The sequence below is a fragment of the [Clostridium] hylemonae DSM 15053 genome, from assembly GCF_008281175.1.
Classification (GTDB): domain Bacteria; phylum Bacillota; class Clostridia; order Lachnospirales; family Lachnospiraceae; genus Extibacter; species Extibacter hylemonae.
In genome coordinates, this window is record NZ_CP036524.1 from 2,584,499 (window position 1) to 2,642,169 (window position 57,671).

General features: G+C 48.3%; 54 protein-coding genes and 3 pseudogenes (2 of these 57 running past the window's edge). 10 read left to right on the plus strand and 47 right to left on the minus strand.

What is annotated here, in order from left to right; genetic code table 11:
• The 18 genes and pseudogenes from LAJLEIBI_RS11960 to LAJLEIBI_RS12040 all read right to left on the minus strand — a co-directional run.
• On the minus strand, nt 1-589 hold the 5' portion of the coding sequence (locus tag LAJLEIBI_RS11960) for a hypothetical protein (RefSeq protein ID WP_006442334.1). The gene continues 209 nt to the left of window position 1, outside the view; only the first 589 of its 798 coding nucleotides appear in the window; the start codon lies at nt 587-589; its stop codon lies off the left edge, out of view.
• The gene (locus tag LAJLEIBI_RS11965) at nt 586-2,016 is read right to left on the minus strand and encodes a sensor histidine kinase (RefSeq protein ID WP_006442335.1); all 1,431 of its coding nucleotides are present in this window, start codon (nt 2,014-2,016) and stop codon (nt 586-588) included. The genes LAJLEIBI_RS11960 and LAJLEIBI_RS11965 overlap by 4 nt, the downstream gene beginning before the upstream one ends.
• A 3-nt stretch (nt 2,017-2,019) precedes the next feature.
• Complete coding sequence (locus tag LAJLEIBI_RS11970; RefSeq protein WP_006442336.1) at nt 2,020-2,673, minus strand: response regulator transcription factor; 654 nt, start codon at nt 2,671-2,673, stop codon at nt 2,020-2,022.
• A 108-nt stretch (nt 2,674-2,781) separates the two neighbouring features.
• A complete protein-coding gene (locus LAJLEIBI_RS11975) occupies nt 2,782-3,480 on the minus strand; it encodes an ABC transporter permease (protein ID WP_006442337.1) in 699 nt (232 codons plus the stop codon).
• 3 nt (nt 3,481-3,483) lie between these two features.
• Entirely contained in the window at nt 3,484-4,329 is an 846-nt protein-coding gene (locus LAJLEIBI_RS11980; RefSeq protein WP_006442338.1) for an ABC transporter ATP-binding protein, read from the minus strand.
• Entirely contained in the window at nt 4,307-4,807 is a 501-nt protein-coding gene (locus LAJLEIBI_RS11985; protein WP_006442339.1) for a hypothetical protein, read from the minus strand. The genes LAJLEIBI_RS11980 and LAJLEIBI_RS11985 overlap by 23 nt, the downstream gene beginning before the upstream one ends.
• 2 nt (nt 4,808-4,809) lie before the next feature.
• Nucleotides 4,810-5,247, minus strand: a complete 438-nt coding sequence (locus tag LAJLEIBI_RS11990; RefSeq protein ID WP_006442340.1) for a LytTR family DNA-binding domain-containing protein — start codon at nt 5,245-5,247, stop codon at nt 4,810-4,812.
• A gap of 203 nt (nt 5,248-5,450) precedes the next feature.
• Nucleotides 5,451-7,940 carry an ABC transporter permease gene (locus LAJLEIBI_RS11995; RefSeq protein WP_006442342.1) on the minus strand — a complete coding sequence of 830 codons (2,490 nt, stop codon included), beginning with the start codon at nt 7,938-7,940 and terminating at the stop codon, nt 5,451-5,453.
• Nucleotides 7,933-8,622: an ABC transporter ATP-binding protein gene (locus LAJLEIBI_RS12000; protein WP_006442343.1), complete on the minus strand. Its 690-nt coding sequence runs from the start codon at nt 8,620-8,622 to the stop codon at nt 7,933-7,935. Before LAJLEIBI_RS12000 ends, LAJLEIBI_RS11995 begins: the two co-directional genes overlap by 8 nt.
• A 106-nt stretch (nt 8,623-8,728) precedes the next feature.
• Nucleotides 8,729-9,655 (minus strand): sensor histidine kinase, encoded by a 927-nt coding sequence (locus LAJLEIBI_RS12005; protein WP_149301921.1) that lies wholly within the window; start codon nt 9,653-9,655, stop codon nt 8,729-8,731.
• Nucleotides 9,643-10,311: a response regulator transcription factor gene (locus LAJLEIBI_RS12010; protein WP_006442345.1), complete on the minus strand. Its 669-nt coding sequence runs from the start codon at nt 10,309-10,311 to the stop codon at nt 9,643-9,645. The genes LAJLEIBI_RS12005 and LAJLEIBI_RS12010 overlap by 13 nt, the downstream gene beginning before the upstream one ends.
• 129 nt (nt 10,312-10,440) lie before the next feature.
• Nucleotides 10,441-11,199 carry a MerR family transcriptional regulator gene (locus tag LAJLEIBI_RS12015; RefSeq protein WP_040434804.1) on the minus strand — a complete coding sequence of 253 codons (759 nt, stop codon included), beginning with the start codon at nt 11,197-11,199 and terminating at the stop codon, nt 10,441-10,443.
• A gap of 145 nt (nt 11,200-11,344) precedes the next feature.
• A complete protein-coding gene (locus tag LAJLEIBI_RS12020) occupies nt 11,345-12,931 on the minus strand; it encodes an ABC1 kinase family protein (RefSeq protein ID WP_006442347.1) in 1,587 nt (528 codons plus the stop codon).
• Nucleotides 12,924-13,301, minus strand: a complete 378-nt coding sequence (locus LAJLEIBI_RS12025) for a phasin family protein (RefSeq protein ID WP_006442348.1) — start codon at nt 13,299-13,301, stop codon at nt 12,924-12,926. Before LAJLEIBI_RS12025 ends, LAJLEIBI_RS12020 begins: the two co-directional genes overlap by 8 nt.
• On the minus strand, nt 13,294-13,641 hold the full coding sequence (locus LAJLEIBI_RS12030; RefSeq protein ID WP_006442349.1) for an MmcQ/YjbR family DNA-binding protein: 348 nt from the start codon (nt 13,639-13,641) through the stop codon (nt 13,294-13,296). Before LAJLEIBI_RS12030 ends, LAJLEIBI_RS12025 begins: the two co-directional genes overlap by 8 nt.
• A 16-nt stretch (nt 13,642-13,657) precedes the next feature.
• The gene (locus LAJLEIBI_RS19505; protein WP_040435405.1) at nt 13,658-14,053 is read right to left on the minus strand and encodes a diacylglycerol kinase family protein; all 396 of its coding nucleotides are present in this window, start codon (nt 14,051-14,053) and stop codon (nt 13,658-13,660) included.
• A gap of 36 nt (nt 14,054-14,089) precedes the next feature.
• Nucleotides 14,090-14,695, minus strand: a pseudogene (locus LAJLEIBI_RS19510) (phosphatase PAP2 family protein); the annotation flags it as partial.
• A gap of 90 nt (nt 14,696-14,785) precedes the next feature.
• Nucleotides 14,786-15,652 carry a ketose-bisphosphate aldolase gene (locus LAJLEIBI_RS12040; RefSeq protein ID WP_006442351.1) on the minus strand — a complete coding sequence of 289 codons (867 nt, stop codon included), beginning with the start codon at nt 15,650-15,652 and terminating at the stop codon, nt 14,786-14,788.
• 312 nt (nt 15,653-15,964) lie between these two features.
• Between LAJLEIBI_RS12040 and LAJLEIBI_RS12045 the strand changes: the two genes are divergently transcribed.
• The 3 genes from LAJLEIBI_RS12045 to LAJLEIBI_RS12055 all read left to right on the plus strand — a co-directional run bounded on the left by LAJLEIBI_RS12045 (nt 15,965) and on the right by LAJLEIBI_RS12055 (nt 19,862).
• Nucleotides 15,965-16,816: a glycyl-radical enzyme activating protein gene (locus tag LAJLEIBI_RS12045; RefSeq protein WP_040434806.1), complete on the plus strand. Its 852-nt coding sequence runs from the start codon at nt 15,965-15,967 to the stop codon at nt 16,814-16,816.
• 12 nt (nt 16,817-16,828) lie between these two features.
• Nucleotides 16,829-18,892: a pyruvate formate lyase family protein gene (locus tag LAJLEIBI_RS12050; protein ID WP_006442353.1), complete on the plus strand. Its 2,064-nt coding sequence runs from the start codon at nt 16,829-16,831 to the stop codon at nt 18,890-18,892.
• 82 nt (nt 18,893-18,974) lie between these two features.
• A complete protein-coding gene (locus LAJLEIBI_RS12055) occupies nt 18,975-19,862 on the plus strand; it encodes a MurR/RpiR family transcriptional regulator (RefSeq protein WP_083790592.1) in 888 nt (295 codons plus the stop codon).
• Nucleotides 19,863-19,952: 90 nt separating this feature from the next.
• Here the strand turns inward: LAJLEIBI_RS12055 and LAJLEIBI_RS12060 are convergent, their stop codons facing one another.
• The 4 genes from LAJLEIBI_RS12060 to LAJLEIBI_RS12075 all read right to left on the minus strand — a co-directional run bounded on the left by LAJLEIBI_RS12060 (nt 19,953) and on the right by LAJLEIBI_RS12075 (nt 24,108).
• Nucleotides 19,953-20,891: an aldo/keto reductase gene (locus tag LAJLEIBI_RS12060; protein WP_006442355.1), complete on the minus strand. Its 939-nt coding sequence runs from the start codon at nt 20,889-20,891 to the stop codon at nt 19,953-19,955.
• A 33-nt stretch (nt 20,892-20,924) separates the two neighbouring features.
• Nucleotides 20,925-21,755, minus strand: coding sequence for a carbohydrate ABC transporter permease (locus LAJLEIBI_RS12065; RefSeq protein WP_006442356.1), 831 nt, complete (start codon nt 21,753-21,755; stop codon nt 20,925-20,927).
• A gap of 15 nt (nt 21,756-21,770) precedes the next feature.
• Nucleotides 21,771-22,670 carry a carbohydrate ABC transporter permease gene (locus tag LAJLEIBI_RS12070; protein WP_050765536.1) on the minus strand — a complete coding sequence of 300 codons (900 nt, stop codon included), beginning with the start codon at nt 22,668-22,670 and terminating at the stop codon, nt 21,771-21,773.
• Between the two features lie 136 nt (nt 22,671-22,806).
• On the minus strand, nt 22,807-24,108 hold the full coding sequence (locus LAJLEIBI_RS12075) for an ABC transporter substrate-binding protein (protein WP_006442358.1): 1,302 nt from the start codon (nt 24,106-24,108) through the stop codon (nt 22,807-22,809).
• Between the two features lie 368 nt (nt 24,109-24,476).
• Here LAJLEIBI_RS12075 and LAJLEIBI_RS12080 point away from each other — a divergent pair, with 368 nt between their 5' ends.
• Entirely contained in the window at nt 24,477-25,724 is a 1,248-nt protein-coding gene (locus tag LAJLEIBI_RS12080) for an ADP-dependent glucokinase/phosphofructokinase (protein WP_040434811.1), read from the plus strand.
• A gap of 41 nt (nt 25,725-25,765) precedes the next feature.
• On the opposite strand, the gene LAJLEIBI_RS12085 is transcribed toward LAJLEIBI_RS12080, so the two are convergent.
• The 10 genes and pseudogenes from LAJLEIBI_RS12085 to kduD all read right to left on the minus strand — a co-directional run bounded on the left by LAJLEIBI_RS12085 (nt 25,766) and on the right by kduD (nt 34,165).
• Nucleotides 25,766-26,596 carry a sugar phosphate isomerase/epimerase family protein gene (locus LAJLEIBI_RS12085; RefSeq protein WP_006442360.1) on the minus strand — a complete coding sequence of 277 codons (831 nt, stop codon included), beginning with the start codon at nt 26,594-26,596 and terminating at the stop codon, nt 25,766-25,768.
• On the minus strand, nt 26,593-27,567 hold the full coding sequence (locus LAJLEIBI_RS12090; RefSeq protein WP_040434812.1) for a phosphoglycerate dehydrogenase: 975 nt from the start codon (nt 27,565-27,567) through the stop codon (nt 26,593-26,595). Before LAJLEIBI_RS12090 ends, LAJLEIBI_RS12085 begins: the two co-directional genes overlap by 4 nt.
• Nucleotides 27,568-27,586: 19 nt before the next feature.
• Nucleotides 27,587-27,892 (minus strand): annotated as a pseudogene (locus LAJLEIBI_RS12095) (dihydrodipicolinate synthase family protein); the annotation flags it as partial.
• A gap of 23 nt (nt 27,893-27,915) precedes the next feature.
• Nucleotides 27,916-28,941 (minus strand): hypothetical protein, encoded by a 1,026-nt coding sequence (locus tag LAJLEIBI_RS12100; RefSeq protein WP_006442363.1) that lies wholly within the window; start codon nt 28,939-28,941, stop codon nt 27,916-27,918.
• 10 nt (nt 28,942-28,951) lie between these two features.
• On the minus strand, nt 28,952-29,857 hold the full coding sequence (locus tag LAJLEIBI_RS12105) for a sugar phosphate isomerase/epimerase family protein (RefSeq protein WP_006442364.1): 906 nt from the start codon (nt 29,855-29,857) through the stop codon (nt 28,952-28,954).
• Nucleotides 29,854-30,279 carry an HIT family protein gene (locus LAJLEIBI_RS12110; RefSeq protein ID WP_006442365.1) on the minus strand — a complete coding sequence of 142 codons (426 nt, stop codon included), beginning with the start codon at nt 30,277-30,279 and terminating at the stop codon, nt 29,854-29,856. The genes LAJLEIBI_RS12105 and LAJLEIBI_RS12110 overlap by 4 nt, the downstream gene beginning before the upstream one ends.
• Nucleotides 30,276-31,802 (minus strand): tripartite tricarboxylate transporter permease, encoded by a 1,527-nt coding sequence (locus LAJLEIBI_RS12115; protein WP_006442366.1) that lies wholly within the window; start codon nt 31,800-31,802, stop codon nt 30,276-30,278. Before LAJLEIBI_RS12115 ends, LAJLEIBI_RS12110 begins: the two co-directional genes overlap by 4 nt.
• 17 nt (nt 31,803-31,819) lie before the next feature.
• Nucleotides 31,820-32,275 (minus strand): tripartite tricarboxylate transporter TctB family protein, encoded by a 456-nt coding sequence (locus tag LAJLEIBI_RS12120; protein ID WP_006442368.1) that lies wholly within the window; start codon nt 32,273-32,275, stop codon nt 31,820-31,822.
• An 85-nt stretch (nt 32,276-32,360) separates the two neighbouring features.
• Nucleotides 32,361-33,371, minus strand: coding sequence for a tripartite tricarboxylate transporter substrate binding protein (locus LAJLEIBI_RS12125; RefSeq protein WP_006442370.1), 1,011 nt, complete (start codon nt 33,369-33,371; stop codon nt 32,361-32,363).
• 29 nt (nt 33,372-33,400) lie between these two features.
• The gene (gene kduD, locus LAJLEIBI_RS12130; RefSeq protein WP_006442372.1) at nt 33,401-34,165 is read right to left on the minus strand and encodes a 2-dehydro-3-deoxy-D-gluconate 5-dehydrogenase KduD; all 765 of its coding nucleotides are present in this window, start codon (nt 34,163-34,165) and stop codon (nt 33,401-33,403) included.
• Between the two features lie 226 nt (nt 34,166-34,391).
• Between kduD and LAJLEIBI_RS12135 the strand changes: the two genes are divergently transcribed.
• Complete coding sequence (locus LAJLEIBI_RS12135) at nt 34,392-35,396, plus strand: LacI family DNA-binding transcriptional regulator (protein ID WP_006442373.1); 1,005 nt, start codon at nt 34,392-34,394, stop codon at nt 35,394-35,396.
• Nucleotides 35,390-36,316, plus strand: coding sequence for a PfkB family carbohydrate kinase (locus LAJLEIBI_RS12140; RefSeq protein ID WP_006442374.1), 927 nt, complete (start codon nt 35,390-35,392; stop codon nt 36,314-36,316). Before LAJLEIBI_RS12135 ends, LAJLEIBI_RS12140 begins: the two co-directional genes overlap by 7 nt.
• Nucleotides 36,317-36,325: 9 nt before the next feature.
• On the opposite strand, the gene LAJLEIBI_RS12145 is transcribed toward LAJLEIBI_RS12140, so the two are convergent.
• On the minus strand, nt 36,326-36,880 hold the full coding sequence (locus LAJLEIBI_RS12145) for a prolyl-tRNA synthetase associated domain-containing protein (protein WP_006442375.1): 555 nt from the start codon (nt 36,878-36,880) through the stop codon (nt 36,326-36,328).
• Nucleotides 36,881-37,073: 193 nt separating this feature from the next.
• Between LAJLEIBI_RS12145 and LAJLEIBI_RS12150 the strand changes: the two genes are divergently transcribed.
• Entirely contained in the window at nt 37,074-37,409 is a 336-nt protein-coding gene (locus tag LAJLEIBI_RS12150) for a hypothetical protein (RefSeq protein WP_040434813.1), read from the plus strand.
• Here the strand turns inward: LAJLEIBI_RS12150 and LAJLEIBI_RS12155 are convergent.
• Nucleotides 37,390-38,241, minus strand: coding sequence for a MerR family transcriptional regulator (locus LAJLEIBI_RS12155; RefSeq protein ID WP_147570445.1), 852 nt, complete (start codon nt 38,239-38,241; stop codon nt 37,390-37,392). The genes LAJLEIBI_RS12150 and LAJLEIBI_RS12155 overlap by 20 nt on opposite strands.
• Nucleotides 38,242-38,465: 224 nt before the next feature.
• Between LAJLEIBI_RS12155 and LAJLEIBI_RS12160 the strand changes: the two genes are divergently transcribed.
• On the plus strand, nt 38,466-39,347 hold the full coding sequence (locus LAJLEIBI_RS12160) for a MerR family transcriptional regulator (RefSeq protein ID WP_006442379.1): 882 nt from the start codon (nt 38,466-38,468) through the stop codon (nt 39,345-39,347).
• A gap of 11 nt (nt 39,348-39,358) precedes the next feature.
• Here the strand turns inward: LAJLEIBI_RS12160 and LAJLEIBI_RS12165 are convergent, their stop codons facing one another.
• The 5 genes and pseudogenes from LAJLEIBI_RS12165 to LAJLEIBI_RS12185 form a co-directional block, all read right to left on the minus strand.
• Nucleotides 39,359-40,123 (minus strand): toll/interleukin-1 receptor domain-containing protein, encoded by a 765-nt coding sequence (locus LAJLEIBI_RS12165; RefSeq protein WP_006442380.1) that lies wholly within the window; start codon nt 40,121-40,123, stop codon nt 39,359-39,361.
• Nucleotides 40,104-41,936 (minus strand): N-6 DNA methylase, encoded by a 1,833-nt coding sequence (locus LAJLEIBI_RS12170; protein WP_040434814.1) that lies wholly within the window; start codon nt 41,934-41,936, stop codon nt 40,104-40,106. Before LAJLEIBI_RS12170 ends, LAJLEIBI_RS12165 begins: the two co-directional genes overlap by 20 nt.
• A gap of 118 nt (nt 41,937-42,054) precedes the next feature.
• Entirely contained in the window at nt 42,055-42,672 is a 618-nt protein-coding gene (locus LAJLEIBI_RS18360) for a sensor histidine kinase (protein ID WP_227055111.1), read from the minus strand.
• A gap of 111 nt (nt 42,673-42,783) precedes the next feature.
• Nucleotides 42,784-43,272: pseudogene (locus LAJLEIBI_RS18365) on the minus strand (PocR ligand-binding domain-containing protein); the annotation flags it as partial.
• On the minus strand, nt 43,269-44,015 hold the full coding sequence (locus LAJLEIBI_RS12185) for a response regulator transcription factor (RefSeq protein ID WP_006442384.1): 747 nt from the start codon (nt 44,013-44,015) through the stop codon (nt 43,269-43,271). The gene LAJLEIBI_RS12185 and the pseudogene LAJLEIBI_RS18365, both read right to left, overlap by 4 nt.
• Before the next feature lie 233 nt (nt 44,016-44,248).
• Between LAJLEIBI_RS12185 and LAJLEIBI_RS12190 the strand changes: the two genes are divergently transcribed.
• Both LAJLEIBI_RS12190 and LAJLEIBI_RS12195 read left to right on the plus strand, forming a co-directional pair.
• Entirely contained in the window at nt 44,249-44,938 is a 690-nt protein-coding gene (locus tag LAJLEIBI_RS12190; RefSeq protein WP_006442385.1) for a cysteine hydrolase family protein, read from the plus strand.
• Between the two features lie 12 nt (nt 44,939-44,950).
• Nucleotides 44,951-46,318 carry an APC family permease gene (locus LAJLEIBI_RS12195; protein WP_006442386.1) on the plus strand — a complete coding sequence of 456 codons (1,368 nt, stop codon included), beginning with the start codon at nt 44,951-44,953 and terminating at the stop codon, nt 46,316-46,318.
• Nucleotides 46,319-46,398: 80 nt separating this feature from the next.
• Here LAJLEIBI_RS12195 and LAJLEIBI_RS12200 read toward each other — a convergent pair whose 3' ends face one another.
• The 8 genes from LAJLEIBI_RS12200 to LAJLEIBI_RS12235 form a co-directional block, all read right to left on the minus strand.
• On the minus strand, nt 46,399-48,651 hold the full coding sequence (locus tag LAJLEIBI_RS12200; protein ID WP_006442387.1) for a glycogen/starch/alpha-glucan phosphorylase: 2,253 nt from the start codon (nt 48,649-48,651) through the stop codon (nt 46,399-46,401).
• A 4-nt stretch (nt 48,652-48,655) separates the two neighbouring features.
• Entirely contained in the window at nt 48,656-50,260 is a 1,605-nt protein-coding gene (gene malQ, locus LAJLEIBI_RS12205; RefSeq protein ID WP_242654922.1) for a 4-alpha-glucanotransferase, read from the minus strand.
• A complete protein-coding gene (locus LAJLEIBI_RS12210) occupies nt 50,209-51,048 on the minus strand; it encodes a carbohydrate ABC transporter permease (protein ID WP_006442389.1) in 840 nt (279 codons plus the stop codon). The genes malQ and LAJLEIBI_RS12210 overlap by 52 nt, the downstream gene beginning before the upstream one ends.
• A complete protein-coding gene (locus LAJLEIBI_RS12215; RefSeq protein WP_006442390.1) occupies nt 51,048-51,890 on the minus strand; it encodes a carbohydrate ABC transporter permease in 843 nt (280 codons plus the stop codon). Before LAJLEIBI_RS12215 ends, LAJLEIBI_RS12210 begins: the two co-directional genes overlap by 1 nt.
• 72 nt (nt 51,891-51,962) lie before the next feature.
• On the minus strand, nt 51,963-53,261 hold the full coding sequence (locus LAJLEIBI_RS12220; RefSeq protein ID WP_006442391.1) for an ABC transporter substrate-binding protein: 1,299 nt from the start codon (nt 53,259-53,261) through the stop codon (nt 51,963-51,965).
• Between the two features lie 127 nt (nt 53,262-53,388).
• Nucleotides 53,389-54,669 (minus strand): ABC transporter substrate-binding protein, encoded by a 1,281-nt coding sequence (locus LAJLEIBI_RS12225; RefSeq protein WP_006442392.1) that lies wholly within the window; start codon nt 54,667-54,669, stop codon nt 53,389-53,391.
• A complete protein-coding gene (locus tag LAJLEIBI_RS12230) occupies nt 54,659-56,434 on the minus strand; it encodes a sensor histidine kinase (protein WP_006442393.1) in 1,776 nt (591 codons plus the stop codon). The genes LAJLEIBI_RS12225 and LAJLEIBI_RS12230 overlap by 11 nt, the downstream gene beginning before the upstream one ends.
• On the minus strand, nt 56,431-57,671 hold the 3' portion of the coding sequence (locus tag LAJLEIBI_RS12235) for a response regulator (RefSeq protein ID WP_040434815.1). It continues 349 nt past the right edge of the window; 1,241 of the gene's 1,590 nt are visible here — the last part of the coding sequence; its start codon lies beyond the right edge, outside the window; the stop codon is at nt 56,431-56,433. Before LAJLEIBI_RS12235 ends, LAJLEIBI_RS12230 begins: the two co-directional genes overlap by 4 nt.

Here is a 57,671-nt window from a genome sequence, read left to right on the forward strand (position 1 = left end):
GATACTCCGCCCACTTATCCTGCGCATTTTCGGTCAGTCTGACCGCTGCGCCCGCGCCGTTAAGTTCTGTGCCGATCTCCGGTTCTATGCTGATCTCCGGTTCTATGCTGATCTCATATATGAGCTCTGTCTCTTCATCCATGAGGAGCCACAGGCCGGATCCGCTGCACTGCATCTCGATATAATAGCAGCGTACTTTTTTCTGTCCGTCTGTCTGTGTATAATATAATTTTACAGCTTCCAGGATCTTAATATCATAATTCAGCCCTTCTCCCGTGACTATGCCACTTTGCAGCAGTTTTTCAAGCCCGTTCCCCACCAGTTTCACAAGCTTTTTGTCCGCCGTATTGTATGTGACTTTACCCGATACGATCTCGCTGCCCATCCGCCTTGCCCTGCTGATGACCGACAGATTTTCGAGTGTGTCCTGCTGTGACTTCTCCGGTTTTGCGGATCTGCTGAGCTTTTCCGTCTTTACTTCCCGGAGCAGCCGTCTGTCCTCATAGCCGGACAGACGGATAGGCACATAGACAGAGGCGCCCAGAACGGCCGCAAGGAGAAGGACTGCCACCCAGGTTCTGTTTTTCATTTTTTTCTCCCTTCTTTGTCTTCCCGGGAAGCGCTATCGTCCCTGAGACAGACGGACACCCGCGTTCCCTTTCCTTCACGGCTCACAAACTTCATCCTTCCCCGGTGCAGCTTCACAATTCTGGAGCAGAGAGCAAGTCCCATGCCTGCCCCGCCCTGCGCCCGCGCGCGCGATTTGTCCACCATGTAAAATGCTTCCGTGATCTTGGACAGCTCACCCTTCGGGATCCCCTTACCGCTGTCCTCCACAGAGATACAGTACATCCCGTCCGGCAGCCTCCTGCCTGTAAACAAGATCCTGTCTCCTCTGCCGGCTGCCTTTCTCGCATTGTCCAGCAGGTTCATGCAGACCGTCTTCATAAGATCCGGCTCAAGACTTACGACACCGTCCCGGACTTTTGAAGAAAATAAGATCCCGCTGTCCGCCACAACCGGCGCAAACGCATTAGCTATCTGTCCGAGAAACTCGCGCATATAGACCGGACGGAATGTGAACTCCTGGTTTTCAAGCACGATCAGGTCCATCAGCTTCAGAGACAATGTCTCCAGCCGTTTTCCTTCTGTATAAATATAGTCCGCACAGGCCATACGCCGCTCCGGCTCCATCTCCCTGGAACGGATCATGTCCGCGTAACCGATGATCGATGTGAGCGGCGTTTTCAGCTCGTGGGAGAAATTGTCCACAAAGTCCTGCTGCCGCCGCGAATACTCCTTTAATTCATTCACCATATCTTCAAGCTTCACCGACATCTGTTCAAAGTCAGAGGCCAGCTCCCCGATCTCATCGCTGCGCGCGATATTGAGCTTCGGCCTGAAGCTTCCGTCCGCCATCTGCTTTGTGGCAGAAGACAGCTTTTTCAGCGGGGAGAGAAGCAGACTGGACACGACAAAGGAAACAAGACCCACGCCCACAAAAAGGACGGCCATCAAAACGGCAAATGTCGTATACTGCTGCCTCTTTGCCTCAAACAGGTACGTGATCTCCCGGAAGCTCTCCAGATACATCACCTCGCCTCTTGCATAGATCGGCCGCACCGCATGGATATAATATTTCCCCTGTGTTTTGTATATTTCATATCCTTTGTTGTCTCCGCCGATCTTGCCATATATGTCCCTGCTTCCTGACAGATCGCTGTTTCTGTAGACAGCGGAACCTTTTTCATCACTGACCGTGAACGCGATCGTGCCGCCGGATACATTGACCGTGATATTATCGGCGATCTCCGGCACCTCTTCCTTCATAGACGTCAGATCTTTAAGCTCCTGGTCTAAAATCTGCCCGAGAATATCATTTTCAGCATAGGCTGCCGCTATCTCACGGTCCAGCGACAGCTGAAACTGCGAGTGAATGAGAAAGTATCCGCCCACACTGCACGTAAACGCGGTGATGATAATGGTGCTGCAAAATATTTTCCAAAAAAACTTCAACTCCTACGCCTCCAGACGATATCCTACTTTGTATACAGGGACGATCTTGTGCTCCAGACCGAGCTTCTTGCGCATGCGCTGAACGTGAAGGTCCACGGTACGGCTGTCGCCAAGATAGGTCTCCCCCCACACTCTCTCATAGAGAAAGTCACGGTACAGCGCCACATTTCTGTTCTGCGCAAACAAAAGAAGCAGTTCATATTCTTTGGCAGTGAGCGCCACCGTCTCTCCGTTCCTTTTGACTGTGCGGGAAAGCGTGTCCACCGTAATGTCAAAAAGTGTGACCGTGCGCTGCGTCTTTCCGTACCGTCTGAGGACCGTCTCCACCCGGGCCAGCAGTTCTGCGATTTCAAACGGCTTTGTTATATAATCTTCCGCCCCGGATTTAAGCCCCTTCACCTTGTCCCTCACATCTGACCTTGCCGTCAGGAAGATGACCGGTATGCCCAGAGGTCTGATATACTCCAGAAGCTCATACCCGTTGATCTCGGGAAGCATGATATCGAGAAGTACAAGATCATATCTCTTCTGCTCTACCATGTCCGCCGCCTGTATCCCGTCAAAGGCACAAAAACAGAGGTACCCCGCATCACTTAAGCTCTCTTTTATAAGATTGGATATAGGTACCTCGTCTTCTACGATCAATATTTTATTCATTCCAGCCACCTCATATATTCATTAAAACTTTCCCGTATTAATAATATTATACATGATTATGGCATCATTTTTGTATCTTAATTTCACTGCTCTCCTGAAGCAGTATGTTTAAGCGAGCCTGCACTTGCGGTATACGATGACAAACAGCACTGCAAAGAGTCCCGCGTTGCACAAGATCACAGCCAGATTTCCGCCTCCTGCGGCCGGTTCTCCGATCGCGCCGATATAGTTGCTGATCTGCTGTGAATACGCATATTTGGAGACAGCGCCAACCTGCTCATTAAAAGAGGCGATCATAGGCAGAAAGGAGAACACGAGCATGACCGGCACGCTGACAGACACTTCCGTCACCTGATTCCTGCACGTGATGCCGATAACTGCCCCAAGCAGCAGGGAGATTATGATTCCTGCTCCCATAATGAGAAGAAAATGCACCGCCTCTCTTCCCGTATACTTGCCTGCCAGGGCAAACACAGCCGCCCCGAGCATAGAGCATACAAAAATGCCGAGACCGATTCCGAGCAGATATTCACCAGCTTTGACGTTGGCCATCAGAAGCTCCCGCAGCGTATTCTTTTCTTTTTCTTCTGATATTATGGATGCCGCTGCCGTGAGAGGCGCCATCCCCACATACATGGTGGCGAACAGAATGATAAAATACCGCTTTGGCATTCCTTCGATCTGTATAGAGTTCTGCATGATAACGGAAAGTACCGGAAACATGACGAATTGTATGAGCACCGCCTTATTCTTCAGCGTATCCTTCATCTGTTTCTTCCACACCGCATAAATTTTTTTCCCCGCCATGTCCTAAAGCCCCCTTCCTGTAAGTTCCATAAATACAGTCTGCAGATCCGGCTCCGTAGAATGGATCCCGGCCACCATACCGCTGCGGAAATACTCCGCTATCGTTTCCGCCTCACTTCGCTCATTGCCGAGCAGAACCGTGCGGCCGTCGTTTAAGCTGATCTTGATCTTATTCTGGTGATTATATCTTCTGCATATTTCTTCCGGTTCCCCCTCCTCCACGATACTCCCGTCGTTAAGAAGCGCGATCCGCCCGCAGAGCTTTGCCGCCTCCTCCATGTTGTGAGTCGTCATCATCACGGCTGTCCCCCGGTCTCTCTGTTCAAGGATCAGGCTGTGGATACAGGACGCTGTGGCCGGGTCGAGGCCGCCTGTCGGCTCATCGAGGAACAGTACCTCCGGCCGGTGCATGAGAGCCCTCGCCAGAACGAGCCGCTGCCGCATTCCTTTGGAAAGCTTATGGACCGGAGTTTTGGCCGCATCTGCAAGTCCCACCTTATAAAGTGCTTCACCGATCCCTTTCTTTGAAATGCCGTAAATATCCGTAAACACTGCCAGATTGTCTCTGCACGAAAGACGTTCGTACAGGCCGCTGTTATCCATGACCATTCCGATCCGGGCGCAGACCGTATTGTCAGGATGTCTGCTGTCATGACCCATAATAAATGCTTCTCCGCCGGTCTGCCCAAGCTGCCCGGTAAGTATCTTTATGAGCGTCGTCTTCCCTGCTCCCGACGGACCGAGCAGACCGAAGATCTCTCCTTCGGACACAGAGAGACTGATTCCTTTCAGGACCTCTTTGTCTTTAAATCTCATGCGGACATTTTCAGCGCTGATCTTCCGTTCCATTCTCTTCCTCCCACTGCCTTTTCATTTTCTCCAGTCCTTCCTGGAGCTTTCTGTTCTCAAGTTTTGTCTTCCATGCTGATATCCCTGTGCTCACAAAAAAGCATATGGCAAAAAAGAGCAGGAACAGCACCCAAGGCTGCCACATATCTGCCGGGAACCAGCCAAACAGAAAGATGAACACACACACAGACGCCAGAATACATGCAACCATGCCAAGAGCCCGTCTCCCTGCCGTCAGTTTCTTAAACAGTACATCTGTAAAAAATACATACTGCAGCAGTACGACGATAATAGAAAGGACGAAAAATTCCAGCATGATCTCCAATGGGATCCCTTTGCTCCCGAGCCGGTACAGCGCCGATATCCCGCGGGCGCTCTCCCCAAACAGGTGAGTAAAAACGGCCATACAGAGCATCGTAAACCCAAAGATAACAAGCACCTGCGATAAATAACTGAATATTGTTCTTTTTTCTTCCATAGTCAGATCCCCAACCTTTCTTTCAGCTGTTTTGTATACTGTCTCGACACGAGAAGCTGCTCCCTGTTGTCCATTGTGACCCGTATCTTTCTGTCAATGTCCGCTCTCAGCGATGTAATGTGGCGGACGTTGACGATACAGGATTTGGCAATGCGCAGAAACCCGCTCTCTTCCAGCTGTTCTTCCAGTTCATACAGCTTCATCTCTGTCTCGTAGACAGATTCCATCGTATAGAGAAATGTCTTTTTATCTGTCGTGTCTATATACAGGATCGAGGCAATGTCCAGCAAGTGGATCTCGCCGTCCCTGATCCCTGTCATCTTCTGTTCCAGCATCCTCAGCATGGAGATGATCTTTTCCACCTCCGGCGTCAGGTACGCACAGTTCACCGTGATCTCCGTGCCGGACACTGCCGGGTCTGTATTGATCGTTATCTTCACGTTGTCCCCTCCTCCTTAAACTATCTAAACTATAGCAGAGAACGTGCCTGCCAACAATATTGTGCGGCGTAAGTTGCACATATTATGCGCTGTGTTTCCACGCACAAAAAAAAGCAGAAGGCGGAACGCAGCTCTGTCTGCCGCATCCCGCCTTCTTCCATATTTTTTTATCAGTACCGTTCTTTCCTGCCGCGGCACGGATCTTACTCAAATCCGCGGATCCTCTCCACGATCGTCTTCTTTCCCGCTATCACTTCATAGACGGCCAGCGGAACGAGCGTGCATACGGCCGATACAAGTGCCGTCATTGCCAATACGGGCAGCACCGGAACGCTAAACGCGATCCCCATGTAATTCAGCGACTCGTAACACGCATAGGTGACTCCAAGCCCGGCTGTAGCTGTCAGCAGCAGAGAGATACCCGCAAACAGCAGCCCTTCCCTGATGAGCATGCCTTTCACCTGTTTTTCCGTCATCCCCACGCTCTCCATGACAGAGAGCTCGGTCTGTCTGTTCTGTATATTTCCGGATACTGTGTTAATATAATTCATGATCCCTATCATCGCGAGTATGAGCGTTATCCCGATCCCTACGCCCATCATATTGCCCTGTGCCTTTTTGACCGACTTCATAGTATCTATCTTTGAATCATATGACACATCTCCCCCGTGAGGGCCTTTTTCCGCAAAGTCCTTTATCTGCGCCTCTGTCTGCGCGTCATACTCTTCTTTATATTGGATGCCTGCTCTGGAGATCCATGGATCTTCAACGGTCTTATCCACGAACGCGTCACTTACGATTATCACAGGCGCCATACCTGTCATATATGCATAATACCCGTCATCCACCATACCACCGATCTCCATGCTGTACGACTGTGCGCTGTCATCATACGGAGTAAAAGCAAGCTTTTTCCCTCTTACATCAGACAGCTTAAGCGACAGATCATCCCTGTATATGAGGCACGTCTCTCCGTTCATGAATTTCTCTTTATCCACCGGTTTTTCCAGCGTACTGTTCACATAATCAAATTCTTCCTCGTCGATCCCGGACATAAAGGTGTAGAACTTTTCCGGATGCTGCCGGTATTCTTCAACGTCCTGTCCGTAGCTGTGGTCCATCCACGTCTCATAGAATTCTTTCATCCACATATCAGAAAACCCGGGCTCCCACGGGATGATGATCTGTGTGCTCGTCATGGGATGCACTTGTTTTACACCGTCCATCTCCCTGATCCCTGTAATAAACTTTTTATCTATTATTCGGGCCCACTTTGACGTGTCTTCTTTTCTCAGCGTATCATTGGAAATGATCAGGTCTGAATTCATGTAATTGGACATTATCGTCCGGGCTCCATGGCTCTCGATCATTGTGACAAGACAGAGAAATACAGACAGACAGGCTGCCAGGGACAGGATGACGATACCGGTCTTTTTCTTATCCCTTCCAAGCTGTTCCCGAGCCATCCTCCACAGGATATTCCCCTTTCCCGTCTTATGCGACGGCTTATTCCCTGATACCGCCCGGTAGCCGAGCGCCTCCAGCGGAGATACGGAATCCGCGATCCTGGCGGGCCTGCGGCTGCCAAGGTATATGGTAGCCGCGGCGACGGCAACGCTGAGCAGGAAGACCGCCGGATGAAAGGCGACCTCCACCTCGTCACGTATGCCCATCAGCTTCACGACTTTCGGGATCAGAAAGAACGATACCGCTGATCCAAGCAGGATCCCTCCGGCCGTACCGGCGGTCCCGATCATGAGCATCTGTCTCTGTATCAGCCTCCGTATCTGCTTTCCCGTCATCCCGACCGTCTGAAGAAGGCCGTAATATCGTATACTGCCCGACACCGACAGGTACAGGATGTTGTAGATGAGCAGGTACGCGCTCAGACAGGTCATGATGATGAGTCCCGCAAGTCCTGCCACGATCTGTACAGACATTTCCACCCCGGATGAGTAAAAAAGCCTTTGCTGCTTTCCAAGTTCCAGGGAATCCCTGAAATCCGACTGTGCCCTTTCCGTCATCAGCACAGATTTAAAATTCAGGTACAAAATGCCGGAGTTTGTATCAGAAAATTTATATCCGGACTGCTCAAAAAATGATTTTGACACATAGAATACTTTGTTGTCCCCATAGCCTTCCCATATGCCTGATATGATGAATTCCTTCGTATGCGTGCCATGTTTGTCCTGATAAGTAAGCGCAAAAGAATCTCCTGTCCCCAGATCCCCTTTTCCGCAGTCTTCCAGGGCGGCCTTGGTTGCCAGCAGCTCATTTTCCTTTGTCGGATATCTTCCCTCCATCCGTTCTACTGCCGGTTTTCTCTGCGTGTTCCAATAAGTGTCGTCGCTCCATATAAGGATCGTATGCAGCGTATCATCCTCGTCTGTCTCTTCCGTGTAACCGGCTTTTGCTTCTGTGCCGATGGTTGTGATATCTGCATTCTCTTCACACAGCTGTCTTTGCTCCTTTGTAAATCCTCCGATAAGAACCGCGTCAAAATCCGCCCCTTTCATCCGCATCTCCTGACGCGTCTGCATCTTAAAGTAAGTGATGCCAACTGTCAATATGGTAAACAGAAGGAAGGCCGACAACAGAATGGCCGTAGCCATCACCGCGTTTCTCCGCCGGTTTCCTGCCATGGAACGCCGCGCCAGCTTTGTGATTATTCTGCCGTTGTTATTCTTAAGCATGACGCTCACTTCCCTTCACGATCCGGCCGTCCTCGATACGGACGATCCGGTCCGCCAGCTGCGCAATATCCTGGTCATGCGTGATGAGCACGAGCGTCTGGTGAAACTGCCTTGCGACCACCCGGAGCAGCCCCATAACATCGTGGCTTGTCCCGGTGTCCAGATTACCGGTCGGCTCATCCGCAAGTATGATAGATGGTTTTGAGGCAAGCGCCCGGGCTATGGCCGCCCTCTGCTGCTGCCCGCCGGACAGCGTACACGGAAGCGCCTCCCTCTTTTCATCAAGCTTCAGAAGCTTAAGTATTTCATCCACAAACTCTCTGTCCACGCGGGCGCCGTCCAGCTCGATCGGCAGGATGACATTTTCATAGACGTTCAAGTCCTGTACCAGATTGTAGCTCTGGAACACAAATCCAACTTTACGTCTCCTGAAGACCGCCAGCTGTTCTTTGTTCATGCGGGATAAATCTTTCCCGTCCACGATCACCTGTCCTTCTGTCGGTGTATCCAGCCCGCCTATCATGTGGAGCAGCGTACTCTTACCGCTGCCCGACTTTCCTACGATAGCGGTAAACTTACCTTCCTCCGCCTGAAAATCCACGCCGTTCAGTGCCTTTACCGTATTTTCTCCAAGCTTATAATACTTTTTCAGATGTTTTGTCTCTACGATCCATGTCTTCATCTTTTCTGTCTCCTTTCTTCTTTACAACAAGCATATCTGAAAAAAATCACAAACCGTTCACAAGAAAGAAGAATCACAGACTTGTGACTCTTCCGGCAATCCCTTATTATATCCCGTTCGGAAGATAAATACAGAACTCTGAACCCGCTCCCGCTTCGGACCGCACTTCTATATATCCTTTCTGACGTGTTATGATCTCTCTTGCAAGATACAGCCCTACGCCGATCCCTTCCTCACCGTGCACTTCCGGCTCGCGGTAGAACCGCTGGAATACAAGCGGCTGCCTTTCCTGTGCAATGCCTTTTCCGCTGTCCTTAACGCTTATCTTTGTAAAGAACTCCTGCTCCGTTACGCTTATATGCACTGTTCCGCCCGGATCTGTATACTTTACGGCATTGTCCAGAATATTGAATATGGCCTCGCTCGTCCATTTCCCGTCGTGGGTCACCTGTATCTCTTCAGCGCATTCCACACTGATCTTGATCCCCTTTTTCCCGGCGGCGGGAACTGCCGCCTCAGCCGCACGCACGAGTGTCTCAAATATACGCGCCTTTTGGTACTGTATCTCAATGATACCCGCCTCCAGGCGGGACATCTTGACCATTCCCTGGAGGAGGAAATCCAGCTTTTCTGTCTGCCCCGCCATCTTTCCAAGAAATTCACTGTACTTTTCAGAGTCAGGAGCCCCTGACTGCAGAAGTTCCAGATACAGCTTCATATTGGCTACAGGCGTCCGTGTCTGATGGGATATGTCAGATATAAGTTCCTTCATCTGTCTCTTCTCTCTGCTGTTTTCCTCATATTTCTGATGCCACATGTGATTTATCTTCACAAGCTTCCCCTCTGTCTTGCCCCACAGTGTATCTTCGGGAAGTCCGCTTTCTTTCAGCTCCTCCCCCTTTTCCATCACGTCCAGACTCTTCTCCAGTTTTTCCGTAAATGTATAGATGTCTCTTTTAAGCTCCCGCATCCGGTGCCACATAAGGGCTGCTGCCGCGGCAAAACAGAGTGCGGGAATGATTACTTCAGCCATTGATACCCCATCCCGTAAACATTTGATATATATTTGTGCTTCTCATCCTCGATCTTGCCCCGCAGCCGGTTTACGTTCACCGCAAGCGTATGCCTGTCTACAAACTGGCCGTCGCAGTCCCACAACTGTTCCAGCAGTACCGAATAGGTGAGCAGCTGCCCGGCATTGTCTGTGAACAGGCGCAGCATCCGAAATTCTGTGGGCGTCACCGCACATTCAGTTCCTCCGGCTTCCATCTTTGCCATGTCAAAGTCAATCTTCAAAAAGCCGTCATCATATATATTTCTCGCACCCGTGTCCGCGCGCTTTAAGATGACGTTCATCTTTTTCAGCAGGATCTTCATGGAAAACGGCTTGGTCACATAATCGTCCGCGCCGGTCTCATAACCGTTGAGCGCATCCTCCTCCATATCCCGGGCCGTGAGGAAGATCACGGGAATCTCCTTTTGCTCCTTCATCCACCTGCAGAGCGCAAATCCCTCTCCGTCAGGCAGATTAACATCGAGCAAAACCAAATCTGCACATTCCTGCCAAAAGAGGCGCCTGGCCTCCTTCAGGGAATGTGCAGATATGACGAGATACCCCTCCCGTTCAAGGGAATAGGATATACCTTGATTCAGTTCTATATCATCTTCTACAATTAATATTTTCTGCATAGTGCACCTCTTATATTCGATCGCTGACTCTATTATACCGTCATATGAGAGGTACTGCAATTATTCAATAATCACAAAGTCGTGATAACTTCCGCGCCGCTAGGATCGCTGCCCCGGCTGCCGTTCCCGTCAGTCTGCCCAGTGGTCCACAGCCTCTTTGAGCAGTGCCGCGCAGCCTTGTTCTTCCTTGTCATAGTATGCCCGGAACCGTTCATCTTCCACGTACATGCGTGTGATACCTCTGTGCGCCTCAGGCGTATACTGCTTCCAGGTCATACAGAGCCATTCTTTGTGCAGCGCCGCAATGCTGCCGGCTTCTTCACCGTCCGGTTTTATACCTGATCGGACGCCTTCCTCCAGCAGTCTGCGTATCTCGCCGCCAAGTTCTTCAAACCGTTCATACTCTTTCTCTGTCATGTTCAGCACCTTCCGGTTGGACGCATCCACAGATTCATCTCCATACTTCTGACGTGCCTCGGCTCCGTATTTTTCTTCGTTCTCTTTTACCATGTTCTCTTTGAACACTTCAAATTTTTCTTTATCGTTCATGCTGCATTCTCCCTTCATTGACGATATGGTCTGCTTTACTGTCCGGATCAAGGCATCCACGTGCCTTTTTTCCTCGTAAAGCCCCAGAAGGTGATCCTCCAATGCGCTCATAATATCAAAACCGTCCTCATAGAGAATACTCCGTATACACTTCAGGTCAAATCCCCGCTCCCGGTAAAATAAGATCTGCTGCAGCAATGCCACTTCGTTTCTGCCGTAATAACGGTATCCGGCCTCTGTGGTAGAGAGCGGCTTTAAGAGACCTATTTCATCGTAGTAGCGCAGAGTGCGTGCACTCACTCCGGCCATGTCCGACAGTTCTCTTATACTATACTCCATTTTCATCACCTCCTCCGGTCCAAACCAAGCATACTTCTTTACGCGACGTCAAAGTCAACCGTAAAATGCAGAAAGTTTCCTGTACCTCCTGGAAAAATGACGGCATATCAAAAGATATGCCGTCAAAAGTCAGTATCTGTATGTTCTATTTTCTCTTTGTATGGATATGACTCAGAAAGATCCATACAGCAAGTCCCAGCGCCAGCAGATAGCCAAAGGCACCCAGCGCGGGGATCCCCCACAGCTTCGGTTTCATATCCGTGGTACATATGATGCTGGAGCTTATGAGAAGGGCCGTCACGAGGAATCCCATGACAAGCTTCTTCACAAGCTTTGTAAGCATGGCGTTCAGATCCTCTGTCGCGTGCAGATCCAGATTTATCCGGTTCTGCCCCTTTAAAAAGCCTCTGAGAAGGTCCGCCGCCAGCGCAGGGATATCCAGCGCCTTGTGGATCGAGCGGTATATGCTCCTCCCCCCGCTTTTCAACTCCTTTTTCCATCTGCCGCCGGCCAGAAGATTGCCCGCGATTCGCGCGGAAGCCACCTCGACCATATTGATCTCCGGGCTGATATCTGCAATAACACCCTCCATATGCGACATACCTCTTGCCAGCATGGTGAGGCCGTGAGGCATGATGATCTTATTGTCCTTCATCACCTCCATTAAATCTTCTATGATCCCGGCAATGTCGATCTTTCCAATATCCGTGGTCCCGTACCTCGTCAGCAGATTTCCGATGTCCGCATACAGGCGGCTCTGGTCTGGCTTCTCTTTAAACTCACCAAGCGCCATAACGGATTCCAGTATCTGCCCCACATCATTCTCTGCCACGCCCTGCACGGCGCCCGCGATCAGTTCTTTGTCGCGGGGGCTTAAGCGCCCCATCATTCCCATATCGATCCAGATGATCTTTCCGCCCCGCACCTTTACATTGCCCGGATGAGGATCCGCATGGAAAAAGCCGTCCTCCATGATCTGTTTTACATAATTGTCCGCCAGCTTGCTGCCGACTTCCGCCAGTTCGTAACCATTTTCCAGAAGACGCTCTTTCTCATCGATTCCAAAACCGTCGATATACTCCATCACGAGCACCTGCCCGGTCGTAAATTCCCGATACAAAACAGGGACATCCACGAATGCGACTTCCCTGTTTAACCTTGCGAATTCTTCCATATTAGAGGCTTCGTTCAGAAAGTTCATCTCCTCCTGCGCCACGCTCCACAGTTCATCCAGCACAAGGTCCAGATCTACAAGTCCCTTCATATTGACCGGCGGCAGAAATCTGACCGCTTTGTGGAGCAGCCCTATATCGCGGGACATCGTGTCATAGATTCCCTGCCTCTGCACTTTAACGACGACTTTCTCCCCGCTTTCCAGCACTGCCCGGTGTACCTGGGCGATAGATGCCGAGCCAAGCGGCGCGTCGTCGATCTCCTGAAACACTTCCCCGAGCGGACACATGTAGGAGGCCTCGATCACCTCCCTGACCTGCTCAAAAGGCATAGGGCTTACGTCCGAGCGAAGCCGCATCAGTTCATCACAGTACCGCTTCGGCAAAACATCTGAATGCATGGACATGATCTGGCCGAGCTTAATATAAGTAGGTCCGAGATCTTCCAGTATGAGACGCAGCTTTTCCGGTGTAACACCCCTGGCGATACTGTGCTTTTTCAGGACAGACATGATCTCCTTAAGCCTTGTCCCGTATTCTGTTGATGTTTCCTTACTCATTTGACGCTCCGTCGCTCTTTCCTTCTTCCGGGCCTTCCTCTGTCATCTCTCCCTCAGATTTTGGGTCTGCTTCCTGTTCCAGCCCTTCGAGCAGCTCCTTAAGCTGGCTTATCTGCTCCGGCGTCATCTTGTCAAGCAGCTCTCCGAGCTCTTCCGGCGTGGTCGGTTTTACTTTTACCGTGACATTATCTTTCACTGCCTTTTTTACATTGTGCTTCAGTTCTTCATTGAGCACCTTGCCCTGTTCTACTGTCAGTTCTCCCTTTTTTACAAGGTCATCCAGAATTTCTTTTGACTTCTCCGCCGTTGTGGCCAATGCGCCTACTCCTGCCAGCATTACCTTTTTTAAACTTTCACCTAAGTTATCCATTCTCTTTTCTCCTTTCTCCTGTCAAATCATAACTATCACCTATCATCCTGCATATCTCTTCATCCGGCACAGTTCCGTCAAGGATAATAGAGTTCCAATGTTTTTTATTCAAATGATATGCCGGCAGTACCGACGGATAGGTTTGCCGCCACACTTCGGCCCATTCAGGGCTGCATTTTACATTTACCCATATATGCCCTTCTCTTTCAAAAATCCAGGCAAATACTTTTCTGTTGTCTTTGTGCCTGACCACGCACCAGTCCGTGTCCCGGAACGGATAGTCCTCATAGACATTTTGAAAAGCCAGGCAGTGAGAGATCACTTCTTTTCGTTCCGTCATGCATCCACCTCCTCCGTCATTTCAGAGCAAACAGCGCCAGTATCTTCGGGCCGAATATGATCCCTCCGATGACAGCCGCTGTCATCGCGGCTATCAATACCGCTCCTGCCGCTGTGTCCTTGGCGATCCTGGCGCGCCGCCTGTGCTCCTTCGTCACAAGGTCCACCACAGCTTCCACCGCTGTGTTGACAAGCTCCAGCGAGATGACAAGGGCGCACAGAATAAGGCAGATACACCATTCAGTCACAGAGAGCTTGAGCGTGATTCCAAATACGACCACCAGCCCGAGAGCCGAATAATGTATCATCATATTCCGCTCTGTTTTCAGCCCGGTTATAATTCCTGCAAACGCATACTGAAAGCTCTTAAGGAGCGGATTGATCTCCGCCTCACTCTGCCCCCGGCCGGGTATCCCTTTTGCAAAATACCGTCTGGCTACAGACGTATATATGATAAGGTAGATCATTCCCGCAAGGAAACCTCCCAGGACGTCGGTCGCATAGTGTACGCCGAGATAGATCCGGCTAAGAGCGGTCAGTACGATCATCGTCAGACAGATAACCGTACCGGCTGTCTTATAAGTCCTGCTCTTCTTCGTCTGCCATATGAGGAAGAGAATAAACCCATAGAAACTGGCGGCCAGCATAGCATGTCCGCTCGGAAAACTGTATCCTGTCTCTGCGATCATCTGCTGTCCCTGGGGCGGGCGCTCCCGCATGATCCACCCTTTGGCAGCCAGATCGAGGAGCACAGCCAGAACGAGATTTACAAAGAGCGCAATGAGATACTGCCGCTGCCTGAGCGTGTGTATCATGGCCATACTGATAATGAGCAGCACCACAGGATGTACCATATTCGTCATCACTTTGAAAAATCCGGTCAAAAACGGACACCGAAGTGACTGGACCGCCGTGCACACAGCTATATCCACCCCTTCCAGGCGGTAGCTTCCGGTCACATCTCCAAGAAGAAGGACAAAAGCTGCCAGTCCTACTATAAGCACTGCCAGCTTCCATATGTGAATTGTATTGCCGCCTGTCCTGTCTTCTGCCATGGTATCCCACCTTTAGAGTTTTATAACTTTGGTTTTATTATACCACTCTTTAGCGGAAAGAACAAAAGAAAGCGGTTATTTTACGATCTGCTATTTATACAGCTTTGCCTTGCCCGCGGTGCCGAGAAGTTCAAACTTATGAAGCGCCACTTTCTTCATCTGTGCAATGCACGGCATGTATATGTCCTCCGGCTCTCTCAAATACGGGTTTTGCAGCACCTCTCTGCATTTCTGGTAAAACGCGTCCTTGACATCACTGGATATATTGATCTTGTTGATCCCCATTCTGGACGCCTCGGCTATCTCCTCGTCCCTGTTTGCCGAGCCTCCGTGCAGCACAAGAGGTATGCCTACTTTCTCCTTTATCTCTCTCAGCCGTTCCAGTTCAAGTTTCGGCTGCCTTCCTTCCGGATAGATACCGTGACATGTTCCTATGGCGACAGCCAGCGTATCTACGCCTGATTCCTCAACAAACCTTTTTGCAGCCTCCGGATCTGTATAACGTATCTCCGTACTCGTCGTCGATTCAATATCCTGATTCGTCGTCCCTATCGTGCCCAGTTCTCCCTCCACTGACACTCCTACCGCATGGGCCAGTTCACATACCTCACGGCAGATGCTGACATTTTCTTCAAACGGCCGGCTGGAAGCGTCTATCATAACAGAAGTATACCCGCACCGGATCGCCTTTACTATCTGGTCTTTGCGTGAACCATGATCCATATGTATGCACACAGGAATATGTGTCTTATGTGCCTCCTCAATGACTGACTTTAAAAAAGATTCACCGGCAAATTCCAGTTCATCCGGATGTATCTCAATGATCATCGGCGCGTCAGCCTCCTCTCCTGCTTCAATGAGCCCGCGCAGTATCATGCTCGTAGGCGTATTGAAAGCCGGTATCGCAAAACAGTTTTCATTCGCGGCCGATAATATTTTTTCCATATTCATTAACATGTCTTTTTCCTCCTATCTAAGATTCATCGTTCTACTCAATGTAACAATAATTACACATATTTTATATATAATGTAATTATATTTTCATAAATATATTTTGTCAAGGATTTTAATATCTAATTTTCCAGCACTTTACAGCTGTTTTATAAAGCATTTCCTATGTTTTTCCATTATTTATAATTATTTTTCTTTTGTTATAATGTATTATATTTGAAAATTTATTTTTATATTTTATATTTTTATTGAAATTTTTGTTTATCAATACTATAATATAGTAAACTGTTAACCGTTTATGCCAAGGGAGGAATTTCCATGACGACAGGCACTATTTTCGACATCAAAGAGTTCGCGCTTTACGATGGGCCGGGAATCAGGACTACCGTATTTTTCAAAGGCTGCCCCCTGCGCTGTACATGGTGTCACAACCCTGAAGGTCTCTCTTTCGCCCCTCAGCTGATGACAGCAGTAAACAATTGCGTACACTGCGGAAAATGCACCGCGGCCTGCCCGCGCAGCGGCATGGACTGCAACGCCTGCGGATCATGCGTCCCGGTCTGCCCGCTTCATCTGCGGAAAATATGCGGAGACAAATACTCTTCCAGGGAACTGGCCGCCCTCCTGATGAGGGACGCAGATTTCCTCCGCAAAAACGGAGGCGGAATCACTTTCTCAGGTGGAGAACCTACATTTCAGTCCGCTTTTCTGCTGGAACTTTCCAGCCTGATGCCCACCGTTCACAAATGTATAGAAACATGCGGATACTGCAGCGCCCAGATCTTCACATCCGTCCTCGACGAAATGGATCATATCATCTTCGACCTGAAGCTGGCAGACCCCGGCATGCACCGCAGATACACAGGCACGGACAACAGACCGATACTGGATAATTTAGAACGGTTAAAGAAAAGCGGACGTCCGTTTACCGTCAGAATCCCCGTTATCCCCGGCGTCAATGATGACGACGCCAGTCTGGACGCCGCCGCGCGTCTCCTCAAAAACGCACCGGCGCTTGACCAGGTGGAGCTGCTCCCCTACCACCTCACGGCAGGCGCAAAATATCCAATGGTAGGTCTTGCTTATACGCCCGGATTTTCCGTCAGCAGTAACCCCCGCCTGAACACAGATATTTTCAGGCAATATGGAATCCCATGTACACATTTATAGGAGGCTGTTCATATGAAAAGCAATTATATCCAAAAACTATATGATTATTTTATCGTAGGCAAATCCCACAGAGTGTACCGCCAGCCGGCCGAGGACCCGTACAGGCAGGCCGGGAAGTGGTCGCGGCAGGGCATAAGCGACACAGCGCGGGCGTCTCTCCGCCTCAGATATGTGCTGGAACACGAAAAACCCGTCGTACTGCCCAGCGAAAGGATCGCTCTTTTAAGAACTTTTCCGACGGTCCCCGAGCTTCACACAGAACAGGAAGACAAACGGCTGAGAGCCCAGTTTGCTTTTCACGAAAACGGCCGGGTCTTCAACATGTGTCCCGACTATCAACTGTTCATGGAAGCCGGGTCCGGCGCCGTCAAAGAAAAAATAAAGCTTCAGATGTCCAAAAACATCACAAAAGAGCAGCGTTCACTTCTGGACGCGATGCTGGACTCCCTGCTGTGCATGGAGGAACTGGCAGACAGATACCGCGCGGAAGCCGCGTCTGCCGGCAATGCTGTCGTAGCAGAAACTTTTGCCAGCATCCCCCGCAATCCGCCCCGTTCCTTTCTTGAATCACTGCAGTTTCTGCGGCTGCTTCACTATACACTCTGGTGTAATGGCAATTACCACAATACACTGGGGCGCATCGACCAGTATCTGTATAAATATTACCGGCTCGATCTGGATTCCGGCAGACTGACTAAAGACGATGCCCTGGAATTACTGGAGGAGTTCTTCATCTCCTGCAACAAGGACAGCGATCTGTATATCGGCATACAGCAGGGTGACAACGGCCAGACCGTCGTACTGGGCGGATCCGGGCCGGACGGAACAGACGACTACAACGAACTTTCAGAACTGTGCCTGATCGCAAGCCGGGAGCTCTGCCTGATAGATCCGAAGATCAATCTCAGAGTTCACAGGAATACCCCGCTCGAAACATACGAACTGGCGACAACACTCACCCAAAAAGGACTTGGGTTCCCCCAGTATACGAACGACGAGGTCATCATCCCCGCCCTTCTCAAGTGGGGCTATGACAAGACCGATGCTTACCGGTATACAATAGCTGCATGCTGGGAAATACTTATTCCAGGTTACATGGACCTCGTCAACTGGGACAGTCTCTGCTTCCCGCAGGCGGTGAGCGAAGCCGCGGAACATCTGGAGTCGTGCGGTGACTATGACGATTTTGCCCGCCTCGTACAGGAAAATATTGTCAGACAGGCGGATGCGCTGATGAAATCTACGGAAAACGTTTACAAAGAGCCTTCGCCTTTCCTCAGCCTGCTCTGCCCGGACTGCCTGAACGAAATACGGGATATATCCGCTCCGGGCAAGTACAATAATTACGGCTTCCACGGCGACGGCCTTTCCTGCGCTGCAGATTCCATGGCAGCCGTCCGCAGATATGTATTTGACGAGAAGCTTTTTACTGCTTCCCAGCTCACCGAAATGCTGCACAAGGATTTCTCAGGATACGAGGCCGAACAGAACATCCTCCGGTACGAAGCGCCAAAAATGGGCAACAACGATGATTATGCAGACAGCATCGCCGTGCAGCTCATCGACTCGTTCGCAGCGGCACTGGACAGCCACAGAAACGACAGAGGCGGCCGCTTCCGCCCGGGCACAGCCTCCGCCATGTACTACATCTGGCACTCCAGAAAAACCCCCGCCACAGCCGACGGACGCAACGCCGGAGAACCATTTTCCTGTAATTATTCTCCTTCTTTATACGCCCGCTGCAAAGGACCCGTATCTATTATAAAATCTTTTGCAAAGCCTCACCTGGAAAAAGCCGCCAACGGCGGTCCTCTGACACTAGAACTGCACGACTCTTCCTTCCGGAACAGAGATGCCTTACGCAAATGTGCCATGTTTGTGAAAAGCTACATGGAACTCGGCGGTCATCAGCTTCAGCTAAACGCCGTAAACCGGGAGCGGCTCATCGACGCACAGCGGCATCCGGAAAGCTATAAAAATCTTATCGTCAGAGTCTGGGGATGGAGCGGGTATTTCGTAGAACTGGACGAAGTATACCAAAACCATATTATAAAACGGGCGGAAATGACTTTTTAGACGTTTTTCATTTCAATATGATTCAATTTGATGTAAAATAAATATGGATATAATTTCCAATAACATTTAAGGAGGTTTTCTTTTGAATTCTCTAACTAACCCTATTCTGGCCACAAAGCTTCATTACATGCATTTCAATCCTGCCATGAGGAGGATTGCCGATATATTGATCACCGACACGCAAAGCCTGCTGAACTGTTCGATCGGTGACATTGCAGAAAAAAGCAATGTCAGCGCCGCTTCTGTGACGCGTTTTGTTCAGATATTAGGTTATAAAAACTTCAAAGCATTCCGTCAGAGCCTGCAGGAATACCTCCTCGCCGGCCAGGACCAGCTTTCTGTCACATCATCGGAGATCGCCATGTCTGAGTCATCCGCGCCGGAAAGTATATGCAATTATGTCATCCAAAGCGAAATAGAGATGTTGAGAGACACTTTATCCCTCATGGATTTTCCTACTATGGATAAAGTTGCAAAGAAAATCTGCAGCGCGCGGCATGTGATATTTATTGGGGAAGGCCGTTCCTATATCGCGGCCCAGAGCGCCTGCAACCGTTTTGACCGTCTCGGCATCCTGTGCAGCTGCTACGGAGACCCCCACAGTATGCTGCCGGCCATCGGAATGGCGCAGCCGGAAGACCTCATAGTCGGCATCAGCAATTTCGGTCATTCAAGGCCTGTTGTAAACTGTATAAAATACGCCAGAGAACACGGTGTCCCGACTGTTGCCATTACAAGCTCTCAGGACTCTCCGCTTGCTCAGCAGGCAGAATCTCTGATCATCACCGGGTTTAACTACAACAATCTTGCAAACCAGGGCGAGATCATCTGCTACGAGCCCATGTCCGAGAACCTGCCGCAGTTTTCTCTCATTGACTGCCTTTACCTGATCGCCGGAAATTATCAGAGCAAAGAACGTGTCAACCGTTATTACGAATGCACCCGCCTGATCGAAGCAGAACGGATATAGCGGCCGTCTTTACACAGCGCGGGATAAAATTTTCATCGTTTCAGCAAAAACGGTTCTTCCTGAATGAAAGAACCGTTTTTCTAACATATATCACATAATTGGGTAGCCTGCCGCCAAATATATCTCATACCAGTCCTCATAGGACAGCTCTACGTCGCATGCCTTGCAGCACTCTTTAAAGCGCTCTGTCTTCGTCGTCCCGCAGACCACCTGCATATCCGCCGGGTGACGCAGGATCCACGCCACTGCAATGGTCGTCTTCGACACGCCGTGACGCTCTGCCACCTTTTCCATCGCCGCATTTACTTTTTCATATTTCGGATTATCAATAAACACGCCGTCTATAAAACCATACTGGAACGGAGACCACGCCTGCAGCTGAATCTCTTTCAGCCTGCAGTAATTCAAGATTCCCCCGTCCCGGTCCACAGCATAAAAGTCATGATTGTTCGTGGCGACAGGCTGCACGCACATATCCGCATGCACAATGCTGAACTGCATCTGATTCACTTCGATCGGTACGCTGCAGTATTTCTGCATCAGTTCTATACCAGTAGGGACCTCGTTGCTCACGCCAAAATGGAGCACTTTTCCGGATTCTTTCATGATCTCAAAGGCTTCTGCGATCTCCTCCGGTCTGAACAGAGGGTCCGACCGGTGCAGCAGAAAATAATCCAGATGGTCTGTCCCAAGCCTCTCAAGGGAGGCGTCCAGCGTCCTCAGCAGATGCTCTTTTGAATAATTATGAAACGGACGTCCGTCCGGGTAAAATGTAATACCCCCTTTTGACTGCAGCACGATCTTGTCGCGCAGTCCCGGATATTTCCGGAAGGTCTTCCCGAGCAGCGACTCCACGCCGCCTTCCTTTTCCCCGTAACAATTCGCCGTATCCACAAAGTTTGTGCCATTTTCAATCGCGTTTTCCAGAAGGTTTTCAACCTCCGCCTCTTTCATTCCCTCGATCCGCATTGTTCCCAGTATAATTGAGGGCAATGCCTCTCTGCTTTTATTGGCCGATACTCTTTTCATCCTCTGATCCTCCTCTTCTTTTTTATCTGTTCATCAGTTTTTGACCGCCCCGGCCGTCATGCCTGCTATAAAGTATTTCTGGAAAAACAGGGCAATTACGATCACAGGGAGCGAACCAAGTATGCTCATGGCCATGATATCGTTCCACTCAAATGCGTACTGCCCCATCATGGAAGCTATTCCAATCGGAACCGTCCTTATCGCATTTGTCTTCGTCAGTGTAAGGGCATAAAGATATTCATTCCAACATTGGATAAATGTATACATCCCCACCGAGACCATTCCCGGAACGGACGACGGAACAAGCACTCTCCACAACGCCTTCCAGTGGGTTCCCCCGTCGATCAGCACCGCTTCATCCAGCTCTTTGGGCATCGTGTTCATGTAGCCTGTCATCATCAAAATCGCATAGGGCAAAGTAAATACGACATAAGTGAGCACAAGCGCAAGCTGGCTGTCATAGACTCCGAGCCTTACGATCAATATGAGATACGGAATCAGCAGCGTGATCGGCGGAACCGCCTGCACACTTATGATCACCGTATTGATGATCTTTTTTCCCGGGAACTCAAAACGGCTGAATCCATACGCCGCCAGCAGTGCAATGACCAGCGTACACAGCACTACCACTGCGGCAATGCCGTATGAATTAAGGAAAAACCTCACCTTTTCCGGATCGCCCAGCACGGATATATACGCTCCCAGACTGAAGCTTCCGTCTATCAGCTTCGGCGGGTGGGCAAAAATGTTGACGTTTGACTTAAACGAACTGGACAGCAGCCAGAGGACCGGGAGACCGGAAAACAGCGACGCGGCAATAAGCCCTGCCCACAATCCTGCTTTTGTATGTACTTTTGTTTTCACTGCCAACTCCCCTTTCTATTCCCTTCTCGTCTGGTTCCTCACATAGAATACCGCCAGTATCACACAGGCAGCCAGAATGAGCACGGCGGCAGCCGACGCCTTTGCATATTGGAAGCTCTGGAACGCAGTTTTATACACATAGGTACTCATCATTTCCGTCGCGTGGGCCGGTCCGCCTGCCGTCAAAAGCCAGATGAGCGAAAAATTCTGAGTTGTCCAGATAAAATCCAGCATTGCAATGCTGACCAGAATCGGTTTCAACTGCGGAATTGTGATATAGAAAAATCTCTGCCGTGCATTTGCCCCGTCGATCCCCGCGGCCTCGTACAGATCATCCGATATCCCCTGAAGTCCTGCCAATATACTTATCATATAGAAAGGATACCCCGCCCATATGTTAATGAAAGTCAGCACCCACAAGGCGGCCGAACGGTCGCTGAGCCATTCTACCGGTTTTGCTATCACGCCCAGGACAGAAAGCAGATAATTCACGACTCCATGCGAATTCAGCAGCAGTTTCCACAGGATCGCAATCACCGTCGCATTAAACATCCAGGGCAGCATGAACACGATACGAAAAATCGCTTTAGCTGTTTTCCCAAGACATCTGGCATTGATCATAAGGGCGAGGGTCATGCCGATCGCCATATGGAAGACTACATTTATCACCACAAATATGACCGTATTTTTTATCGATCTTGCAAACACAGTGTCCGACAAAATGGCGCTGTAGTTGGCCATTCCCACCCAAACAGGATTATCTGTCACGATAACATTGTCGAAAAAAGAATAAGAGATCACCATGCCGATCGGAACGAACAGAAGCACGAGCAGCAGGATACAGACGGGCGCCACATACGCATAAGGATATATTCCTTTCATCTGCCGTCCCGGCAAACGATACTTTTTCAACATTCTGCTTTCCGTTTTATCAAACATAAGTCATTTATCCTTTCCGTTATATTTACAGGTTCAGCGTCAGGAACCTGTAAATTTGCAAAGGAGTCCCGCGCAGTTCCTGCGCGGAACTCCTGCCTTTCAGTTCCTTTCCTTATTCATAGGCTGCATCAAACTGAGTCTGAACTTCACTCAGCATATCGTTTACATCGTCATAATCGCCGTCAAAGTACATGACCAATCCGTCAATAAACGCACTCATAAGCGCCTCTGCGGTAGGCATTGAATAATACTCCGCCACTCCATTACTGTTCATATATACATCGTATATTGCCTTAAACGCATCCGAATCATCTTCATACTGCGGCTCTGCCTCCGAGTTGGCCGGGAACGCGTTGGCATGGATACAGAGATCCGCATTTACTTCCGGAGAAAGCAGGTACTCGATAAACTTCGCAGCTTCTTCTTTGTATTTGCAGTTTTCTCCTATTCCTACCGCCCAGTTATTGACACGCACATAACTGTCCCCGCTGTAGTCATCCTTATGCGGCATATTCATATATGTAAAGTTCATGTCCGGAGCCTGTTCACGTATATTGGACATATGTGCCACAGAATCTGCGATAAACGCAACTCTGCCGTTTGTAAATTCTTCTACTTTGTCAGCGTCAGTCATTGTGTATATTCCAGGAGAAGTGACTTTTGCGTCAATGAGCCCCTTCAGGAATTCACATGTGTCTGCCAGCACTTCATTGTCTGCTATAAACGGTTTTCCGTCGTCCGTCAGGATAGAACAGCCTGAATTCCAGGCGAAAGCGGTCAGATATTCTACGCTGGTCGCATTATCCGTACTCATATTAGAACAGAACCCGTACACATTATCCCCCGAATCCGTGACCTTTTCACAAGCTTCCTGAAATTCAGACCACGTCTCGGGCAGAGTGTCGACGCCCGCAGACTTGAGCAGATCCAGATTAACGGCCATCATAGATGGAAAGTTAACGATCGGCTGCGCATACAAAGCTTTGTCTACCTTTGTGCCCTCCGCAACACTTTTCGCGTCAAATCCGGTGTCCTCATACAGCCCGTCCAGCTTTGCCAGCAGCCCCTGCTTCGCGTAGTCATAGATCCAGCCGCCGTCCAGAGCCACAATATCAGCCATCGTGCCTGCCGCCGCGCTTGCCTCCAGCTGCGTCTTCGTATCTGCATAAGGATTGCTCAAAAGCTTTATCTTAATTCCCGTCTCTTCATAAAAATCATCACAGATACTCTGCAGATACCCTTCTTCCATCTCATTGTCAAACCACTGCTGGAATTCAAGCACTACTTCAGAATCCCCGCCTTTTTCATCTTCCTCCTTCTTTGAATCTCCTTTTCCATCCGAACCAGAACCACAGGCAGCCAAAGAAAATACCATCAATACTGTCATGAATAAAGCTACTGTCTTTTTCATCATCTCAGATTCCTCCTAATCTTCTCATATGAATGTGCAAACCTCTTTTCTTTGTTGATCATGGTATTTTCAAAACCGGTTTTTTACCTTGATACTACTTATAATGTAATTATATTTTCTTATATTTGTAATGTCAAGCAAAAATAACACCTGTAAACATATCGTTGCTTTTTGATTTTTCAGCTATTTTAAGGCGTTTTTTCTTGTATCACCCTTGTTTTTAATTGCCTATAATTTTAATATATTAATATTTATATGAAAATTTATTTTATTTTTATTCCATAATTTTATTGATTACATTCTTTATATGGATTATAATAGTTGTAAATATACTTCCCAAAAAAATATATAAAGAAGGAGGTTCAGATATCATGAGACACTATATTGCCATGGGATTTCAGAACACCGTTGATTTCGAGCTGGAATGGGATCCGGATATACTCCATTCACTTATTGATTCCTACCAGATTCATGAATCAGAAATCTGCTGTGATGTACAAATACGATCGGAACGGGATATCATCATAGCACTGCTCGGTTATATGAGGTCCGGAACCGGAGGGGAACGCTTCACATCGTCAGATTCGATCGTCCGTTCTTTTGCAGACCGCTTTTCCTATGAGATCACATTAGGCGGCACCCCTGTGCGCGCCGCAGAATCTATGGGGCGTCTCGGGTACCGCTGCTGTCTCCACGCCTGCAGCTTCAACCGTTATTTCAGGGATCTCGTCTCTCCGACCGTTGACTGGATAACAAGTGTGCCGGATGAGGGGGATGCGTTCCATCCTCATGTCATTTTTCAGTTCCCCAAAGGAGCGCATATAAAAGGAAATGATATTGATTTTACCGTTCCCCGCTCCAACCGGGCCATCTTTGACTACGACCTGCCAAGCAAACGACTCATGATCAATGAAGATTTCCGCGCAATGATAAAAGATGCCAAGGTGTTTCTGGCAGCCGGTTATAATGTGATCGAAGATAAAGAAGTATTAAAAAGAAGGCTGAATACGACCATACAGATCATGGAAGAACTTTCCCCGGAATGTATCACTTTTTACGAGGACGGCGGACACGAAGATATCTCCATCGGTCTGCTTACGATACAGACTCTTGCCCCGCATCTTGATATGCTGAGCCTGAATGAGGACGAGCTTCAGGGATACGTACAGCACCCTGTAGATATAACCAGTGCTGAAGAAGTAGCCGCAGCTGTAAAAGAAATGTACGAACAGGCGAAGGTTCCGCTTCTCATCTGCCACTCCGCCTATTGGGCGCTGGCATATGGCGTACAGCCCCGAAACGTGCAGGAAGCCCTGGAAGGCGGCATCTGGATGGCATCTACAAGATTCCGCATCGGCAGCAGGTTCACAGAACAAGATTACGAAGATACAAAAGCGATTCCGGCAAGGCACTCCAGCATCGGCTTCTGCCGCAGGCTCACTTCACTGTTGGGAGAAGAACGACTATTGTGCCTCCCCGGACTGGATCTGAACCACGTCGGCCGCCCTGTGACAATAGGGCTGGGAGACGCTTTTATCGGCGGCTTTCTTCCGGGACTGCTCTCGGAAGAAGAGAAAAAGTACATAAGAACAGACAGAAGTGCAGGAAAATATCAATGAACAAAGGCCGATGCAGTATTATCTGCACCGGCCTTTGCCGTTTACCACAGTGCAAACGCACGTCTCAACGTCTCCACATCTCTTTTCATTGCCTCATAGACATCCCTGCATCCTGATTTAAATGCCGGCTTCCGGTAAAAATTTTCAATCATGAGCCAGCCTTCATATCCACCTCTGCAAAGTACCTCTGCGGATTCCTCAAACCCGGTCTCTCCCTCCCCAAAGCATCGGCATCCCTGTACATCCGCAAGTCCTTCTTTAAAATGTACTTCCGCAATATCAGAGACGTCCATCTGTCTCAATTCCTCCGACGGACAGGCACCGGCAAAATACTGAGTATTCTGTGTGTCATAATATATCTTAAATGATGTTGATCCAATATAGTCTGACATTTCCTTCAGCTTTTTCGGAGAAAGCACGGTTTCCACCGCTACGGTCACATTCTTTTCCTCTGCCTCTTTACAGACTGTCCGCAGCATTTCTGAGGCATTTTCAATATCTGCTTCTGTTCTGAGATAACCATCCCAGCAGCAGGGCAGCATAAGAAGGGGTACATTCATCTCCACGCACGTACGGATTCCTGTCCTGATCGCCAGAAGCGAGATATCCCCTTCCGGAGTACCGAGACGGTTCACAAGCCCGCCAGCCCTTGAAAAACCGTTACATCCCATGGATGCGATCTCCATCCCGCACTTCTTTGCTTCTTCTGTATACAAATGCTGTATTCTTTTTTCTGCCATCGGAAAGCTCTGGGAATAGCTTCCCCAGTCGTCGATCTGCACACCGTCTGCTCCAAGTCCGGCTGCAATAGCAAATACGGAAGGACCTTTTATTGGCATCACCCATTCGCAGAATCCTATTTTATTCTTCATATAGTTCCCCCTGTTCTGTTTACCCAGTATAAAGGTTCCCTGCCTTCCAGCACATCTAATATTCCCTGTGCCGTGCAAAGGCTTACATTTCTGTATGCCTCATATGTCTCTGCTCCAGTGTGGGGAGTGCAGATGACGTTGTCACACGTTAAGAGCAGCGAATCCGCCGGAAGCGGCTCTGTCTCAAAGGCATCCAGCGCTGCCCCCGCCAGGTATCCGCTCTTAAGCGCCTCTGTCAGCGCTTCTGTATCTACAACCGCACCCCTCGCACAATTGATCATACAGGCACCCCGTTTCATCTTTGATATCATAGCTTTATCTACCAGATGATATGTCGCAGACGTTGCAGGCAGATGTACGCTCAGTATATCACTTCTCTCCACGACTTCCTCCGCGGACACAAGTCCTACATTATATTTCTTTGCGTATTCTGAATCAGGATGCAGGTCGCAGGCAATCACTTCCGTCTCAAAGCTGCTTAACTTCTTTGCCACCAGTTTTGCGACAGCGCCAAATCCGAAAAGCCCCACTGTCTTTCCTTTCAGTTCTCCTCCTATGTACCGCACCCACTGTCCCTGACGTATACCCTCGTAAAGCGGCAGTATATTCCGCAGCAACTGTATCATAAAGCCTACCGTAAGCTCCGCCACCGCATTTGAATTCTGTCCCGGCGCGTTGATCACCTTGATGCCGTATTCCTTTGCAGTATCACAATCAATATTATCTGTTCCTACTCCGAACTTTGCTATCACTTTCAGCCTCGGAGCCATTCGAAATACTTCTTCCGTCCACTCATCCAGACCGACGACAGCAGCATCTATATTTCCCACCACTTCGGCAAGCTGCTGAAACGTATAATAAGGCAGCGCACTTTCATTGATCATAAGTTCATGTCCCCGGGATTCCAGAAGCTCCCTGGCATCTGCACAGAGCTCATGATAATGAGACGCTGTGATCAGTATTTTTCCCATCTTTCCATTCCTTTCCATATCAAAAAAGTTTCAGTGGTATGCCGGCATCATTGCAGAGTATTTCCAGCCTCTTCTCTAATGCCTCTGTCTGCTGACGCTCCAGATCAAGCTGCGGACTTCTCATTCCACCCACATCGATCCCTCTTATCTTAAGCGCTTCTTTAAAATAAGACATATTGCTGCCGCACCGGAGCGCGTCACAAAATCTGACACATATCTTCTGCATCATTTGCGCCTCTTTCAGCCTTCCTTCACTGTACAGCCTGTACACCGTGACAAAGGGCTCCGGAAATACGCCGGCTGTGCCGGACACAGTCCCTTCGCATCCAAGTAATACCGCTCATTAAATCAGTTCCCTGATAACGTATACATATCAACGGCATCTTCTCCGTGACTCGCCGCAAAGATCCTCGCCGAGCGTTTACCACGCACAACTGCGATCTGTGCGGCACCAGTTCCAAAGTCGCAGTAAACGGGTACAAATACCGGCTTCTTTTTTCTCTCCACACGGTAAAATGACAGCGCCTTATCCCCGGCACGGCTTCCCCCGATGATATAAAGTTCCCCGAACAGTTCTCCGGCCCAGAGAACATGTCCAAACTGTACCGGAAGTTCCCCGATACAGCAATACCGCTCACCCTGCCGTCTCAGAAAACGGATGCGGTCTCCGTGAAACCCCTGTATTGCCGCGATCTCATCATTACCGTCGCCGTCCACGTCTTCCAGCCATACATCGCTCGTCTCCCCCGCCTTCCACAGTCTTGCAGACCACGCTCCGGCTTTGCACAGATGCAGGATGCCCTCTGCAGCCCCTACAAATATATGAGCACAACTGTTATCTTCCTTGATGTACATCCCATGATTCTTCGTGAGTCCCTCATAGAGACACGTCAGTGACACAGGACAGCCTTTCACGTATTCCCCTACATATACGGCGCCCGGATGATTCCAGTCCTCCACGTATGCCTTATCATTACATAATGTTGACGCAATGAGAAATGTCTTTCCATCCCCGTTCACTATTCCGATGCGGTGCACATACGGCAGCCGGCAAAGCTCTGTTTTATCTGTCGTGAGCTTTCCATCCCGAAAAGCCAGCACTGTCTTGCAGACAGCTGCCTCCTTAGAATCATACACCGGATAAAATCCTTCTATGGACAGTACCGCCTGCTCCTCTTTCAGCGGCACAAGCGACATCACTCCGCCCGGACCGTTCCAGACGGTAAAGCATTCTTCTGACTCCGGGTCAATGAGAAGGCAGGTACCTCCCCTGTTCTCGGATGCCGCCATACAGAACTCTCTCCCGTCAACCCGGACCGCCGTAACTGCATATACCTTCTCCAGGTGAGCAATTCGTTTTTTCCGAATCTCCATATCTTCCTCCTCAGACGTTCACGTCCCTGTCCAGAACCTGTTTCAAAAAAGTTCTGCAGTCTCTCTCGTTAATAAACGGATTTGTATCCGCCGGGCACCTGCACTCGACCGATACGCCATACATCTCTTCCCCGGGCAGAACAGCTGCCGCATCCGCCAAGATCCCGGCTCCGCAGGAGACATCCAGAAATCCCGGCTCTCCCATCTGCATATGCCAGTCCCCATACCCATCCAGTTCCGGATTCAGGACAGCATTGGCCAGATGGATATGTCCCAGATACGAAGCCGACGTACACAGAGATTCTTTCAGATGTTCACCATTCAGCGCCGCATGTGCGCTGTCCCATGACAGCAGGCACTCATTGCGCCCCATGTCTGCCAGTCTCACCAGCCGTACAGCTTCGTCCGACGGACCGATAAGACGGTTTTTGTGCGCCCCTCTGTCCAGTGGTTCCAAAAGAAGTTTCATTCCGGGGTACTTTTCCACCTGCTCCAGTACCGACTGAAGAACTTCCTCCAGTCCCTCACTGGCTTCTTCTCTGAACTTCTCCCCCGGATCCGGTCCGCTGACCATGGCGATCCGGTCAGCGCCGCTCTCAGCCGCCATATCCACCAGTTTTTTGATCTTGTCCGTGGTTTTCCTCCTTACCTCTCTGTCTGCAGCCGACGGGTTGAGGCCGGGCGCGGACAGGTCGCTGGTTATCCACTGTGTGAATCCGACACCGTACCGGCCTACTATATCTGCAAGTCTGGATCTGAGTCTTTTAGAATGGAGCGTGCCTGTCTCCAGCCGGCGGTAATAACCCTCGTCCAGTATTTTTTCGACTGCATCGAGCAAAATCTCCTCTCTGTCCAGATATGGATAAAAACATTCAGACGCAAGAAGAGACGGATAAAATCTTTCTGATAACTTCAAAGTGCCGCCTCCTCTCTTTCCAGTTCCTTTATGATCCTCTGTCTCACAGCTTCATACGCTTCATTCTCAAGCAGTACCGGATGCTCCTCATTCATTTCAAACAGATACCCCCAGTTTTTCTTCTCCTTGTACTTAGGAACAATATGTATATGCAAATGCTCCGAACAGTCTCCGAGAATAGCATAATTGATCTTATCCGGTGAGAACAGGCGATTCAGAATCACGGCTGCTGTGTACATTTCCCTGCACAGCTGTGTGTATTCCTCTGCCGTTAAATCTGTCAACTTCTTTATGTGCTGTTCTGCCGCCAGTATACAGCGCCCCGGATAGGTCTGATCACGGTGCAGGTACAGTGTGTGTCTCTTCACCTTTCTTATCCTGATAAGATCCGGTCCGCCCTCTTCGCAGTACATACATCTCATGACATGTCCCCCCTGTCGTCTCTTCTCTTTCTGCTTCCTGCCAGTTTCCTCTTTATGGCCGGCTGGATGAACGGATAGAATACCGCCCCGAACGCGATGATCAGCAGCGCCAGCGATATCGGATGCTGTATGAAGATCAGCGGATTTCCATTGGACATTACAAGGGAGCGTCTAAAATTGTTTTCAATCGTCTTACCCAATATCATTCCCAATATGATCGGCGGTATGGAAAAGTCCAGCTTCAGCAGGAAAAATCCCACAAAACCGGCGATTATCATCAGATACACGTCGTAAATGTTATTGTTCAGGGCATATGTCCCCACGAAGCAGAACACGAAGATGATCGGCACCATGAGTTTATTCGGCACATTTACGATCTTGGAAAACACGCGGATTCCAAGATATCCGAGAATGCCCATCGCAATATTCGCAATAAACAGGCCGATGATTATCGTATATACCTTGTCCGTCTGTTCCACGAACAGCAGCGGTCCCGGCACGATCCCCTGAACCATCAGTGCCCCGAGCATGATAGCCGTGCAGGCGTCTCCCGGTATCCCAAGTGTAAGCAGCGGTATCAGAGCTCCCCCGCACACTGCATTGTTTGCAGCTTCCGGCGCAGCAATCCCTTCCGGCACGCCTTCCCCGAACCTTTCCGGGTGCCGCGACCATCTCTTTGCCTCGTTGTATCCGATCCACGAAGCGATATCGCCGCCGGTCCCCGGTATAGCTCCAATAATAGAACCGAGAATGCTGGACCTTAAAATAGTCTTCCATATAGCCTTTAGATCAGCCCTTGTCGGAAGCACACGCTCCAGTTTTCCCTTTACTTTCTCCTTCACCTTTCCATACTGTTCCTCAACAGAGATAAGTCCCTGTGAAAGAGCAAAAAGACCGATCAGAACGGGAACAAAATTGATTCCCCCGGTCAAATATATCCGGTCAAACGTAAATCTGTACGTACCGTTGATCGTGTCCATTCCGATAGTAGAAAGAAACAGCCCCAGAAATGCTCCTAAAATGCCTTTCCATATGGATCTGCTCGATACGCTTGTCACAATGCTAAGACCAAAAACTCCAAGCGCAAAATATTCCGGTGCACTAAACTTCAGTGCCACTTTCGCCAGCAGCGGGGCTGTCCACAGTAACACAAAGGCAGAAAACACACCCCCGCAGAGAGATGCAGTCGTGGAGATTCCCAGAGCACGCCCCGGCTGCTTAAGCTTTGTCACCATCGGATGACCGTCCAGACAAGTGGCGGCAGAGTTGGCCGTGCCGGGTGTATTAATAAGAATCGCTGTTATAGAGCCCCCATATATGGCTCCGCAGAAAATACCCAGCATCATCAGTATGCCTCCATATCCATCCAGCGACAATGTAAGCGGCAGCGTGACCGACATTCCCATGACTGAGGACAACCCCGGCATAACACCTACGAGGATACCGATCAGCACACCTCCACATACGCAAAACAGATGATATGGCTGCATGATATTTAAGAAAACATCCACAAAAACACTCATTCGATCCCCTCCTTTCTCTACATAAAAAATGCCCTCGGCAGGACTACATGCAGGCCGACTGCAAATATTACATAGATAGCCGCAGTCACGCCGACCCCTCCTGCCGCCAGCCATATCCCCCGTTTCTCTCCCAGTGTGAACATAACCGCCGGGACAAACAACAATGCCGCTATGACTAGCCCAAGATACTGCAGGCCGATCCCGAACAATACGATCAGCCCGGATAATATATATACTCTCTTTATTCCCTGTGATGTATATACGATAGGGGGGCCGCTTTTTTCCTCTTTCTTGATAAACGTCTCAGCCAACAGTACCGCCGATACGATCAGAATGCCTGCCGCTATGACACGCGGCCAGAAACCGCTCCCCGGCGCGCCTGCATAGTATTTGGGAAATTCTTTTGTGAAGTAAAAAATGCCCGCCGCCAGCATGCACATGAGAACAGATATGCCAACATTATACTTTTTCATGGTTGCTACCTCCACATACTGTTTAAGAGGCAGGGAACCGGAAATATTGTCCCGTTTCCCTGCCGTCTGCCCGCCTTTGCGCAGGCTATTCCACCTTGATATCCTTGCAGAGCTCCTTATAAAAAGCAAGCTGTTCCGCGATAAACTCCTGTGCCTCCTCTGTAGTCATCGGGATATTCTGCATATTCAGCTCTTTCAGCGTCGTCTGAAATTCCTCTGATTTGACAGCTTCGCCAAGCACATCCTCCAGATAGCCGCAAATCTCAGGATCTGTTCCCTTGTATGCAGAGATGAAGACCCACCCGAGAATCTCAAAGTCTACATCAGGATACGTCTCTTTCACCGTAGGTATATCCGGCCATGCTTCAATCCGGTCGTTTGATAATGTGGCAATGGCCTTCAGCCCGCCTGCCTCCAACTGCCCCATCGCCGGGGAAAGCTGAGTATATGTGCCGTCTATATGGCCGCCGACAACAGCTGTCACCGCATCGCTGGAACCATCGTAAGATACTTGTTTGTAATCCAGGTCAAAATAATCTGCCACAGCAACTGCTGAGAGATACGGAGCGGCCCCGACACCGGAATCCCCTATAGAGACTTCTCCCGGATGTGCTTTCACATATTCCACGAACTCTTCCATAGTGTCATAAGGGGCGTCTGACTTAACTACAAGGGCATACGGGTCGCCGATGGAACACGCCAGCGGCACAAAATCTTCCGGCGACATGTCCGTCCTGCCAAGCGCATAGTTGATTGCCAGATCAACATTGATACAGCCAAGCGTATAACCGTCTGTCTTTGACGTGGCCACCTGGTTCAGACCGACAAGACCTGCGCCGCCGGTCACATTAGAAGCCATAAAATTTACGCCGGAAGGAAGCTTTGGTCCAGCCGCGTCCAGCGCCGCACGCACGGACAAGTCCGTAGGCCCGCCGGCGGAAAACTGGATGATTGTGTTGATGTTCTGCTTTGGATAATCCAGCTCTGTCCCTTCTTTTTTATCTGATGAAGCATCTTTCTCTTCTTTCTTCCCGCATCCTGCCGCGAGACTTCCCACCATTGCCAAAATAAGTACGAATGATAATATTTTTCTCATAATTTTCCCTCACTGTCCTGTTGAAACCATCAGGATTTCGCTAAAAATCCACCGTCGACTGCTATCGTAAAACCATTTACATAATCTGAGGCATCTGAGGCAAGAAATACTGCCGCTCCTGCTAAATCTTCGGGTCTGCCCCATCTCTTCATCGGGATTCTGGGCGCCGTCTCTGCCATACGCTCGGGCTCACTGCGCATGGCCGCCGTCATGTCTGTCTCTATATACCCGGGGGCAATGGCATTGATATGTATCCCGTACTGTGCCCATTCATTACACATATGCATAGTGATCATCCTTACCGCAGCCTTTGAAGCTGTGTACGGTATCACTTTGATGCCGCCCTGATAAGACGTCATGGAACCGATGTTGATGATCTTTCCGCCTCCTCCCTGCTTTATAAACTGCCGGGCCACCCGCTGACACATAAAGAACACCGCCGTGAGATTGACATCAAGCACATCCTGCCAGTCTTCTTCTGTCACATCGATCGCCATGGCCCTTCTCGTAATTCCCGCCGCATTCACTAAAATGTCAATCCGTCCGAAGGCTTCCAGTGTCTGCCTCACGATCATGTCCGGCGATTCCTTCTGAGCCATGTCTGCCCTGATGTTCAGATACTTTCGTCCGAGCTGTTCAACCCCCGCTCTCGTTATTGTATCATCTGAGCGCCCTACACATACAATATGTGCTCCGGCCTGCGCAAGGCCCAGGGCAATACCCTGTCCAATGCCCCTGGTAGCTCCTGTTACGATCGCTACCTTTCCCTGCAGGTCAAAATTTCCGTGTGCCATTTTGTTTCCTCCTTTTGATTTCTTTTTTCTTTTAAATGTAAACGTTTACTTTTTTATGAAATAATGATATCATTTAAATGTAATACTGTCAAATTGTTTTTGAACGTATGGTAACAAAAATTTTTGGATATTTTACATTATTTTCCATTCCTCTGTTTTCATTTCTTTTTTCAGCATATATAATGGAATCAGAGAAAAACTAAGTATAGTAAGAGGAGACCTGTATATGGTTACATTAAAAGATGTCGCTAAGCGGGCGGGCGTCAGTATCGCCACCGTTTCAAGAGTTATGAGTAATTCCGATGCTGTTGCGGACAAGTCAAGACAACGGGTGCTGGAGGCCATTGAAGAGCTTGGCTATTATTCCAACGAACTGGCACGCGGACTCCGGCAGGAAAAGATAAATGCCGTCGCGGTCATACTGCCCGACATTTCAAATCCATTTTTCGCAGATATGCTGAGAGGAATCGACGATGTCCTGTCAACATGTAATTACTTTATCTTGTTTAACAACACGGATAATAATATAAAGGTAGAGAAAAAATGTCTGGAGAATATGCGCTCCATGGCTTTATCGGGCGCTCTCGTGTACTGCTGCCACAAATCTCTCGACGGGCTGGCCGATTCACTTCCGGCCAACTCCGATACCGTGTTCCTGTCAGAAGGCGGTGGTCTGAATGCAGACAATATCCATTTTCTGTCTTTCAGCAGAAAAGAGACGGCATACGCTGCCGCCAGACATCTGTATGACCTGAAACGACAAAAGCTTCTGCTGCTTTTAAGCTCGTTTCAGCAAAACGACAGCGATTTTATTGATGGAATAAAAAAAGCTGCCGAAGAAACCGGCGGCAGTTACTGTACTGCATATTCCTCTGTCAATGAAAAGGATGCATCCCGCGTCTTTTCCTGCGCATACAGTGATGAACATCCTGACGGAGTCATCACGGAAAGCGATATTCAGGCTATGGGCGTGCTGTCATGGCTGCACACGAATGAAATAAATGTTCCCGGAGACATCTCTATAGTCGGCCTCGGAAACTCCTCACTGGCACAGTGCACACAACCAAGACTCACCTCGGCTGCTCCTTCCGGCTACCAGATTGGTATGGCGGGAGCAAATTATCTTCTAAACTTCATCCAAAAGGACAGCGGAAATTTTCTGAGAGACACAAAGACGCTGGAGCAGATGCTGCTTCCTAATATCATTGTAAGGGGGTCGAGTAAATGGTAGAACAGACAGAAAGACCGGACATATTGACTCTTGGCGTGCTGAACGTAGATGTCGTTATGGAGCTCAGCCACAAGATAATAGGCGGGAAAATCATCGGAAATGAAATATCTCTGAATACAGGAGGCCACGGCTGCAACCAGGCGATCGGCATCGCAAGAAGAGGCGTATCTGTCGGCATCCTCGGGAAACTTGGAGAAGACGCCTTCGCCGTCCAGATCAAGGACACCCTCGCAAAAGAAGGAGTCTGCTTAAATCTGCTTCTGGACGCTCATTCTACTAATACCGGCCTTGGAATCATTATGGTTGAAAAGGAGAAAAAGAATACTTATATCGACTTCCTCGGTGCAAATTATCAGATGACGCCGGAGGATATTGATTCTTTTGAATCCTATATAAAAGAATGTAAAATGGTCGTCATCCACCTGGGCTTTTCAACTTACGGCGCTGCACTGCGGCTCATAGAACTGGCTAATAAATATGGTAAGACAGTCGTCGTGAACCCTTCTTCCTCTACTGATATGGAAGAGGCGCTGTTAAAGCAGATCGATTACCTTGTCCTGAACTACGCAAAAGCGTCAAGTCTCCTGGATATGGCGATCGATAATCTGAAGGGAGCACGTGTAGCCGCCAATCTGCTGCTGAACCAGATAAAAAAGGCTATTTTCGTCCAGATGGATGACCAGGGCGTTCTTGTTGCCACACAGGAAGAATTCACTGTTCTTGACGCCTATTCGGTGTCCACAACCGCGGATATGTCCGGTGTCACGGACTTCTTTACAGGCGTACTTTCAGCGGAACTTGTAAACGGCGCTCCCCTCTCCTTTGCTGCCATCAAGGCACACCGCGCCGCCATGATATGCGCCGGCAAAATCGGTGTCTATACAGCATTCCCGACAAAAGAAGAAATGGATGCAATATAAAAATTCCCCTCAGGACTGAGGGGAATCACTACTTAATGTCACTGTTTTATAATCATGATGCACCGCGGCCAGAAATTTCCCGAAGACATCCTCTGTGCGAAGCTTCAGGCTTGACGTATTTACGCACGGGTGACATCCCACATACTCTTCCTGCAGTATTTCTTCATCTACAAGCAGCTGCACTGAGCAGTCCGTGTCATATATAAGACCCATGACAGTCGCGGAGCCGGGTGCCACATTCATATATCTGACCATATCCTCCCCCGAGGCGAAGGAGAGCCTGGATGTTGGAATCTGGGCGGACAGTTCTTTCGTCCGGAGCACTTTATGTCCCGGCAGCATGAGCAGATAAAAGGCTGTCTTCTGCCGGTTGCATAAAAACAGATTTTTGCAGATCGTAATGCCAAGCACTTTATCTACTTCCAGACAATCCGCGATCGTACCCACCGGTCCGTGGTCTGTCCTGGAATACTCGATTCCAAGCCCGTCCAGCACATCATACACTTTCATTTCCTTATCTTCACGTCCTGCTGCACAGGCGGGACGGCCGTTCTGTAATATCATAACGTCATCTCCTGGTATATCGTCAGTGTTAACTATTATGATTTTACTCTAAAACTATACAGCTGAAAAGAAAATTTTGAAAAAAACATTGTTATTTTGTCCGCAGTACCACATAATTAGACTATACTCTCGTGACTTTGAAAAACATGTCTTTATGAACGCTGGTAAAAAGGATGGGAAAGGATGGTTTTATATGGCTGAATTGATCGCTGGGGCGGTTTTTGTTTTTCTGACTGTTATCTGTTTTATATACGGTATTTCCGCCTGGAATTACAGAGGTCCTGTACTCATGAATAAATATTTGCTTGCTTCCGCTGAGGAAAAGAGAGCTCTTGCAGGACAGCCTGAGGAAGAGAAAAAGGCGGACTACCGTTATGCGGCCAAAATCTCCTTCGGTATTGCCTTTATGTGGTTTTTTGCTTTTCTCGGCATAATCGCAGACCTGCGTCTCATATGGATCTCCGTCCTCACGGCTTTTGTTCTTGCCGTATATGCGCTGTCCGAACTCTTCAGGAACAATCGGAATTAACGGTTGTCCTGTGCATCCTTCTTCGACCGATCAGAAAAGTAACTGCCAATATGATTATATCCGTCAGTAAAACAATGGGGAAATGCCTGACGGCCCCGCCCAGAAAAAGCAGTGTAAATATCTCTACAGACAGCGCTGCAAAGCACAAAAAGTTTGTGATATAATTCGTCAGGCTGTCACTGTAGACGGTATGCGTATACAGCCATCTCCACAGGAACGGGCGCAGAAGAAATCTGATCACAACACAGGCCGCGGGATAGGCGAATATCGCTTCTCTGCCGGCTGTCGCGCTGACGGTTCCCCCGCTCCACTGGACGGGGATCTCAGACGGCAGATAACTGTAAGAAAAGAAAGCGGCAGCCATGCTTAACACAAGCAGAACACTCCATACGACCGTACCACCCCAAAGGTAGAGAAAACCTGCGCAGTCCGTCCGTAAAACATTCGGATTCTCTTTCCACTGCTCTTCCAGATCAGTCACATAACGCTCTACGTCCAAATCATGAAAATGGATCTCTTTCTCCTTCAGCATTGCACCGCACAGCTTTCTGGCGCTCTCCATGTCCGCGATCTGGCTGTCCAGTATCTTCGCCTGTCTTTTGACCTCTTTAGAAAGAGACCGCTTTCCCTTCATCAGCTCTCTGATCATCTCGATCGAAAACCCAAGCGTTCTCAGATACGCGATTCTCCTTATGTTCTCTACATCGCTCCTGGAATATTCCCGGTAGCCGTTTGAACTGTTTCTCTGCGGAACAACAAGTCCTTCTTTCTCGTAAAAACGGATGTTTGACCTTGGAAGCTTTGTTGCCTCTTCCGCTTCTTTTATTGTCATATAATATCACCTTCTTCTTGTTCAGTATAATTCTTCTTGTTCAGTATAAAGTATAAACAGGGTTTACAGTCAATTAAATATTACATTTTACGAATATCACAGAAAAAAAGATTGACTCACACGCAACGTGATAGTGTACCATATAGTTATGGAAGAGCACAGGATATACGCCGGCAGAATTCTGCGCTTCTTCCTTTACTCTCTATGATAAGGGGCTGATAACGATGAAAACAATAAGTCAGGTTGCCAGGCTGACGGGAATAAGCACACGTACTCTGCAGTATTATGATGAGATCGATCTGTTAAAACCAAGTGAGCTTACACCGTCCGGCTATCGTCTTTACAACGACGAGGCTTTACAGAAGCTGCAGCAGATCCTGTTTTTTAAAGAACTGGATTTTAAACTGGGAGAGATCAAAGCGATTCTGGAGGAACCGGGCTTTGATAAAATCAAAGCGTTCAAAAATCAGAAAAACCTGCTCAAATTAAAGCGGGACCGGATAGATAAGCTTATCGGACTGCTGGGCAGACTGGAGAAAGGAGAACAATGCATGAGTTTTAAGGAATTTGACCTGAGTGAATATATTGAGGCATTAGAAACATTTAAAAATGAAAAAACAGACGACGTCATCAAATATTGGGGAAGCGTTGAGAAATTCAATGAATTCATCCGTAAAATAAGGGAGGATGACGGACACATGGCAGAACTAGCAATTAAACAATTCGGCAGCATAGAGAAATACACAGAGGCCATGAAGTATAATCTGGAGCATTTTTCAGAGCTGATGGAACAGGCAAATGAAATCGCCGAAAGAAAGGATGAGATATTACAGCACAGCGATGATCTGTTCACGAAACTGACGTCCGACATGACCAGAGATATCACTTCCGAGGATATTCAGAGCACTGTCCGGGATATCATTGAGTTTTCACAGGAGAACAATATGGGAATCGATATGGGTGACGGATATTGGGATATGATGATAGAAAGCTATACCCATGATACTGTCAGGGAAATCAACGATAAAAAGTATGGAGCAGGCGCCTCCGACTATATCGCCGCGGCCCTGCGGTACTATTTCCACAAGGAGCAGCCCTCTGAATAGAGGGCTGCTCCTTATCCCAACACCTGCAGATCATCCGGATAAATATTTCTGGCCAGACCAAGATCCGGGAACTTATTCACCTTAGACTTTGAAGTTTTAAAACGTACTTTTTCCCCCACGTGCAGATCCGGGAATACACCACGCCAATAAAACAGCCAGTCACTCGCCGCTTCTTCGCCATCCGGAGGCTCGGCTATATGTCCTTTGATCCCGTAGCACCGGTAGTTTTCTTTTACCTGACGGACACTGCTGACCGTTGCCTCGTAATATCCCAGGCTGTCCTTTTCGATCACATACTCTCCCTTCAGAAAGTTTTCTGTCTGTCTGACAAATACCGGCAGTCTCTTGCGGAATTCATTCGTCTGGTGTGTTTGACTTATCCCACAGTCATACAGTTCATCATATACCCTGCTCATATCGTCCTCTGAGTATAATTTCCGCATCTCCATTCCTTGAAGCGGTGTATCCGACAAGTCTGCATAGGAAACGAGCAGCAGCGGAAAAAACTGCTTACTCATTCCCCATGCCGCCCCCATCTCCGTGAGACAAAATTTACTCTCCAGATATTCCTCTGTGATCAGTGAAATAACAGCCTCACACTCCTGTAGTTTTTCTCTGATCTTTTCTATAAATGTTTCTCCCGTAACAAAACTTTCGGAATATGCTGTGCAGAATATATCAGAATTATTGACCCCCATGCCCATCTGCAAAAATTCCAGAAAACAACTTACCAGCTTTTCATTTTTAGAACTGTAGCTAATAAAAATCTTTGCCATCCTTTTCCTCCTTCAGTATCTCAAGCAGCTTCTGCCTTTCTTTTTGATAAGATTCCGTCAGTCTCTTCTGTTCGCTAAAATATCTTTCCCTGTTCTGTTTGAGCTGCTTCCCGATCACTTTCATAAGCTCCTTATCATATTCAGGCACTTTCATCTTCTTAATACTTGCATTACTCAATATCCGTATGGTCGTGCCTGACTGAATCCGCTCTAACGCCAGCTGTCCCTGTCCGGAATATAAATATTCCAGTAAAATATATGGATCATACTTTCTTTCGTCTACCCGCAGCAGCGTAATATTCCCACTGATAAACGCAGGAGGCGGATTTGCGCCAACTACAGCCGCCTTAATAACCGACCCTTTTGATGTCAATAAGATATCATCTTCACTGACGCGGAATTTATCTTTGTATGCCGGATGTCCCTCCTGTATCCGCTCAGCTGTCTCATAAATAATTCTGCCGTCCTGTATATCTTTTATGTTGATAAAGCAGGCTGTCCCTTTTTCCTGCTCTGCAATTTTAGTTAATGTCTGTGATCCTCTGATAATATCGGCTATATCTTCTACCGTAGTATTACTGTCTAATCTTTCCTCTTCTTTAAGCTGAATGTACTGTATTGGTTTAAAAGAACATGTATCGGCGTCAAGGTCTGTGCTTTTCAGCATAACACTAATGCCGGACAGTTCCGTTCCGTGCCGATAGCATTTACCGGCAATGTAAATTCCCTCTTCCGTTACAGCGCACATATTCCTTTTTTCAATTTTATAATAACTGCTGATGTCTATAAACAAGATTTTCTCACGGCGTTCGGGACGCTTATTTTTATTAAAAATCAGAAGTTCCGTTCCAATTCCCATCCTGGGATATAAATTTGACGGCAAGGTGATCACCGCCTCCAGCCAGTCACTTAACACGATCTGCTCCCTTAACCCTTTTTCATTCAGACGGATCAAGGCTCCGGAAGTCGCTAACACAGCCGCGCGTCCCTTTACATTCAGCCTGTACAAAGCATCCTGAATAAAGATCCAGTCTGAATAAATATGCTGCTTGTCAAAATGTATCAGCCTGTAGTCTCTTCTGTCATATGTCTCTGCAACATTGTTTCCGCGGGGAATATCCATAACGATCAAGTCTGCCAGTTCTTCTACCGTGGATCGGGGCAGCGCCAGCAAGTCCGTTTTAACGATCCTGCCACGTTCAACACCGTGTAAATATAAATTGATGTCTGCAATATCACACAGCACAGGCTCTACTTCAATACCACAGAATGTCAGCGCCGGATTTTCCCGGGAAAGTTTATGATACAGAGTTAATCCGTAAAGTCCTGTTCCACAGCACAGATCTAACATATGCTTCGCCTGACTGCCCGAAAGCAGTTCTGCGACCAGCTTCTGGACGCTGGCCGGAGTTGACTGATATGTTCCGCTCCATCCTTCCAATTCCAGCACTGCCTGCAGCAGTACGTCCATCTTTTCTGTTATTCCCTCTCCTTTTCCACAAACGTCGTTTCTCATATATGTGGAAATATAATTTTCCACATCTCCCAGTATACGCTGTATCTCTTCATCATTTTCAACAAGGACCCAGTCCACTTTCTCAGAAAATCGATGCACAGCTACTTTAAAATCATAATCATAAACATCCTCAAAAGACATTTTAAAACTTTTTTGTGTAAATTTTCCGCTATATGCTATGCCTTTCATACAACGGCAGCCTTCTGAAAAAATCAGCATAACAAATAAATAGAACACCTGCTCCGAAACGATCTTCTGCTGTAATTCTTTCCAGTACCTTCCAATCAGACTTTCCATATCGCCATCCACCTTATGATATGAATATATCATTGCGCAGCAAAAATGTCAATTATGAATTCCAATACATAAAATTATAAGCCGGCATTATTCCTTCAAAAGCCGGCAGCCCTGCTTTCTACAGATGAAACATGATCTGTATCGCAGTCCCTTTCCCGCTTTCACTCTCAATAAAGAATTTCATATTGCTCCCAAACAGCAGCTTCAGCCTGTTATAACAATTGTAAAGCCCAATATGTTCCGAATCCCGGCTGCCTTTTGTTGTCAGCAGATTTTCCTTTATACTGTGCAGCTTGCCGGCTTCGATACCGGTCCCGTTATCCTCAAGCGTAATGACACATCCGTCTTTTACTTTCGCACAGGCAAGCAATACCTTTCCACCCTCCGGTTTGTCCAGAAGACCATGCTTGATCGAGTTTTCCACTAACGGCTGCAGGAAGAAAAACGGAACTTCGATATCCAGAAGCCCGGGATCACATTCCAGCTCATATTCAATGCGGTCCCCAAACCGAATCTTCTGTATCATCAGAAAATTCTCTATATAGTTCAGTTCCTGCTTCAGCATGACTGTTGACTTCACGTCCAGGAGACTGTAACGCATCATGCTGGCAAATGAATCGAGCATTTTTGCCGCGGTGTCATATTCTTTCATGGATAACAGTCTGGAGATCGTATTGATGACATTAAAAATAAAATGGGGCGTCACCTGTTTTTGCAGCGCGTCAAACTGCGCCATCTTCAGTTGATGCTTCAGTTCGATCTGCTGCTTCTCATAAAGCAGTAACTTCTCCCTGTTGGCTGCCAGGTCCTGCTGGATCTGCGCGTAGGCAAATTTCTGCAGAATATAATTGCATATACTTGCAAGTGAAGCTGTCGTCGCCTCTATCTGCTTTCTGGACAACACCTTGATTTCTTTATAATACTCATATAACTCTTCCGAATCAGAATAGTCCACCCGGCCCGAGATCTGGTCGGCCGGATACCCCTCCATATCCTCACAGAGTACCTGCCCTGCCGTGATCGCTCCAAAGCACTGGTTTTTATAAATGAGAGGTATCTCAATATTGATCAGTCCGGCATGACATACATAGATGGACGGTTTCTTCGTCTTCAGTCCCATTTCTACTGCCTGTAGATTAGATATCTCTCAATAATGGGCCGTTTCCGGGCGCTCATTGATACATCGGCAGAATCTGGTGAAATTACTTCCCTCTCCCAGATGCCGTCCGTTATTGTCGACAAATACGACTCCGAACCCTGTGGAAAACGCAAAAAACTCTTCTATTTCCTTCTGGAATTCTTCTTCGATAATACAGTGCAGATCCGAAAAAATCATATGTTCCTGTTCTCCTTTCGCAGCTCCACAGGCGTCTTTCCTGTATGCAGTTTAAAAACCCGGTTAAAATGTGATATATTGGAAAATCCGCAAGCTGATGCAATCTCTTTAATGTTCTTGTCAGAATGTCTCAGCAGCTGTACGGAATACTCTATCCTTTTCTGATTGATAAAGTGTCTGATCGTCATACCCCTTTTCTCATGAAAGAGATGGGAAAGATAGGATGGGGAGAAATGCACTTGTTCGGATAATGTTCTTAAAGAAAGGTCCTCCGCCAGATGTTCCATAATATATTCCGCCACCGGCTCAATACAGTCTTTCTCACACATATCCGGACCCCCGTCAGCCTCCGTCGAAGACGACGCCGTACTCTGCCGCTTCCTGAGACACCCTTCCAATGTCCGGAAAATCTCTTCCTCCGAAGATGGTTTCAATAAATATGCATCCAGATGATATTCTACTGCTTTTCTGGCAAACTCAAATTCCGCATAAGCTGTATTGAGCATTATGATCGTGTCCGGCAATTTTTCTTTGATGATGAGCGACGCCTCCAGACCATTGCATACAGGCATGCTGATGTCCATAATAACCACATCCGGCCGGTACTTAAGCGCCATATCAACAGCATCACGGCCGGTCAGCGCATTATCAAGCACCCGGTACATCCCCGGATGCTTCAAAAACATATCCCGCAGATATCTGTATTCGATCTGCTCATCTTCGGCGATCAGTATCGTGATCATGAAACCGTCCTCTCTCTCATATTCTGCTTATATTGTAAATGATGTAACATTAATATTTATTCAAAAATAATTATAACACAAAAAAAGCAAAGAATATCAAAAAATATGCATATATTGACATATTTATAACGAAGTTTTGCATAATTTACGTGAACCTGCTCTGTCTATAGAAATAATACATTTATCCGGTTAAAATAAGCCCATCTGATATAACAGCTTTAAGGAGGAATACTATGAGAGTAAATGACAGACATGTATCATTCTATTACGAAAATGATATGGATATGGGCGGGATAACCATTGATCCGGCAAAAACAGCGCTCCTTATCATTGACATGCAGCACGTGTTTATAACAAGGCCGGCTCCTGAGGATCCGACGGAGGCTGAAAAAAACGAAGCGCTCCGCTGGGAACCGTTCTACAAAAAGATTGACGAAGTCGTTGTGCCAAACAACCAGAAACTGCTGGAATGCTTCCGTGAAAAGGGAATGGAAGTCTGCTTTGCCAAGATCCAGTGCCAGAAAAAAAACGGAAGCGACCGTTCTCTTGACCAGAAGGCGACCGGATATAATGAACTTCTGCTTCCGCCGGGCACACCTTCCGCCGAGATCGTACCTGCGCTGTCTCCCAGGGAGGACGAGATCGTGGTGACCAAGACGACGGACAGCGCGCTTACCGGTACGCCCCTCAGACTCTGGTTTCACAACATGGGGATCGACACTGTCGTAGTCACAGGAGTTCTCACAGACCAGTGCGTCTCCGGAACGGTCAGAAGTCTTGCGGACGAAAGCTTTAACGTATGGCTCATCGAGGACGCCTGCATGGCATCCACGCAGAGAATTCAGGATAACGAGCTGGAGATCCTGAATAACATTTACTGCCACGTCATCAATACCGAGGAACTGTTAGATGCATTAAAATAAAGGAGGTTCATTATGGCTCAACCAAAATTCAAACGAAACCTTAGTTTTATATCCATGATAGCCCTGGCATCCGGCGCCGTGATCGGCGGATGGCTCGCCGAGGCCCCCTATTGGTTTTCCGTCACCGGTGCAGGCGCCGCATTTATTTTCCCTATCCTGGCCGTACTGCTCGTGCCGGTGGGCCTTGCTTTTGCAGAGCTGACGGCAATGCTTCCCTTCGCCTCCTCCGTTGACATCTGGACGACCAGCGCCTTTGGGCATAAGGCCGGATGGGCTTCCCAATGGATGATGTTTCTCATACAAGTAGTGGAACCTCCGATGATGGCGTTTATTTTCATCACAGCGTTCCAGTATTTTATTCCGATACCCAAAGGGGCTCAAATGTGGATCGCCATTGGCATCGTCCTGCTGTGGTACATCCTGTCCAACTTTAATATCGCCTTGACCGGGAAGCTTGCCAATATCTGCTTCTTTTCAATGATCATCATGTCCCTCATCGTGAGCATGACCTTACTGTTCAGCGGGCATTGGTCCGCAGATAACCTTGTGGGACACGGCGGGTTCTTCCCCAACGGTTTTAAGGGCATATTTATTGCCATGGCCGTATTTTCACTGAAGTTCATCGGATTTGAGATGACTCCTACCATGATAGAGGAGACGAATTTTCCGGTGTCAAAGATGTGGAAGATCATACTCTCCGCGCTGTTTGTTCCGGCGATCCTGTATTTTATAGTTGTAATGGCCATCGGCGGTATGGGCTCCTGGTCAGAGATCGCACAGATGGGGATGCCAGAGCCTGAATTCATCCGTAAATTCTCCCTGCCCGGAATCGTGGCCATCCTGGCTCTCGTGGCCGGCATCCTCCATGCATTCACCACACTGATGGGATTCTGGACTTCTTCGGCAAGAGTTCTTTACGGCGCAGCGCAGCTCAACCAGCTGCCACAGATATTCACCCGCCTGAATAAAAAAGGCCAGCCATACATCGCCAACCTTGTGGTGCTCATATTCACTGTATTCTTCTGCATCTTCAGCGGAGATGACTGGGTACAGTACATATATGCGGTATCCTGTATCGCCGCCGGCCTTGTATACTTTGTATGCTGTCTTGACGCCCTCATACTGCGCAGGAAACACCCCGAATGGGAGCGGCCTTATAAAGTACCGTGCGCCACAGTCGTATTCATCCTCGGCATGATCGTATCGGTCTGGGTCATCATCGGTTCCTGCCTGGAGCTTTCCGCAGGCGGCTATATCTCCCTCGTGATCTATTGTCTTATCGGGATCGCAATGTATTTCATTATGTCCGGATACCGCAAGAAAAATCCGGAGGCGCATCAGCTGATCACACTGACGCCGGATGATATTGAACACGAATAAGGACCAGCGTAAAGCTTAAGAGCCGCCGCAGCGATCGTAAATCGCTGCGGCGGCTCTCTCTTTTTCTGATCCGGCCGGAACTATATTCCCCATATCCCGCGGCTGTACTCCTCAATGGTCCTGTCCGAAGAGAAGAATCCTGCCCTGGCGATATTGGCGAGCATTTTCCCGGTCCAGCTTTTCCTGTCTTTATAATCTTCCAGCATCTGTTCCTTTACCGCGATATACTCCTTCAAATCCAGAAGCGTCATAAACCAGTCCTTGCTGACCAGTTCCTTATAGAGCCTGCAGAGATTTTCCGGGTCCCCAAGCTTTATCATCTCTTTGCTTATGATAAAGTCCACAAGCCCTTCCGTTACCGGGTCTGATTCATAATATTCCCGGGCGTCATACCCGTTTGTCTCGTACAGACGTATCACGTCCTCACTGCTCTTCCCAAAGATATAAATATTATCGCTGCCCACCAGATCGTGGATCTCAACATTGGCCCCGTCCATTGTGCCGAGCGTGACCGCGCCGTTCAGCATGAACTTCATATTTCCGGTGCCGCTCGCCTCCTTGGAAGCCAGTGATATCTGCTCAGATATGTCACAGGCCGGTATGAGCATCTCTGCTTTCGTCACATTATAATTCTCTATCATGACGACCTTTAAGTACGGCGCCACATCCGGGTCGCTGCCGACCAGTTCCTGAAGACAGAGAATCAGATGGATGATATCCTTTGCCAGAGTATAGGCCGGAGCCGCCTTTGCTCCGAAAATGACGGTGACCGGTATATCCGGTATCCGCCCCGCCTTGATCTCCTTGTATTTATAGATCACAAACAGTGCGTTCATCTGCTGCCGTTTATACTCGTGAAGGCGCTTGATCTGTATATCAAATACGGACGCTTCGGAAATGTCGATCCCCTGTGTCATCTTCACATATTCTTTCAGCCGCTTTTTATTCACCTGCTTGATCTCCCAAAGACGTTCCAGCACTTTATCATCCCCGGCAAAGGCGAGCAGTTTTTCAAGTTCTGACGCATTCTTTTTCCAGCCGTCTCCTATGAGCTCTGTAATATAGCTGCTCAGATCTGGATTGCAGTGCATCAGCCACCGGCGGAAAGTGATACCATTTGTCTTGTTATTGAATTTCTCCGGATAAATCTCATAAAATGGCCTGAGTTCCGATCGTTTCAGAATCTCTGTATGAAGGGCCGCCACGCCGTTGACGCTGAAGCCATAATGAATATCCATATGTGCCATATGTACCCGGCCGCTCCGGTCAATGACCGCCACCTTCTCATCTTTGTAAGTCTCTTTCACCCGTTCGTCCAGCTTTCGGATGATCGGAACAAGATGAGGAACCACCTTTTCCAGGTAAGAGAGGGGCCACTTTTCCAGCGCCTCTGCCAGTATCGTATGGTTTGTGTACGCGCACGTCTTCGTGACGATCTCCACTGCCTCATCAAAGGATATTCCCCGCTCTGTCATAAGTCTTATAAGTTCCGGGATGACCATGGACGGATGCGTGTCATTGATCTGGATCACCACATGGTCGTAAAGCCTGTGAAGGTCATATCCTTGTTCATCCATTTCCTTTAAAATGAGCTGGGCGCCGCTGCTCACCATGAAATACTGCTGATAGATCCTTAACAGCTGCCCCGCCTCATCACTGTCATCCGGATACAAAAACAGCGTCAGGTTTTTACGGACATCTTCTTTGTCAAATGCGATCCCATCCCCGACCATACTTTCATCAAGCGACTCCACATCAAAGAGATGAAGCTTGTTGATCCCGCTTTCATATCCGGGCACATCTATATCATACATGACCGAAGTCAGCGTATAATCCCTGAAGGACACCGGGAAATGTACCCCGGTGTCTATGAGCCAGCTATCCTTTTCTATCCACGGATTTTTCATTTCTTTCTGCTTATGATCTTCAAAGAGCTGCCGGAACAGTCCATAGTGGTAATTCAGGCCTATCCCTGCCCCGTCGAGTCCCAGCGTTGCAATGGAGTCCATAAAACATGCCGCAAGTCTGCCAAGCCCTCCGTTTCCAAGGGACGGCTCCGGCTCCAGCTCCTCAATACCCGCAAGGCTCTTGCCATTTTCTTTGAGAAGCTTTTGAATCTCATCATAAATCCCAAGATTGATCAGATTATTGGATAATAATTTGCCGACAAGAAATTCTGCCGATATATAATAAACCTTTTTATTCCCACTGTTTTCTTTCTTTTGTGAACTGATCTCTTTTGTCAGCCCTAACAGGGCATAATAAACTTCCGCGTCCTCCGCCTGTGCAAGTGTCGTGCCTAACCGTTCTTCCAATTTCTGTTTAAGATCCATATCTCTAACTGTCTCCTTTTATACTGCCTTTTTCTATTTTTACAGACCGTCCGTACACTTCCGTAAGCTTCCGCATCTTTCCGGCAAGTCCGGGCGTAAACGCGCCTTCCTTCATTCTCCATACCCAGTTGCCGCCAAGCGTTGAGGGAGTGTTGATCCTCCCCTCCCTGCCAAGACCAAGAATATCCTGCATGGGAATGATACACGTATCCGCCACGCTTCGCATGGCGAGACAGATATAATCCCAGTGTATCTCCCTTTCATCCGTCCCCCGGTCATTCAGGTATGTCAGCGCCATCTCCTTATCTTCCGGGGCGAGCGCTTCATACCACCCTCTCAGCGTATCATTGTCATGGGTTCCAGTATACACCACACAATTTCTCTCATAATTGTGGGGCAGATAATCGCTTTCCTCCCGTGAGTCAAAAGCAAACTGCAGCACCTTCATGCCCGGATAGCCGCTGGCGCGCAGCAGCTCTCTTACACTGTCGGTCAGAAAGCCCAGGTCCTCCGCAATGATCGGAAGGTCTCCCAGTTCCTTTTTGACCGCATGAAATAATTCCATGCCGGGCCCTTTTCTCCAGCATCCATTGACTGCATCTTCATCCTTGTAAGGAATAGAGTAATACTCATCAAATCCCCTGAAATGATCGATCCGCGTCACATCATACAGGCGGAAGCAGTGGCGGATCCTTCTGACCCACCAGCTGTAACCGGTTTTCCGGTGGTATTCCCAGTCATATAAAGGGTTGCCCCATAGCTGCCCTGTGGCGGAGAATCCGTCCGGGGGACATCCCGCCACCGCTTTCGGAAGCCTGTTCTCATCTAACTGAAATAAAGACGGCTGCGCCCACGTATCCGCACTGTCAAATGCCACATAGACAGGAATATCTCCGATGATCTGTATTCCCTTATCATTTGCATATGCTTTGAGCGAATTCCACTGTTTGTAAAATTCATACTGCAGGAACTCAAAAAATCCCACATCTTCTTTCAATGCTTCCCTGTATTGTGCCAGCGCTTCGGGAACACGGAATCGAATGTCCTTATCCCAGTGGTCCCAGCTCCTGCCGCCAAACCTGTTTTTTACCGCCATAAAAAGCGCATAGTCTGAAAGCCACTCTTCTTCTGTCTTAAGAAACGCCCGGTACTCTTCTGTCTCCGTCAGTCCCTGCCCGGCCGCCCGGCTGCAGGCCTTCTTAAGTACCTGAAATCTTGTCTCATACAGCCTGCCGTAGTCTATCGTCTCTTCACTGCCGCCGAAATCTGCGCCGTCACAGTCCGCCTTATCCAGAAGCCCTTCCTCCACAAGGGTATTCAGGTCTATATAATATGGATTGCCAGCAAATGTTGAAAAGGACTGATACGGGGAATCGCCGTAGCTGGTCGGGCCAAGGGGCAGGATCTGCCACAGCGACTGCCCTGCTTCCTTTAACTGATCCACGAATTCATAAGCCTCTTTTGAAAAACACCCGATTCCATAAGGGGAGGGCAATGCCGATACGGGCATCAATATTCCATTCTGTCTCATTTTTCTGCTTTCCTCCTGATCGCTATTTAGCCTTTTACAGCTCCAGCAGCCACACCTTTGATAATGTGCTTCTGGCAGGACAGATAGAAGATGATGACCGGAATGACCGCCAGAATAAGCGCTGCCATGACCGCTCCCATGTCTACCCGTCCGTAGCTTCCTTTCATATACTGTATCGCGATAGATATCGTCTTATATTTGTTCAGGTCCAGCACGAGATATGGAAGAAGGAAGTCGTTCCAGATCCACATCGTCTCCAGTATCCCTACTGAGATATACGTCGGCTTCATGATCGGAAGCACCACACTGAAAAAGGTACGAAGCGGCGTACAGCCGTCGATCATGGCCGCCTCTTCGATCTCAAGAGGAATGGACTTTACGAACCCGCAGAACATGAAGACTGCAAGTCCTGCCCCGAAGCCAAGATAAATAATGATGATCCCCCACGGTGTGCGGAGTCCGGTGCGGTCCGCCACCAAAGAGAGGGTGAACATGACCATCTGAAAAGGCACGACCATGGAAAATACGCACAGCAGATAGATGAGTTTCGTAAACCTCGATGTGATCCTCGTGATATACCAGGCACACATGGACGTACAGATCAAAATGACAAAAACAGAACCTACGGTAATAAAGACAGTCCAGCCCACCGCACTGAGAAGCTCATATTTATCTATCGCCGTAATATAGTTTTCAATGCCTGCCAGTGTCTTTGAATCCGGAAGCTTAAAGGGCTGCTTGTTGATATAAACCTTTTCTTTAAATGAATTCATGAGCACAATGAGTATCGGCAGAATATAGACAACGCCAATGATCGTAAACACTCCCGTTCCCGCTAAACTTAAAGGACTTTTTCTGGTTTTCATTACTGCTGCACCTCCTTAGAACGTGTTGCGCGTAACTGTATCATTCCGATCGCTACGACTAACAGGAAGAACAGTACGGCCTTCGCCTGACCAACGCCTTCCCATCCGGTTCTTCCATAGAATGTATTGAAGATATTGAGCGCCATCATCTCTGACATCTTGGCAGGTTCGCCTGCTGTCAGTGAAAGGTTCTGGTCAAAGAGTTTAAATCCATTTGTGATAGATAAGAACATACAGATCGTAATGGACGGCATCATCATGGGGATCGTAACTTTCCAAAGCCTCTGCCAGCCGGTCGCGCCGTCGATCTGCGCCGCCTCCATCACATCTCCTGGTATGGACTGCAGGCCCGCGATATATATGATCATCATATAACCGATCTGCTGCCAGCTTACAAGAATAATAAGTCCCCAGAAGCCATACCATTCATTCAGGGCCAGCGCTGTGCCGTATTTTGACAGGATCCCGTTGAAGATCAACTGCCAGATGTACCCAAGCACGATACCTCCGATGAGGTTCGGCATAAAGAAAACTGTACGGAATATATTGGTACCGTGCATCTCTTTCGTCAGCGCCATCGCAAGCATGAACGCGATCACATTGATTATGATCAGAGATGCCACTGCAAAAAGGGCGGTGTACCAGAAGGAATGGCGGAATACGGTATCCTTCAGCGCCTTGATGTAATTGGAGATCCCGGCAAATTTCGCGTCCGTGACCGTCGTAAACTTGCAGAATGAAAGCCAGATCCCCATAATGAACGGGATGATGAAGCCAAGAATAAACGCACAGAATGTAGGAAGTACGAATATCGGCATGTAACGTTTTATGGACTTTTCCATAAAAAACCCTCCTTCCAAAAAAGCGGCGTGGGGAATGAATACCCCCGCCGCTTCTTATCTTCTATTAACCTTCTACTTTGATGCCGCCGCCTCTTTGGCCCATCCGTCTACAAATGCGGTCACAACTTTATCCCAATTTGCATCTGTCTGGTCTGCCGCGTAAGCGGTAAGTGCGGAACCTACCCCGTTTTTCCACTCTTCAGAAGGCATGGTAGAAAAGTTCCAGGATACCGGAGTCTTTCCTTCTTCCAGATACTTATTTGCTTCATTTACAAGCACGTTGTCAGATTCAAGATTTGCCTTGAACGGGATAACGAAGCCCATATCTTTGCACATCGCCTCAACGCCTTCATCAGATGTCACACACCACTTCATAAAGTCAAGTGTCGCCTTAATATCATCCTCAGATGCTTTGGAGTTTACACACCAGTAATTCTCTGTGCCTGTACAAACACCCTGGTCCTCCTCGCCTTTCACACCGATATAGATCGGCAGGATCCCAAGATTGTCTTCTCCGACATCTGCAATGTTGTTGTATTCCCATGTTCCATTCTGATAGAATACAGCTTCCTCTGTCACAAAGTCTGCCGTGGCATCATCTGCTGTTTTCGTGGAGATCTCTGTCGGCGCACATGTTTCGTTGTTGATATACAGATCCCAGATCTGACGGTAGTTGTCAAGGTATGTCCCTTTGATGGCGTCTGTACTGTCAATGCCCTCATCTTTGTATTCATAATAGATCGGAAGATTTGCCAGGTGGGTCTTGAATCTCCAGTCAGAGGAGCCGTCCATTCCGGCAGATGTAAAGGCTGAGAATCCAAGGCTGTCCTTATTCTTTGTGATATCCTCCACTACTTTCTTAAAGCTGTCAAAATTCGTAATGTCATCTGCAGAATAGCCGGCTTTTTTCAATAATTCCTTGTTGTAGATAATGCCATAATTCTCGATCACATAGGCGATCCCTGACATTTTGTCCCCGTCCATCAGTGCAAAGCTGTCATCGGTAAGCTCTCCTGCGATGTCAGAGTCTTTCAGGTCATAGCAGTAATCCTTCCAGCTTGCAAGTCCGACCGGGCCGTTTACCTGGAACAGCGTCGGTGCGTCTGTCTTTGCCATCTCGGATTTTAATGTCTTTTCATACTCTCCGGATGCCGCTGTAAGAACGGTTACAGGAACTCCTGTCTCATCTGTATACTTCTTTGCCAGATCCTGCCACTGCTCATCCGCTTCTGGTTTGAAGTTCAGATAATATACTTTTCCTTTGGCATCTCCGTCTTTCGCCTTTTTGTCACTGGAGCTGCTGCATCCTGCAGCCATTCCGACTACCATCGCGCATGCCAGCAACACTGATACAACTTTTCGCATTTTCATAATTCTTTCCCTCACCTTTCTTAAAAACGCTTTCTTTTATTATGCCCTTATCGTACCAGAATATAGGCGAAAAGCTGTAACAATTAAAAAACCTTAAATACCAAAAAATATACTTTTCAACATTTCATCACCGTTCTTCTTCAAACTGCCTTATACTGTCATCCTCCATCCGTGTAAATTCTTCTTCCGTTATCTGCCCTTTTACCAGTCTCGGAAGGTATTCTCCAAGTGTCTCCTCCTGCAGCAGTGAATTCCATTTTACCTGGTAATTCGGCACGATCTGGGGGCTGCCGCTGTAGGCGGCAATATAATCCTGCATCATCTGCTCTGTCCCCGCCGTCTCCCCCTTCAAAAATGTATCTTTTTCCTTTTTATTAAATCCTGTCCGGAATTTCAGAAATTCTATTGCGCCTTCTTTTACGCTGTCACTGTAGCCTGACACGACCGCCCACCCGAATGTCTCGGGAGAGGAAATGAGTTTATTCCCTGGAAATGGCGAAAAATGCACGATGGCGGCAAACTCTTCCGGGACCTGGTCCATCATCCAGTATCCATTCGGAACCATGGCCGCTTTCCCTGACATAAAATTTTCATACGATACGTCAAAGTCCGTATGCAGGGCATCCTCTGTCGTATAAGAAAAAAGTCTCTTCAGCGTATGCGCAAGCCTAAGTCCGCTGTCATTCTGATAACTGTCCGGATACAGCTCATCCATAAATGCGGCGCCTTCCTCCGAGTCGGCAAGCTCCGCCGTGGCGAGCAGCATCGGCGCCCAGGCCGTACCCTCCGTATGCAGGGCAAGGGGCGTGATTCCATGCGCCTTTAGCTGCTCACAGCAGGCCCAGAACTCTTCCCACGTACGTGGGAATTCCCGGATCCCCGCCTCTTCAAATAACCGCTCGTTCCAGAACACTCCCGAACAGGAGAAAAAAGCTGTGCTGACCGGTGAGAGATAAATATCGCCGTCCGGCTCGCTGCACGCTCTGAGCACGGAAGGTTCGATCATATCCTTCCACTCTTTGTCCGCGTCAATATAGGGCGCCAGATTCTCAAGCCTTCCTTCCTGTACCATCATCTCATAGAAGGAAGGCAGCATCCTGAGGTCTGTGATGACTGCCGGAAGCTTGTCTGTCACATTCAGCCGTTTCAGATTCTTGCGGTATTCTTCCTCCGTCTCCAGGATCCATTCCACGTCCATTTTGTATGTCCCCTCATAGGCATCGTTAAATGCGTTCACAACATCTTCCTCATTCTTCGTGCCTGAGCTTGGGTCTACGGTAAGGATCATGGGGATTCGTATTTCTTTTTTCGTCTCACCGCCCGCCTTCTCCTTATTTTGTGCGCAGCCGGCCAGGCCAAACAGTAATATGCCAGCTAAGGCTGCCGACAATATTTTCTTATATCTCATCACTCTGCTTCCCGTCTCCCGGGAGCAGTATACAGCACTTTGTGCCGTCTTCCTGCACCTCATATCCAAACCCCACGTCCTCTCCATATTTCAGCCGAAGCCTTGTCATAATGTTGATGATTCCATAGCCATGCTCTTTATCCGGGAAGCTTTTTTTCAGCTCTACGATAGGTACCTTTAAAAGGGCGTTGATCTTATCCACCATCTCCCGGCTCATCGGTGTCCCGTTATTAAATACCGTCAGGGAAAGCCTGCCCTGCAGTTCCTTTACTTCGATCCGTATAAATCCGCCGTCAAACATGTCGTTAAACCCATGCTTGATCGCATTTTCCACAAGGGGCTGCAGGATCAGTTTCAGTATCCACCGCTTGTCTGCTTCTACCTGACAGTCGATCTCATAGTTGAAAAGATCTGCATTTCTGATCTGCTGGATCTCCATATAGCTCTTTACGTTCTCCAGCTCGTCAGCCACCGTCACTATATCATTTCCCTTGCTCAGGGACAGGCGGAGGTAACTGGACAACGCATGGATCATCTTCATGGTGACTTCTTCTCCGTTCATCCGTGCCAGCATATAAATGGTGTCCAGCGTATTATATAGGAAATGAGGGTTGATCTGATTGATCAGCACATGCAGCTCACTTGTGCGAAGCTCCTTCTCCTGCTTTTTGATCTCATTTAAAAGCTGTTCGATATTGACGAGCATTTCATTATAAGAATGGCCGATCTTATCAAGCTCTGTATCCGTGTGTATGTCTACCTTGTGGCTGAAATCCTTGCCGTCAAAATTCTCCATCTCTTCACTGATCTTCTGGATCGGGCGTGTAAAGATACGGGATACATAGAGGCTTACTCCTACCGCAATGAGCATGACAAGCGCATAGATCCCGATCAATACAAGAAGAATCTGACTCAGTCCCCTGCTCAAAACGGAATTTGGCACTATTGTAAAGATGGTAAGCCCGCTTTCCTTCTGCCGGTATGCCTGCAGTACGCCTCCCTGCAGGCGCAGTCCGCCTGAGACAATGCCTGACTTTCCGCTCCCCGCCAGACTTACGATCTCCTCCCGGTCCGCCTTTGTCATAGAAAAACCTTCCGGATAGTTCTGCATGCAGAAGGTTCCGCCGCTGTCCACGATTCCGACCGCAGCCTCCTCCATCGATTCCTCATCTTCCACCAGTCCCTGCAGGAACTGCTCATTCATCTTGAAAAACAACATTCCCGGCGCATGGGCATAATCCATGCTGCGCACATGTCTCCCAATGAACAGCGCTTCCTCCCCGGTGCCAAACAATGTGTCCCCGGTAAAGAACCATTCTGTCCTGGCATAATCTCCTGAAAGCCGGTCTTTAAAGCCGCTCTCTTTAAAATCTTCGTACGATATATTGGAATAGGATTTCGTATATACATTTTCCTTATTATCTACATAGCAGTATTCCGCAACATGTTCCAGATCGATATAGGCAAAATATTTACTGAGGGCGCTCTTCTCTACATTTTCCAGCCCTTTTGTTCTGAGGCTTTTCTGTACACTGTCATCTGTGATGCACTCCGCTGTAACATCGTCCGTTTTTTTATACAGGTTGTCAAGCGATATCCCCATCTTCTCATTCATGAACTCATACTTGTCCACAATGACGCTCGTCATATTTTTGCGCACGTACACCCACACTCCGATGCTTGAAAGCAGCAATGCCAGAATGAGAAGGGCAAGTGTGTGCATCAGATATTTTTTTTGAATTCCCGATGTTTTCCTTTTTCTCATGCCTCATATTCCTTTTTATATTCACTGGGAAGCTTTCCCGTATATTGCTTGAACAAATGAGAGAAATAAGACGGGTTGCTGATCCCAACCGTCTCACATATATTCCCGATGCTCGTTTTTCCTTCCTCCAGAAGACGTTTGGCTCTCTCCATCCTGCATTTCATCAGATATTTCTTAAAGGTCATCTGAAAGGTATTTTTAAACGCCCGTCCGAAATAAACCGGGTTCAGATATACGTGGGAGGCGACAGACACGATAGACAAGTCTTCCTCATCCAGATGTTCTTCTATGTATGCCACTGCCTCTGACATATATTCTTTAAAATACTTTGTCTCATTGCTGTATGCATTATCTTTTCTCTTTTCAATGGCGCTGCATAAGATCTTATAGCAGACGTCCACCGCTCTGGCCGCGTTAAGCTTCTGAAGGTTAGAGTAATAGTTTTTAAACTGCTTTTTCAATTCTTCCGTCATCCCGTAGGAATCCTCGATCATCAGCTCTGTTTTCAGCATGACTTTATGCATATACTGGCACTGCTGTTCTTCCTCCTGGGGAAGCCCGTAGATAAAATAGATAAATGCTTCTTTCAGCTCTTTTTCATCGTTCCTTCTGACAGCATTTACGATCAAAAGCTCTGTATCTACCGCGTTCGTTCTGTCTGTCCTGTCATCCATATCCTCCGGTATGGTAAATGCGCCGGCCCCTGACATGCGCGCTATGTCAAAGAGCTTCCTGGCCTCCTCGCAGCTCCTTTTTATTCCCGTAATTCCTTTATACGGCTTTGAGATAGCCGCAATCACAGGATGTTCCCTTACCTTTGCCATCTCAAGTATATCTTTCAGTTCTCCGACCGCTCTGTTGTCCTTTGTCTTGACAATAAAGAGGTATGTCCCCTCTTCATTTTCCATTTTCCAGTAAGGGAAAAGATTTCCGATATTTTCTTCCAGAAGCTGCATCATGGCAAACCGCGCCGCTTCGTAGTTCAGAGAGTTTGTGATCTTATACGTCAGGTCAACGTCCGCGTATACTGTAATAAACCGGTCGTCCTTCTCAAGACCTGCTTCCAGCGTGTCAAATACTTTCTCCGCCTTCTCGACCGGAATCCGGTCCTGGACATATTTCTGTACTACAACCTGGAGAAAGCTGTCTGAGTCTTTTACGAGAAGCTTTTCCCAGTTATCGTATTTTTCTTCATTTCTGATCTGCTCCATGCACACGTTCCAGGCGCCCCGCATTG

Bases quoted from the DNA above. Each gene is read 5' to 3' on its own strand.
- LAJLEIBI_RS11995 (WP_006442342.1), bottom strand. From the start codon at position 7,940: ATGCTTAAGAATAACAACGGCAGAATAATCACAAAGCTGGCGCGGCGT.
- LAJLEIBI_RS12125 (WP_006442370.1), bottom strand. From the start codon at position 33,371: ATGAGAAAAATATTATCATTCGTACTTATTTTGGCAATGGTGGGAAGT.
- LAJLEIBI_RS12230 (WP_006442393.1), bottom strand. From the start codon at position 56,434: ATGAGAAAAAGGAAAACATCGGGAATTCAAAAAAAATATCTGATGCAC.
- LAJLEIBI_RS12210 (WP_006442389.1), bottom strand. From the start codon at position 51,048: ATGAAAACCAGAAAAAGTCCTTTAAGTTTAGCGGGAACGGGAGTGTTT.
- LAJLEIBI_RS12010 (WP_006442345.1), bottom strand. From the start codon at position 10,311: ATGCAGAAAATATTAATTGTAGAAGATGATATAGAACTGAATCAAGGT.
- LAJLEIBI_RS12185 (WP_006442384.1), bottom strand. From the start codon at position 44,015: ATGATCACGATACTGATCGCCGAAGATGAGCAGATCGAATACAGATAT.
- LAJLEIBI_RS12030 (WP_006442349.1), bottom strand. From the start codon at position 13,641: ATGACGGAACGAAAAGAAGTGATCTCTCACTGCCTGGCTTTTCAAAAT.
- LAJLEIBI_RS12145 (WP_006442375.1), bottom strand. From the start codon at position 36,880: ATGATATTACAGAACGGCCGTCCCGCCTGTGCAGCAGGACGTGAAGAT.
- LAJLEIBI_RS12070 (WP_050765536.1), bottom strand. From the start codon at position 22,670: ATGTTGAAAAAGTATCGTTTGCCGGGACGGCAGATGAAAGGAATATAT.
- LAJLEIBI_RS12150 (WP_040434813.1), top strand. From the start codon at position 37,074: ATGGCTGAATTGATCGCTGGGGCGGTTTTTGTTTTTCTGACTGTTATC.
- LAJLEIBI_RS11975 (WP_006442337.1), bottom strand. From the start codon at position 3,480: ATGGCGGGGAAAAAAATTTATGCGGTGTGGAAGAAACAGATGAAGGAT.
- LAJLEIBI_RS12135 (WP_006442373.1), top strand. From the start codon at position 34,392: ATGGTTACATTAAAAGATGTCGCTAAGCGGGCGGGCGTCAGTATCGCC.
- LAJLEIBI_RS12165 (WP_006442380.1), bottom strand. From the start codon at position 40,123: ATGGCAAAGATTTTTATTAGCTACAGTTCTAAAAATGAAAAGCTGGTA.
- LAJLEIBI_RS12200 (WP_006442387.1), bottom strand. From the start codon at position 48,651: ATGGATCTTAAACAGAAATTGGAAGAACGGTTAGGCACGACACTTGCA.
- LAJLEIBI_RS12015 (WP_040434804.1), bottom strand. From the start codon at position 11,199: ATGGAGTATAGTATAAGAGAACTGTCGGACATGGCCGGAGTGAGTGCA.
- LAJLEIBI_RS12045 (WP_040434806.1), top strand. From the start codon at position 15,965: ATGACGACAGGCACTATTTTCGACATCAAAGAGTTCGCGCTTTACGAT.
- LAJLEIBI_RS12160 (WP_006442379.1), top strand. From the start codon at position 38,466: ATGAAAACAATAAGTCAGGTTGCCAGGCTGACGGGAATAAGCACACGT.
- LAJLEIBI_RS12040 (WP_006442351.1), bottom strand. From the start codon at position 15,652: ATGTTAATGAATATGGAAAAAATATTATCGGCCGCGAATGAAAACTGT.
- LAJLEIBI_RS12190 (WP_006442385.1), top strand. From the start codon at position 44,249: ATGAGAGTAAATGACAGACATGTATCATTCTATTACGAAAATGATATG.
- LAJLEIBI_RS11980 (WP_006442338.1), bottom strand. From the start codon at position 4,329: ATGGAACGGAAGATCAGCGCTGAAAATGTCCGCATGAGATTTAAAGAC.
- LAJLEIBI_RS12000 (WP_006442343.1), bottom strand. From the start codon at position 8,622: ATGAAGACATGGATCGTAGAGACAAAACATCTGAAAAAGTATTATAAG.
- LAJLEIBI_RS11970 (WP_006442336.1), bottom strand. From the start codon at position 2,673: ATGAATAAAATATTGATCGTAGAAGACGAGGTACCTATATCCAATCTT.
- LAJLEIBI_RS12215 (WP_006442390.1), bottom strand. From the start codon at position 51,890: ATGGAAAAGTCCATAAAACGTTACATGCCGATATTCGTACTTCCTACA.
- LAJLEIBI_RS12020 (WP_006442347.1), bottom strand. From the start codon at position 12,931: ATGAGTAAGGAAACATCAACAGAATACGGGACAAGGCTTAAGGAGATC.
- LAJLEIBI_RS12140 (WP_006442374.1), top strand. From the start codon at position 35,390: ATGGTAGAACAGACAGAAAGACCGGACATATTGACTCTTGGCGTGCTG.
- LAJLEIBI_RS12225 (WP_006442392.1), bottom strand. From the start codon at position 54,669: ATGAGATATAAGAAAATATTGTCGGCAGCCTTAGCTGGCATATTACTG.
- LAJLEIBI_RS12195 (WP_006442386.1), top strand. From the start codon at position 44,951: ATGGCTCAACCAAAATTCAAACGAAACCTTAGTTTTATATCCATGATA.
- LAJLEIBI_RS12060 (WP_006442355.1), bottom strand. From the start codon at position 20,891: ATGAAAAGAGTATCGGCCAATAAAAGCAGAGAGGCATTGCCCTCAATT.
- LAJLEIBI_RS18360 (WP_227055111.1), bottom strand. From the start codon at position 42,672: ATGGCGCAGTTTGACGCGCTGCAAAAACAGGTGACGCCCCATTTTATT.
- LAJLEIBI_RS12155 (WP_147570445.1), bottom strand. From the start codon at position 38,241: ATGACAATAAAAGAAGCGGAAGAGGCAACAAAGCTTCCAAGGTCAAAC.
- LAJLEIBI_RS12220 (WP_006442391.1), bottom strand. From the start codon at position 53,261: ATGAAAATGCGAAAAGTTGTATCAGTGTTGCTGGCATGCGCGATGGTA.
- LAJLEIBI_RS12110 (WP_006442365.1), bottom strand. From the start codon at position 30,279: ATGAGATGTATGTACTGCGAAGAGGGCGGACCGGATCTTATCAGGATA.
- LAJLEIBI_RS12005 (WP_149301921.1), bottom strand. From the start codon at position 9,655: ATGGCTGAAGTAATCATTCCCGCACTCTGTTTTGCCGCGGCAGCAGCC.
- LAJLEIBI_RS12075 (WP_006442358.1), bottom strand. From the start codon at position 24,108: ATGATGAAAAAGACAGTAGCTTTATTCATGACAGTATTGATGGTATTT.
- LAJLEIBI_RS12050 (WP_006442353.1), top strand. From the start codon at position 16,829: ATGAAAAGCAATTATATCCAAAAACTATATGATTATTTTATCGTAGGC.
- LAJLEIBI_RS11985 (WP_006442339.1), bottom strand. From the start codon at position 4,807: ATGGAAGAAAAAAGAACAATATTCAGTTATTTATCGCAGGTGCTTGTT.
- LAJLEIBI_RS12170 (WP_040434814.1), bottom strand. From the start codon at position 41,936: ATGGAAAGTCTGATTGGAAGGTACTGGAAAGAATTACAGCAGAAGATC.
- kduD (WP_006442372.1), bottom strand. From the start codon at position 34,165: ATGGCACACGGAAATTTTGACCTGCAGGGAAAGGTAGCGATCGTAACA.
- LAJLEIBI_RS12025 (WP_006442348.1), bottom strand. From the start codon at position 13,301: ATGGATAACTTAGGTGAAAGTTTAAAAAAGGTAATGCTGGCAGGAGTA.
- LAJLEIBI_RS12080 (WP_040434811.1), top strand. From the start codon at position 24,477: ATGAGACACTATATTGCCATGGGATTTCAGAACACCGTTGATTTCGAG.
- LAJLEIBI_RS12115 (WP_006442366.1), bottom strand. From the start codon at position 31,802: ATGAGTGTTTTTGTGGATGTTTTCTTAAATATCATGCAGCCATATCAT.
- LAJLEIBI_RS12120 (WP_006442368.1), bottom strand. From the start codon at position 32,275: ATGAAAAAGTATAATGTTGGCATATCTGTTCTCATGTGCATGCTGGCG.
- LAJLEIBI_RS12090 (WP_040434812.1), bottom strand. From the start codon at position 27,567: ATGGGAAAAATACTGATCACAGCGTCTCATTATCATGAGCTCTGTGCA.
- LAJLEIBI_RS12100 (WP_006442363.1), bottom strand. From the start codon at position 28,941: ATGGAGATTCGGAAAAAACGAATTGCTCACCTGGAGAAGGTATATGCA.
- LAJLEIBI_RS12085 (WP_006442360.1), bottom strand. From the start codon at position 26,596: ATGAAGAATAAAATAGGATTCTGCGAATGGGTGATGCCAATAAAAGGT.